Genomic DNA, 42,305 nt, shown 5'->3' on the forward strand with positions numbered 1-42,305 from the left:
CAGGATCAGGCCCCATGGACCTGCTGAACACGCTGGTGGACAAGGGGCTTCGGCGCGAGCTGCCGACCCGCGAGGAAGCGCTCGCCGTGCTGGCGCCGACCTCCCCGACCGCCACGCAGGCGACGGACGAGGGCGCGTACGTCACCCCGCTGGTGCGCAAGCTCGCCGCCGAGAACGGCGTCGACCTGGCCACCGTCAAGGGCACCGGCGTCGGCGGCCGTATCCGCAAGCAGGACGTCATCGCCGCCGCCGAGGCCGCGAAGGCCGCCGCCGCCCCGGCCCCGGCCGCTGCCGCCGCAGCCCCGGCCGCCGCCAGGAAGGCCCCGGCGCTGGAGGTCTCCCCCCTCCGTGGCCAGACCGTCAAGATGCCGCGCATCCGCAAGGTCATCGGCGACAACATGGTCAAGGCGCTGCACGAGCAGGCCCAGCTGTCGTCGGTCGTCGAGGTCGACGTCACCCGCCTGATGAGGCTGCGTGCCAAGGCGAAGGACTCCTTCGCGGCCCGCGAGGGCGTCAAGCTCTCCCCGATGCCGTTCTTCGTCAAGGCCGCCGCGCAGGCGCTGAAGGCCCACCCGGTCATCAACGCCAAGATCAACGAGGCCGAGGGGACCATCACCTACTTCGACACCGAGAACATCGGTATCGCGGTGGACTCCGAGAAGGGCCTGATGACCCCGGTCATCAAGAACGCCGGCGACCTCAACATCGCGGGCATCGCCAAGGCCACGGCCGAGCTGGCGGGCAAGGTCCGGGCCAGCAAGATCACCCCGGACGAGCTGTCCGGCGCGACCTTCACCATCTCCAACACCGGTTCGCGCGGCGCGCTGTTCGACACGATCATCGTGCCGCCGGGCCAGGTCGCGATCCTCGGCATCGGTGCCACGGTCAAGCGTCCGGCCGTCATCGAGACCGAGGAGGGCTCGGTCATCGGCGTCCGCGACATGACCTACCTGACCCTCTCCTACGACCACCGCCTGGTCGACGGCGCCGACGCGGCCCGTTACCTGACGGCGGTCAAGGCGATCCTGGAGGCCGGCGAGTTCGAGGTCGAGCTCGGCCTGTAACTCCTGTCCACCGCGAACGCCCCGTCCGGAGCCTGTCCGGGCGGGGTGTTCGTGTTTGTCGGCACACGAAGCGTGTAAGCCTCGTCTCACCTGCACCAAGGCGCCCCCGCGCGCCCTACCAGCGGAGCGATCCGGCCTTATTGTCTAAACGTCAGCCCTCCCTAAGGAGCCCTCATGACCGCGCCCGTCGTCCACTCGCTGCGCGAGCAGATCCGCGAGCACATCGTGGAGGGGATCGTCAGCGGGCGCTGGCAGCCGGGCGAGCGCATCGTGGAGCGCCGGATCGCCACCGAGCTGGAGGTCAGCCAGACCCCGGTCCGCGAGGCCCTGCGCGAGCTGGAGTCGCTGCGCCTGATCGAGTCGGCCCCCAACAAGGGCGTCCGCGTGCGGAACCTGACGGCGGCGGACCTGGAGGAGAGCTACCCGGTCCGGGCCGGTCTGGAGGCCATCGCGGCGGAGCTCGCGGCCGACCGCCTCGCGGAGGACTGCTCGGCGCTGGAGCCGCACGTCCTGGCGCTGTACGAGGCCGACCGGAAGGCGGACGGCACGGCCCAGGTGCGGCACACGGTCGGCTTCCACCGGGAGCTGGTCCGCGCGGCGCGCAACTCGGTGCTGCTGCACACCTGGGAGGGCCTCGGCATCGAGGTGTTCACGGCGCTGTCGATCCGCTGGCTGGGCACGGTCCAGCAGTCGTACGCGGAGGAGCACGAGGAGCTGGTGCAGGCGTTCAAGCGCCGGGACCCCCGGATCGCCGAGCTGGTGAAGGCCCACGTGCTGGGGTGCGCGCCGCGCGCGTGACCCAGCCGAGCATCCCCGCGCTCACCTGCGAAAACCCGGCATTTCCGCGTCACCCGGTGCCATCGCCGAAGGCACCGGGTGCCGACTTTCTCCAAATCAAGAGGTTTTGGCCCTCAACCCTTTGATCGATCATCGATCAGGGAGTTACAGTCGCCGACGGACGCGCGACGGAGTCGCACAACGACGCCGTCACCGAGGTCCGCCTGCCCTGTCCTGCCAAAGACCAAGGGCACCCCCGAACCCTTACCGATGAGGGAACCCCCTTCGACTGAGGAAGGCGGCGACATGACCGACCCCCACGCCATCCAGCCGAGCGCGCTCGACCAGCTCCCGGACCGCGACCCGGAGGAGACCGCCGAATGGCAGGCCTCCCTCGACGCCGTCGCCAGGGAGGCCGGGCCGCACCGCGCCGCGTACCTGATGCGCCGCACGCTGGAGCGCGCCGAGGCGGGCGGCATCGCGCTGCCGAAGCTCCTCGAGACCGACTACGTCAACACCATCCCGACCGCCGCCGAGCCCGACGTGCCCGGTGACCCGGAGATGGAAGCCCGGATCACCGCGTGGAACCGCTGGAACGCGGCCGCCATGGTGACCCGCGGCTCGAAGTACGGCGTCGGCGGCCACATCGCCACCTTCGCCTCCGCGGCCTGGCTGTACGAGACCGGCTTCAACCACTTCTTCAAGGGCAAGGAGTCCCAGGAAGCGGCCGGCTCCGGCGACCAGCTGTACATCCAGGGCCACGCCTCCCCCGGCATCTACGCCCGCGCCTTCCTCGACGGCCGGCTGAACGAGCACCACCTGGACAACTTCCGCCAGGAGGCCGGCGGCAACGGCCTGCCGTCGTACCCGCACCCGCGCCGCCTGCCCTGGCTGTGGGAGTTCCCGACGGTGTCGATGGGCCTCGGCCCGCTCTCCGCCATCTACCAGGCGCGCTTCAACCGCTACCTCACCAACCGCGGCATCAAGGACGTCTCCGCCTCCCACGTGTGGGCCTTCCTCGGCGACGGCGAGATGGACGAGCCGGAGTCGACGGCGGCCCTCGCGCTCGCCGCCCGTGAGGAGCTGGACAACCTCACCTTCGTCATCAACTGCAACCTGCAGCGCCTCGACGGCCCGGTCCGCGCCAACTTCAAGATCGTGCAGGAGCTGGAGGCCCAGTTCCGCGGCGCCGGCTGGAACGTGATCAAGACGCTGTGGGGCTCGGCCTGGGACGAGCTGTTCCAGCTCGACACCACCGGCGCGCTGGTACGCCGGCTGCGCGAGGTACCGGACGCGCAGATCCAGACGTACCAGACCCGCGACGCCGCCTACATCCGCCAGGACTTCTTCGGCAAGGACCCGGCGCTGGCCGAGATGGCGAAGCTGCTGAGCGACGACAAGATCCTCGACTGCTTCCACTTCTCCCGCGGTGGTCACGAGCCGCGCAAGGTCTACGCCGCGTACAAGGCCGCCGTCGAGCACAAGGGCGCGCCGACCGTGATCCTGGCCCAGACGGTCAAGGGCCACACCCTCGGTGAGGGCTTCGCCTCGAAGAACGCCAACCACCAGATGAAGAAGCTGACGGTGGACGAGTTCAAGGCGATGCGCGACCTGCTGGAGCTGCCGATCAAGGACAGCGACTTCGTCGACGGCGTGGTCCCCTACGGCCACCCGGGCGCCGACTCCCCCGAGGTCCGCTACCTCCAGGAGCGCCGTGCGGCCCTCGGCGGCCCGGCCCCGGCCCGCCGCACGCACCCGCTGCCGGCGCTGCCCGCCCCGTCCGAGAAGGCGTTCGCCGCCTTCGACAAGGGCTCCGGCTCCCAGAACGTGGCCACCACCATGGCCTTCGTCCGCCTCGTCAAGGACCTGGTCCGCGACAAGGAGACGGGCAGGCGCTGGGTGCCGATCGTCCCCGACGAGGCGCGCACCTTCGGCATGGAGAGCCTGTTCCCGTCCCTCGGCATCTACTCCCCGAAGGGCCAGACGTACGAGCCGGTCGACCGCGACCAGCTGATGTACTACAAGGAGGCCAAGAACGGCCAGATCCTCAACGAGGGGATCACCGAGGCCGGTTCGATGGCCGACTTCATCGCCGCTTCGACGTCGTACGCGACGCACGGCGAGGCGATGATCCCGTTCTACATCTTCTACTCGATGTTCGGCTGGCAGCGCACCGCCGACCAGATGTGGCAGCTCGGCGACCAGCTCGGCCGCGGCTTCCTCGTCGGCGCGACGGCCGGCCGGACGACCCTCACCGGTGAGGGCCTCCAGCACGCCGACGGCCACTCCCCGGTCATCGCCGCGACCAACCCGGCCGCGCTGACGTACGACCCCGCGTTCGCCTACGAGATCGCGGTGATCGTCCGTGAGGGCCTGCGCCGGATGTACGGCGAGGCCAAGCCGGGTGAGGACCAGAACGTCTTCTACTACCTGACGGTCTACAACGAGCCGCTGCCGCAGCCGGCCAAGCCGCAGGGCCTCGGCATCGACGAGGGCATCGTCAAGGGCCTGTACCGCTTCAACACGGCCGAGTCGGCGGGCGTGTCCGTGCCCGCCAACGCGCCGCGCATCCAGCTGCTGGGCTCGGGTACGGCGATCCACTGGGCCCTCCAGGCGCAGAAGCTGCTGGCCGAGGAGTGGGGCGTGGCCGCGGACGTGTGGTCGGCGACCTCGTGGTCGGAGCTGCGCCGGGACGCCATGGAGGCCGACGCGGCGCTGCTGCGGGGCGAGGAGCGGGTGCCCTACGTCCGCCAGGCGCTCCAGGGCGCCGAGGGCCCGGTGCTGGCGGTCTCCGACTACATGCGCCAGGTCCCGGACCAGATCGCGCAGTGGGTGGAGCAGGACTGGTCCTCGCTGGGCGCCGACGGCTTCGGTCTGTCGGACACCCGTGAGGCCGCCCGCCGCCACTTCGGCGTCGACGCCCAGTCGATCGTCGTCGCGGCCCTGGCGCAGCTCGCCCGGCGTGGCGAGGTGAAGGCCACGGCGGTCAAGGAGGCCCGGGAGAAGTACGGGCTGTAAACGACCGCGCGTCATGCGAGTGGCCCCCGCTCCGGCGGGGGCCTCTTGCATGATGAACGCATGCGTGCCGCACGTCTGATCAAGATGGTTCTCCTCCTGCAGTCCCGGCCCGCCATGACCGCCGCCGAGCTGGCGCGCGAGCTGGAGGTGTCGGAGCGGACCGTGACGCGGGACGCGCAGGCGCTGTCGGAGGCGGGGGTGCCGGTGTACGCCGACCGGGGCAGGGCCGGCGGGTACCGGCTGGTGGGCGGGTACCGGACGCGGCTGACCGGGCTGGCCCGCAGCGAGGCGGAGGCGCTGTTCCTGAGCGGGGTGCCGGGGGCGCTGCGCGAGATGGGGCTTCAGGACGCGGCCTCCGCGGCCCGGCTGAAGGTGTCGGCGGCGCTCCTGCCCTCGCTGCGGGACGCGCCGGACACCGCGGCGCAGCGGTTCCACCTGGACGCCCCGGCCTGGTTCCGGGAGCCCGGGACGCCCGCCGGGCTGCCCGTGATCGCCGAGGCGGTGTGGGACGACCGGCGGGTCGACGTCGGCTACCGGCGCGGGGACGGGACCGTCGAGCGGCGGCTGGAGCCGTACGGGCTCGTGCTGAAGGCGGGGGTCTGGTACCTGTGCGCGCGGGTGGCCGGGGCCGGCGCCTTCCGGACGTACCGGATCGACCGGTTCACCGCGGTGACCGCGCTCGACGAGCGGTTCGACCGCGATCCCGGGTTCGACCTGCCCGGGTTCTGGGCGGAGCAGGCCGAGCGGTTCGCCCGGTCGATCCTGCGCGCGGAGGTGGTCGTACGGCTGTCCCCGCAGGGCGTGCGCCGGCTGCCGCACGCCGTGGATCCGCTCGGCGCGCGGGAGGCGCTGGCGGGCGCGGGCGCCCCGGACGCCGAGGGCTGGGTGACGGTGACGCTGCCGGTGGAGTCGGAGGAGGTCGCGCACAGCCAGCTGACCGCGCTGGGGCCGGAGGCGGAGGTGCTGGCTCCGGCGAGCCTGCGGGAGCGCTGCGCGGCGGACGCGGCCCGGCTCGCCGCGCTGTACGGCCGCAGGGAGGGCTGACGGCGATCCGCCGTGCTCCGCGTGCGCCCCACCGGCCGAGGCCCGATGCTGGTGGCGTGATGGACGAGACGGAGTTCTGGGAGCTGATCGACGCCACCCGCGAGGCCGCCGGGGGCGATCCCGAGGAACAGGCGGACGCGCTCGTGGAGCGGCTGCTCCAGCTGGAGCCCGACCTCGTCCTGGACTTCGCCCGTCACTTCGAGGCCCGTTACAACCGCGCCTACCGCTGGGACCTGTGGGGTGCCGCCTGGCTGCTGCTGGACGGGTGCAGCGACGACGCGTTCGACTTCTTCCGGTGCTGGCTGATCGGCCAGGGCCGGGAGGTCTTCGAGGGTGCCGTGCACGAGCCGGACGCCCTGGCCGAGCTGCTCGACGACTTCGACGAGGAGGTCGACGGCGACGGCGAGGAGCTGGGCTACGCGGCGGACGAGGCGTACGAGCAGCTGACCGGCACCGTCGCGCCCGACCTGGGCATCGCCCCGGCGCCGGCCGAGCCGGAGGGCACGCCCCTGGACCTGGAGGACGACCGGGTGCTCGCGCAGCGCTATCCCCGCCTGTGGCAGCGGTTCCGGGGGTGAGGGCCGTGCCGGGACCCGCCGTCGCCTTCCCCTCCGCCCCCGACGCGGGCTCTGTGCGGCCGTGCGCCCGCGGGTGGTGTCCGCGAGCGGGCGGGCCCGCGGCCGCTCGGCCCTGGCCGCGCGGTGCATCGGGGCCGCGTCGGCCCGGTCGAGGGCGGACGCGGTGACGGCGGCCGGGCCGAGGAGGACGGTCGCGACCGCGCGGACCACCGCCCAGGGGCCGTGGGCGGCTCGGTGCGGGCCGCGTGTCACCTGTGGTCTTCCGGTGCCCGTGATGTGCGCTGTGCCACCCGGTGGAACCATCGTCCTGGTCCGGGACGTTTCCGGGGGTACAGACGTACGTGGCCGGTTCCGCCGCCCGGTGGGCGCCTGGTGTGCGCGTGGCTGATCGGCGGACCGGTCCCGTCCGTAGTGAGGGGTTGAGAGAAAGGCGGCTCGGTGGACCTGCTCGACCTGGTGCTCGTACTGGTGATCGTCGTCTACGCGGTGTCCGGATATCGCCGCGGGCTGGTGGCGGGATGCGTCTCGCTGGCCGGGTTCGTGGGCGGCGCGGCCGTCGGTGTCTGGGTGCTGCCGTGGGTGACGGGCCAGGTGGAGCGGGGTACGGCCACGGCGACGGTGCTCGCGGTGCTGACGGTGCTGGTGCCGGCGGTGGTGGGGCACGAGCTGGCGGGCCGGCTGGCGCTGCGGCTGCGCGGGGAGCTGGACCGGGGGCCGCTGCGGGTGGCGGACGGCGTCGGGGGCGCGGCGGCGAACTCGGTCGCGGTGCTGATCGTGGCCTGGGTGGCGGCGAGCGTGCTGAGCGCGGCCCCGTCGCAGGCCCTGGCGACGGCGATACGGAACTCCACGCTGCTGGGCGCGGTGCAGGAGGCGATGCCCCAGACCACACCCGCCTGGTTCTCGCGGGCCACGTCCGCGCTGACCGAGGCGGGCTTCCCGCAGGTGTTCAACCCGTTCGAGAACGAGTCGACGGCCCGGGTGGCCCGGCCGACCGGTGACAGCGTCACGCCCGCCGCGACGAACGCCGCCAGGCTGAGCACGGTCAAGATCGAGGGCGCCGTGGGCACCGAGGGCCGCGAGGGCAGCGGGTTCGTGTACGCGCCCCGGCGTGTGATGACCAACGCGCACGTGGTGGCCGGCATCGACCGTCCGAGTGTGCGGATCGGCGGCGTCGGGCCGTCGTACGCGGCCCGGGTGGTGCTCTTCGACCCGGACCGGGACGTGGCGGTGCTGTACGTGCCGGATCTGCGCGCCCCGGTGCTGCGGTTCGACGGGAGCGCCGTGCGCGGGGACTCGGCGGTGGTGGCGGGCTATCCGCAGGACGGGAGCCTGGACCTCCAGGCGGCGACGGTCGGGAACCTGGTGCGGGCGACCGGCCAGAACATCTACAACGACCGCACGGTCACCCGGGAGATCTACGCGATCCGCTCCACGGTCCGGCCGGGCAACTCCGGCGGCCCGCTGCTGACCACGGACGGCCGGGTGTTCGGGGTGGTCTTCGCCCGCTCCACCTCGGACGCCGAGACGGGGTACGTGCTGACGGCGGCCGAGGTGGCGGGCGACGCCCGGCGCGCGGCCACGGCGACGGCGCCGGTGGACACGGGCGAGCTGGTCAGTTCCTAGGCGCCGCGGGGCTCACAGGGCGCGGCCCATGCAGATGTCGTCGACGTACACGCCGTCGAGGAGGAACTCCCCGGGCAGCACGCCCTCGACGGCGAAGCCCTCGGACTCGTACAGCGCCCGGGCGGGGGTGTTGTGCCCGAGCACGCGCAGGGTGAGGCGCCGTGCCCCGCGCCGCCGCGCCTCCGCGACGGCGGCCCGGATCAGGGCGCGTCCGACGCCCCGCCCGCGCGCCTCCTCGGCCACGGCGAAGCCCTGGATGGCCAGGACGTGCGCGTTGGAGGCGAGCGGGGTCGGGTGGGTGAGGCGGATGTAGCCGAGGACGCGCCCGTCGGCCTCGGCGACGAGGTACTCCCGCGGCGGGTGCCGCTCGTCGAAGAAGGGCGGGTACGGCGGCTGCGGCTGGGGCATCACCGCGTGCAGGGGGGACCAGGTGGCCCGGTCGAGGACGGCCAGCGGCTCCTCGTCGGCGGCTTGGGCGATGCGTATGTGCGGCTCCGGCATGGCGATCACCCTACGGCGGGCGGTCCGGGCGGCCCCAGCGGGTTTCCGTCCGGCGGTGCGGTCATGCTGGGGTCATGGAACGTTCACGTATCGCGGTGGCCGGCGCGTCCGGTCTCATCGGCAGCGCTCTGGTGCGGTCCCTGACGGCGGACGGGCACGAGGTGGTCCGGCTGGTGCGCCGGGAGCCCCGGGGCGCGGACGAGGTGCGCTGGGACCCGGAGCGGCAGTACGTCGACGCGGCCGGGCTGACGGGGTGTGACGTGGTGGTCAACCTGGCGGGGGCCGGGGTCGGGGAGCGGCGCTGGACGCCGGAGTACAAGCGGCTGCTGCGGGACAGCAGGGTGCTGGGGACGGCCGCGCTGGCGGAGGCGGCGGCCTCGCTGCCGCGTCCTCCGCGGGTGTTCGTGAACGGCAGCGCGATCGGCTTCTACGGCGACACCGGCGACCGGGTGGTGGACGAGGACGCGCCGCCGGGTGACGGTTTCCTGTCCGCGCTGTGCGTGGAGTGGGAGGAGGCGGCGGCACCCGTGGCGGAGGCGGGGGTGCGGACGGTGTTCCTGCGCACGGGTCTGGTGGTGGCCCGGGGCGGCGGGGCCTGGGGGCGGCTGTTCCCGCTGTTCCGGGCGGGGCTCGGGGGGCGCCTCGGTGACGGGCGGCAGTACTGGTCGTACATCGCGCTGCACGACGAGGTCGCCGCGATCCGGCACCTCATCGACGGCGACGGCCTGTCCGGGCCGTTCAACCTGACGGCGCCCCAGCCGCTGACGAACGCGGAGATCACGGCGGCGATGGCGCGGGTGCTGCACCGTCCGGCGGCGTTCGCGGTGCCCGCCCCGGTGCTGCGGGCGGTGCTCGGGGAGATGGCCGCAGACGTGCTGGGCAGTCAGCGGGCGGTGCCCAGGCGGTTGCTGGAGTCGGGGTTCCGGTTCGCGTTCCCGGGCATCGAGGAGGCGATCCGCGCGGCGGTGTGAGCGGGTGGGACGAGCGCGACGGGGTGAGCCGCCCGGCAACACCGGCGAACGAAAGTGACCGCATGCGACCTCCATGCGACCGTGCCCTGTTGATGCGCGACTGCCTTTGACCGATCACGCCCCTACCCTCGACCCGAACTCGGGTATCCCTTGCGCCTGTTGGGGGCATGACGTCTCCACCGGTCGCGCAACCACAGGAGGGGCCTCGTGCTTGAGCCCGCGTACCAGGTGGACGTCGTCATCGTGGGAGCCGGAATCGCCGGTCTCTCGGCGGCTCATCGGCTGACCAGTGCAGGAATCACGACCGCGGTCCTGGAGGCCGCCCCGTACGTCGGCGGCCGCATGTCGACCGAGAAGGTCGACGGCTTCCGGCTCGACCGCATCGGACAGCTGCTGTCCACCTCCTATCCCGAACTCCGCCTGAGTCCGGGCCTGGACGCCCTCACCGTGCGCCGTTTCGCGCCGGGCGTGCTGCTGCACCGCGACGGCCGCACCCACCGTGCGGGCGCGCCGGCGGGCGGTGGGAGCGCACGGGGCGCACGGGGCGCACTCCATGTGGTGCGTGCCCTCGCCAACGCCCCCCGGGGCACGGCGGTACCGCCCGGCGCGCCGGTGGGCGGCGCGGTGGACCAGGCCCGGCTGGGCGCGGCGCTCGGCCGGATCGCCACGACCCCCGTGGAACGCGTCCTGGCCCGCCCCGAGATGCCGGCCGCCCTCGCCCTCGCCCAGCGCGGCGTCCCGGCCCGCACCATCGAGGGCTTCCTGCGCCCGCTGCTCGCCACGCTGCTGTGCGACCCGGAGCTGACCACCTCCAGCAGGTGCGCCGACCTGGCGCTGCGCGCCTTCGCGAGCGGGCGGCTGTGCGTGCCGGAGGGCGGCGCCGAGGTGCTGCCGGAGCTGCTGGCCGGGGGACTGCCGCCGGGCACCGTGCGCACCGGGGTCCGGGTCACCTCGGTGTCCACGACCTCGGTGGCGACCGCCGAGCACGGGGAGATCCGCTGCCGGGCGGTGCTGCTGGCGACGGACGCGCGCGCCGCGGCCGAACTGCTGCCGGGGCTCAGGGTGCCGGACTTCCACCCCGTGACGGTCGTGCACCACACCACGGACGAGCCGGCGGCGGCCTTCTCGACGGGCACCTCGCTGCTGCTGGACGCCGACCGGGGCGGGCCGGTGGCGCACACGGCGGTCCTCAGCAACGTGGACCCGAGCCGGGCGCCGGCCGGCCGGGTCCTGATCTCCTCGACGGTGCTGGGCACCCCTCCGGAGGGCGTCGACACCGCCGTCCGCATCCATCTCTCCCGCCTCTACGGCACCTCCACGCGCCGCTGGGAGACGCTGGCCGTGCACCACACCCCGGAGGCGGTGCCCGCCATGCGTCCGCCGCACGACCTGCGCCGCCCGGTGCGCCTCCTGGCCGGCCTGTACGTCTGCGGCGACCACCGGGACACCAGCACGGTCCAGGGCGCCCTGCACTCGGCGCACCGGGCCGCGTCGGCCATCCTGGCGGACCTGGGCGCGACGGGTTCGATGCACAGCGCGGACCCGCTTCCGACGATGCCGAGGGCGGCGTGAACGCGCCCGAAGGGACGCGGGGAACCGCGCGCTCCGCCCCATCGGCGCGGCACCCGGCGAACCACCGGAACTACCCCAGGGCCGCCACCTTCTCCCGGTACACCCGCACCGGTGCCGCGTCCCGATAGGGCTCCAGCCGCCGCTCGAACTCCTTGACGTACTCCACCGCGCGAGCGCTCCGCATCTCGGCGGCCTGCCCTGCCGCCTCCGCGGCGATCGCGCACGCCTGGTCCAGTTCGCCGAGGCCGAGGCGGGCGGTGGCGAGGACGACCCGGCAGAACAGGCGGCTGCGGGCGTAGGCCGGTGCCCGCAGCTGGAGGGACCGTTCGGCGTGCTGCGCGGCGGCCCGGAACTGCTGGAGATCCCGGTGGCAGTGCCCGAACTCGTCGGCGAGCTGCGCCTCGTCGAAGAACGCGGCCCAGTACGGCACCTCGTCCCCGGGCCGGGCCGCCTCCAGGGCGCGCTCGGCCCGCACGAGCGCGGCGGTGCACGCCCGCACCTCCCCCAGCACGCCGTGCGCCCGCGCCTCGGACGCGTGCAGCAGCGCCTGCACGACCGGCGGGGCACCCGTGCCGACCCCCTGCTGGGCGACCCGGGCCAGCTGCACGGCCTCCCTGCCGTGGCCGAGGTAGACGGCCTGGCGGCTCATGGTGACCAGCACATAGGAGCCGTAGGCCCGGTCGCCGGCCGCCTGGGCGAGCCGCAGGGCCTGCACGTAGTACCGCTGGGCGAGCCCGTGCGCGGCGATGTCGTACGAGGTCCAGCCGGCGAGCCGGGTCAGGTCGGCGGCGGCGGCGAACAGGCGGCGGCCGGTCTGCTCGTCGTAGCTGCCGCGCAGCATCGGCTCGCACTCGTGCTCCAGGTAGCGCACCAGCGCCTGCCGGGCGTGGCCGCCGCCGAACCGGTCGTCGAGGGTGCGGAACAGCTCGCCGACCGAGCGCAGCGCGGCGATGTCACCGCCGGTGACCCTGTGGCCGGGGGCGCGTTCGGCGTGCGTCCGCAGCCGCGGCGGAATCAGGGGCGCCGGCTGCGGCGGTCTGGCCGCCCCGGGCCGGCCCTGCGGCGGCACTCGGGGCACAGGCTCGCGGGCCACCCGGTCGTCGGCCTTGCCGATCAGCCAGTCCCGGCTGGGCACCACGAGCCCCGCCGGGGTGAAGGCGATCTTGCGCAGCTCGGCGTGGCTGCCGGAGTCCTTGCGCCACAGCCCGCTGACGATGTCGACGGCCTCCTCGGGGGTGGCCGCGAACTCCAGCCCGGCGTACACCGGCGCGCACGCGTCCAGGCCGAGGTCCTGGGCGGTGAGCCGGCGCCCGAGCCGGCGCGTGAAGACCTCGGCGATGAGGGCCGGGGTCGTACCGCGTGGCTGCTGGCCGCGCAGCCAGCGGGTGACCGAGGTCTTGTCGTATCTGAGGTCCAGCCCGTGCTCCAGGCCGAGCTGGTCGACGCGACGGGCCAGACCCGCGTTGGAGAACCCCGCTTCTGCGATGAGCGCGGCGAGCTGGCGGTTGGGGGTGCGCTGCGCGGGTCGGTCCGTCATCTGCGGTGCGGTCTCCTGCCTTCCGGGCCGGTCGATGTGCCCGGATTGCCTTTGAGCAGCCCTTATGGCCTCACGAACGGCGCGAATGTAGCGGAGAGTGAGCAGGCGGTCGCACACTTCGCCGTGCATTCATCCGATCGTGTGAGGAACGCCCGCAGGGCTGACGTACTCCGGTCGGACGTACAGTGGCGAGGGCGCGTCACGCGCCTGACACACCGGTCGCTGAGGGAGGCGCTTGCCGTGAGTGAGTTGCGGTTCGTCCGCATGGGGTTCGGTGCGGATGCCGTCGATTACCAGGAGGCCTGGGACGAGCAGCGCCGGGTGCACGCGGCCCGGTTCGCCGACGAGGTCCCGGACACCGTGATCCTCCTGGAGCACCCCCCGGTGTACACGGCCGGCCGGCGCACGGAGGACAGCGAGCGCCCGCTGGACGGCACCCCGGTCATCGACGTGGACCGCGGCGGCAAGATCACCTGGCACGGACCGGGCCAGCTGGTGGGCTACCCGATCCAGAAGCTGCCCCGCCCGGTGGACGTCGTCGCGCACGTGCGGCGGCTGGAGGAGGCGATCATCCGCGCCTGCGCCGAGTTCGGCCTGAAGACCACCCGCGTGGAGGGCCGCAGCGGCGTGTGGGTGCTCGGCGACCCGGTCGAGCAGCGGCCGGCGCTCGGAGGACTGTCCCTGGACTTCGACCCGCGGCTGACCGACGAGGAGTTCGACCCCCGGCTGAACGGCCCGGAGTACGCCCCCTCCAACGCGGGCCAGCGCCGTGAGGACCGGAAGATCGCCGCGATCGGCATCCGGGTCGCCAAGGGCGTCACGATGCACGGCTTCTCCTTCAACGTGAACCCGGACAACGCCTGGTTCGACCGGATCATCCCGTGCGGCATCCGGGACGCCGGCGTCACCTCCCTCGCCAACGAGCTGGGCCGGGACATCACGGTCGAGGAGGTCCTGCCGGTGGTCGAGAAGCACCTGCGGGACGTCCTGGAGAACGCCGACCTGAAGCCGCGGGTGATCGAGAAGGCGTCCGCCTGATCGTCCGCCGGGGGAATGCGCCCTGCGACAGCGGGGTTGGCCTCAGCGGCAGAGCGCACACAGTACGGGCGTACCCTGGGGTACGCCGAAGAATCGAAGTCACAGGGAGCCGGTCGTGTCCGCAGTCGCACCCGACGGGAAGCAAATGCCAAGCCCTGACGGGCGGCGATTGCTGCGCCTTGAGGTCCGCAACAGCCAGACCCCCATCGAGCGCAAGCCCGAGTGGATCAAGACCCGGGCGAAAATGGGCCCCGAATACACGAAGATGCAGAACCTCGTGAAGAGCGAGGGGCTGCACACGGTGTGCCAGGAAGCCGGCTGCCCGAACATCTACGAGTGCTGGGAGGACCGCGAGGCGACCTTCCTCATCGGCGGCGACCAGTGCACCCGGCGCTGTGACTTCTGCCAGATCGACACCGGCAAGCCCGAGGCGCTGGACCGTGACGAGCCGCGCCGCGTGGGCGAGTCCGTGGTCACCATGGACCTGAACTACGCCACCATCACCGGCGTCGCCCGCGACGACCTGGAGGACGGCGGCGCCTGGCTGTACGCCGAGACCGTGCGCCAGATCCACGAGCAGACGGCCGGCCGTGAGGGCGGCCGGACGAAGGTCGAGCTGCTGGCCCCCGACTTCAACGCGGTCCCGGAGCAGCTGGCGGAGGTCTTCGCCTCCCGCCCCGAGGTCTTCGCGCACAACGTCGAGACGGTCCCCCGGATCTTCAAGCGGATCCGCCCCGGCTTCCGCTACGAGCGCTCCCTGAAGGTCATCACCGAGGCCCGCGACTACGGCCTGGTGACCAAGTCGAACCTGATCCTCGGCATGGGCGAGACCCGCGAGGAGGTCAGCGAGGCGCTGAAGCAGCTGCACGACGCGGGCTGCGAGCTGGTCACCATCACCCAGTACCTGCGGCCGTCGGTGCGCCACCACCCGGTGGAGCGCTGGGTGAAGCCGCACGAGTTCGTGGAGCTGAAGGAGGAGGCCGAGCAGATCGGCTTCTCCGGTGTGATGTCGGGCCCGCTGGTCCGCTCCTCCTACCGCGCCGGGCGGCTGTACCAGATGGCCGTGGAGAAGCGGGGGGCGTACGTCGCCGCCCAGGCGGTGTGAGCCGCGCGTGTGAATTCGCGCACAAGTTCTTACTGACCAGTAATGGCCGAGACGACGCGGTCCCGACCGTCCTCGCTGATGAGGGCGCCGGCGGGGCCGCGTCGGCGTTTCAGCCCGTCACATCCAGGCTTCATGTGTGTTTGACCGGTCGGTCACGCCCTGGTAACACCAATCAGTGACTCTGTTATCACGCCCCGTATCTCCATCGCTCAGAGGGGGGACCTCGATCATGCAGGCCGCACCCGTACGCGCCACCGCCATCCCGTCCTTCACCGACGCCCTCCGCGCCGTGGAGTCCCTGCTCATGAGCGGCGGCCAGCGCACCGCCCGCCGCAACGCCTGGACCTCCGTCCTGGAGGACCGCCGCCGCGCCAAGGACCGGGTCGAGGCCCAGCGGTTCCTGGACCAGGCCGCCGGCCAGTCCTGACGCCGCCCCCGGCGGGCCCGTCCCGCCCGCCGGGCACTGCCGTCGTCCGCGCTCCCGGGGGCACGTAGACTTCGTGGCATGGCGAGGAAGGAAACCGCGGCGGACGCCGCGAACGCAGGGCGGCTGAAGCAGATCGCCCTCACGTACAAGATGACCCGCAAGGCCGACAAGAAGATCGGTCTTGTACTCGCGGCCGTCGGCATCGGCACCCTCGGTGTCTTCCTCGCGATCGGCTTCCTGATCGGGCACCCGGTCTACCTGGGCATCTTCGGCCTGCTGATCGCCCTGCTGGCGACCGCGATCGTGTTCGGCCGCCGAGCCGAGCGGGCCGCGTTCGGCCAGATGGAGGGCCAGCCGGGCGCCGCCGCGGCCGTGCTGGACAACATCGGCCGGGGCTGGACGACGACCCCGGCGGTGGCGATGAACCGCAGCCAGGACGTGGTGCACCGGGCCGTCGGCAAGGCCGGCATCGTGCTGGTGGCCGAGGGCAACCCGAACCGGGTGAAGAGCCTGCTGGCCGCCGAGAAGAAGAAGATGAACCGCATCGTCGCCGACGTACCGGTGCACGACCTGATCGTCGGCAACGGCGAGGGCCAGATCGAGCTGAAGAAGCTCCGCACGACGATGCTGAAGCTGCCGCGCGTTCTGACCGGCCCCCAGGTGACGGCCACCAACGACCGGCTGCGGGCGCTGGGCGACCTGATGAGCAACATGCCGCTGCCGAAGGGCCCCATGCCGAAGGGCATGAAGCTCCCCAAGGGTGGGCCGCGAGGCCGCTGACCGCCTCCTCGGGCCGCACCGCCGCGACCGATCACACAGGGCCCCGCGTTCCTCCGGGACGCGGGGCCCTGACACGCCGCCGAACGGAGTATCCGGCCGGTAATCGGCTCATGCGCTCCTAGCCTTCGGAATGTGACAAAACGACACATTGCGTACCTGGCATGCGCCACGACCCTGGTCGGCACGTTCATCGGCGCCACTCCGGCGTCGGCCGCCCACAGGACTTTCGTGGTGTATCCGGGTCAGTCGATCCAGAAGGCGGTCAACGCCGCCAAGGCCGGCGACACCGTGTTCGTGTCCGCCGGCACCTACCGTGAGAGCGTCACGGTGAAGACCGCGAACCTCACCCTGCGGGGCGCGGGCCCCGGCACCGTGATCCAGCCCCCCAAGAAGAAGACCAAGCCCGCGCCGCACGGCACGAAGGCCACCGTCACCTGTCTCTCCGACGGCAACGGCATCTGCGTGATCGGGGGCAAGAACAAACCCCTCCGGGGCGTCACCGTCTCCGACCTCAAGGTGACCGGCTTCGCCAAGTCCGGCCTGTTCTCCATGGGCACCGACCGGCTGACCGTCAAGCGCGTCATCGCCGAGCGCAACGGCCAGTGGGGCATCGCCCAGGAGCACTCCACCCGCGGGCTGTTCCGGTTCAACACCGCCCGGAGCAACGGGGACGCCGGGCTGTTCCTCGCCAACAACGTCAAGGCCGAGCAGGGGGCCACGGACAGCAAGGGCGCGGTGGTCGACCACAACCGGCTGGAGGACAACCGGATCGGCATCACCGTCCGCCGCCTGCGCAACCTCGCCGTCACGCGCAACTACGTCCTCTCCAACTGCGCGGGCGTGTTCGTCGTCGGCGACGAGAACAAGCCGCGGGCCGGTGCCCTCACCGTCAGCGACAACCTGGTCGACCGGAACAACAAGTACTGCCCGAAGACCGCCCGGCTGCCCTACCTCAAGGGCTCCGGCATCGTGCTGACCGGCACCGAGAAGGCCCTCGTCACCCGGAACCGGGTCACGGGCCACACGGGCAAGTCCCCGCTGTCGGGCGGCATCGTCCTGTTCAGGAGCTTCGTGGGCGCCACGAGCGAGAAGAACCGGATCGTCGACAACCGGCTGGCGAACAACTCCCCGGCCGACCTGGTCAGCCAGGAAGCCACCAAGACGGGCAACTCCTTCACCGGCAACTCCTGCCGGGTCTCCAAGCCCGCGGGCCTGTGCTGACCGGACGGCCGTACCCGATCCACGCTAGGAAGGAAGGCGGCACATGACCGCACCATCCCGCGCGCCCTCGGCTCCCCCGGAGCCGGGGGCACCCCCCTCCCCTCCCCCGCCGATGCGGCTGCGCGAGCTCGTGTTCGGGGCGGCCTGCGCCGCCGCGGTCCGCGCCGCCGCCCGGCTGGGCGTCGCCGACGCGCTCGGGGACGCCCCCATGACCGTGGAGACCCTGGCCACCGCGGTGCGCGCCGAGCCCAAGCCGCTGCGCCGGCTGCTGCGCGCCCTGTCCTGCTACGGCGTCTTCGCCGAGCGGCCGGACGGGACGTTCGCCCACACCGAGATGTCCCGGCTGCTGCGCGAGGACGACCCGAACAGTCTGCGGGCCATCGCCCTGTGGTGCACGGAGCCGTGGACCTGGGACGCCTGGCCGCTGCTGGACCAGGCCGTGCGCACCGGCCGGAACGTCGTGGAGGACCTCTACGGCAAGGAGTTCTTCAGCTACCTCAACGAGGACGCCCCCGAGTCCGCGGACGTCTTCAACCGCGCGATGACCCGCTCCAGCGAGCAGTCGGCGCGGGAGGTGGCGGCCCTGCTGGACCTGTCCGGCAGCAGCTCGGTCGCGGACGTCGGCGGCGGCCAGGGGCATGTGGTGGCCTGCCTGCTGGACAAGTACCCGGCGATGCGCGGCAGCCTGCTCGACCTGCCCCGGGTGGTGGAGAACGCCCTGCCCCGGCTGCGCGAGGGCGGCGACCTCGCCGACCGCGCGCGGATCGTGCCCGGCGACGTCCGGGAGGCGGTGCCGGTCGAGGCCGACGTCTACATCATCAAGAACATCCTGGAGTGGGACGACGAGTCCACGGCCCGGCTGCTGGGCAACGTGGTCGAGGCGGGCGGCCCCGGCACCCGGGTGGTGGTGATCGAGAACCTCGTCGACGACACCCCGTCGATGCGGTTCAGCACGGCCATGGACCTGCTGCTGCTCCTGAACGTCGGCGGGGCCAAGCACACCACCGACAGCATGGTCAGCCGACTGGAGGCGGCGGGCCTGGCGGTCCGCGACATCCGGCCGGTCAACCCCTATCTGCACGCGTTCGACTGCGTCGTCCCCGCGTGAGCGACTCCCCCGCGAGCACACCGGTGCCGGGTCCGCGTCGGACGCGGGCCCGGCACCGGTGGTCCGGCCTCGGGGCTCAGGCGCCGGGCTCGCGCTCCCAGAGGTAGAAGCGCTCCGCCATGGCGTCCTTCGGGGACCGCCAGGTCTGAGGGTCGTACGCGCTGACGTACGCCGACAGTCGCTCGCTGACCTCCTTGAACTCGGGGTGCGAGGTGACCTTGGCGATGGCCGGACCCGGCTCCCGCTCGGACTCGATGAGGTGCATGTACACGTCGCCGAACTGGAAGAGGCTGCGCCGGACGACTCCGACGAGGTGCGGCAGCTCTCCGCGGTCGGACTCCGCGAACACCTTGGCGATGTCGGGAGCGGAGCCCGGGGCCATGCGGGCGACGATCAGGGCCTGGTGCACGGTCGTCTCCTGTCGTCCGGCTCAGTCGGCCAGGGCCGGGGCGGGCCGCTCGCCGGCCGCCGCCTTCTCGATCTTCTGCCGGATGAGGTCCAGCTGGATCTTCGAGTTCTTGTTGATGTTGTCGGTCATCCAGTCGTCGTCAACCGGCGCGTCCGGCTTCATCTCGAAGTCCTGGGTCCAGACCATCCGGGTGCCGGCGGGGACCTCCTCGTACCGCCAGTGGATGTTCATGTAGGCGAAGGGCCCGGTCTCCACCCGGCGGGCCTTGACGGTGCGGGTGGCGCGGTCCGGCTCGCGCTCGGAGACCCAGCTCCAGACGGTGCCGTTCTCGTCCGGGTGCATGGTGAGCCGGAACGTCGTCTTGTCGCCCTCCTTCTTCAGGAGCTCCACCGACGCGTACTCGCTGAACAGCTGGGGCCAGCGCTCCAGGTCGTTGGTCATGTCCCAGACCAGGTCCAGCGGGGCGGCGATGGTGATCTCGTTCTGGGTGTGTCCTGCCATGTCAGGCTCCTGCCATCAGGGTGCTGTTGACGAGGTTGAGGAACTGCTGGGGTGTCTTGCAGCGCTCGGCGTCGACCGGCATCGGGGTGCCGTGCGTGTTCTCCAGCTCGCCGACGATGCCGAGCAGGCCGAGCGAGTCGACGCCGAGGACGTCGAAGCCGGTGTCCGGCTTCTCCTTGAGCTGCTGCGGGCTGACGGTCACGCCGGCGGCCTTCTTCATCAGCGCGGCGAGTTCTTCCACGGTGATCTGGGGCATGTGCTCTCCTCCTTCTCTGTGCTCACTGCGCGGTGCCGCGTCGCAGCACCAGCGCCGAGTTCGACCCCATGAGTCCGCGGCTGAGGATCAGCGCCGTCCGCAGTTCGGCGGCGCGGGCGCTGCCGGTCACGAGGTCGAGTTCGTGGCAGACGTCGAAGACGTTCGGCGTCGGCGGGATCAGGCCGTGCTCCATCGCGAGCACGGCCGCCGCGGTGTCCAGCACGGGGGCCGCGCAGTACCCCCGGCCGATCCCGGTCTTGGGGGCGGTGACCGGCACCCGGGTGCCGTGCGCGCCGAGGGCGTCGGCGATCGCCAGGGCCTCCGCCCGGTCGGCCTCCGGTACCCCGAGGGCGTCGGCGAAGACGACGTCGACCTCCTCGGGGGCGCAGCCGGCCTCCTCCAGGGCCTGGCGGACGGCCTGGGCGAGCCCGTCCCGGGACCGGTCCCAGCGGGAGGCGCCGGTGAAGGTGGCCCCGTGGCCGGCGACGACGGCCTTGATGCCGGCGCCGCGGGCCCGGGCGGCGCCGGCCGCCTCGACCACGAGCATCCCGCCGCCCTCGGCGGGCACGAACCCGCAGGCCCCGTCCGTGAACGGGCGGTAGGCCCGGGACGGGTCCGTCTCCCGGCTCAGTTCCTCGTAGCCGAGCTGGCAGACCATCGAGTACGGCGCGAGGGGCGCCTCGGTGGAGCCTGCCACGATCACGTCGGTGCCGCGCCGCACGGCCCGTGCCGCGTGGGCGAGGGCGTCCAGGCCGCCGGCCTCGTCGGAGGCGACGACCGAGCAGGGTCCCTTGAAGCCGCGGCGGATGGACACCTGGCCGGTGCTCGCCGCGTAGAACCAGGCGATGGACTGGTACGGCCCGACGAACCGGCTTCCCTTGCCCCACAGTTGCTGGAGTTCGCGCTGGCCGAACTCGCCGCCGCCGGACCCGGCCGCGGTGACGACGCCGATGGAGTACGGCGCGTCGGGGGTGTCGGCCAGCGCGAGCCGGGCGTCGTCCAGTGCGAAGTCGGCCGCGGCCATGGCGTAGTGCGTGAACCGGTCGGTCTGGACGAGGAAGCGCTCCTCGATCGTGGCGGCCGGTTCGAAGGCGCGGACCTCACCGGCCACCTTGAGGGGAAGGTGCTCGCAGCCCTCGCGGGTGACCCGGTCGAGGACGCTGAGGCCCTCCTGGGTGGCCTTCCAGAAGGTGCCGGTGGTGGTCCCGTTGGGCGCGACCACCCCGATGCCGGTGATGGCCGCGTGCCGGTCCTGCGGTTCGCTCATCGTGTCCTCACTCCCTCGGCCGGGTCAGGATCACCGCGGACTGGAAGCCGCCGAACCCGCTGCCCACGGACAGCACGCTGGTCAGCTTCCGTTCGCGGGCGACGCGCGGGACGTAGTCCAGGTCGCACTCGGGGTCGGGGATCTCGTAGTTCGCGGTCGGCGGGACGACCTGTTTGGCGAGGGCCAGGACGCAGGCGACGAGTTCGATGGCGCCGATCGCCCCGAGGGAGTGCCCCACCATGGATTTGATGGAGCTCATCGGGGTGTCGTAGGCGTGGTGGCCGAGCGCCCGCTTCACGGCCGCCGTCTCGTGGCGGTCGTTCTGCCGGGTGCCGGAGCCGTGCGCGTTGACGTAGTCGATCGCCGTGGGGTCGAGACGCGCCTGGTCGAGGGCGGTGTCGATGGCCCGCGCCATCTCCAGGCCCTCCTTGGTCAGGCCGGTCATGTGGTAGGCGTTGCCGAAGGTGGCGTAGCCGCCGAACTCGCAGTACACGTGGGCACCGCGGGCCCGGGCGTGCTCCAGTTCCTCCAGGACGAGCACCGCGCCGCCCTCGCCCATGACGAAGCCGTCACGGTTGTTGTCGAAGGGGCGGGAGGCGTGCGCGGGGTCGTCGTTGTTCGGTGAGGTGGCCTTGATCGCGTCGAAGCAGGCCATGGTGATCGGGGAGATCGGAGAGTCCGAGGCTCCCGCGATGCATATGTCGGCGCGGCCCTCCTGGACGGTGTGGAAGGCGTACCCGACCGCGTCGAGTCCCGAGGTGCAGCCGGTGGACACGGTCTGCACGGGACCCTGGGCGCCGAAACGTTCCGCCACCGCGGAGGCCACGGTGCTCGGCGAGAACGCCCGGTGCAGCTGCGGCTCCGCCTCGGTGTGGTCGACGTCCCAGCGCTGCCCGCGATGGCTGACCAGGACGTAGTCGTGCTCCAGCCGGGTGGTGCCCCCGACGGCGGTGCCCACGGAGACACCGACCCGCCAGGGGTCCTCCCGCTCCAGGTCGAGCCCGGAGTCCCGGACCGCCTCCTCGCCGGCGACCAGGGCGAACTGTATGTACCGGTCCGCCCGTTCGACCTGTTCGGCGTCCAGGCCGTACGCGGCGGGGTCGAAGTCGCACTCGGCGGCGATCCGGGACCTGAGCCCGGTCGGGTCGAAGAACGTGATGCCCCGCGTCGCGGTACGGCCCTCGGCGAGCAGGTCCCAGAACGCCGGTACGCCGATCCCTCCCGGGGCGACGACGCCTATGCCGGTGACCGCCACGCGCCGGTTCATGAGCCGACCCGTGCCCGGTCGGCCGGATCGGCGGCGACGGCGACGGCCTCCGTCTCCTCGGTGTCGACGTGGCCGAGGGCCGGCCGGGGGGCCAGCGGGCCCAGGTGGAAGACGATCCGCGCCTCCACGTTGCCGACGTTGCGGAAGCGGTGCCGCATGTTGATGGGGATCATCAGCCCCTGCTCGGGGCGCAGCGGGTGCGGCTCGCCGTCCAGGTCCACCTCCAGCTGCCCGCACAGGACGTACACGAACTCCTCGGAGTAGGGGTGGTAGTGCTCGCCGATGCGGTCGCCGGGCTGCACGATGGCCACGCCCATGAAGCCGCTGGTGGAGCCCACCGTGGCCGGGGTGAGCATGGCGCGCAGATCACCCCCGCGCCGGGTGTTGGGCTCGATCTCGCTCAGGTCCACGATCTTCGGAAGGGGTTTGATCACGACGTTCCTCCGTTGGTGTGCTGGCCTGCCGGGCTCAGGCGTCCGGCGAGCGGCGGTCGGTGACGAGGTCCATGCCGACGGGCTCGCCGTCCAGCAGGGTGCTCAGGGCGGCCTGGCGACCGGGCTCCGGCAGCAGGGCGCGGGCGTCCGCCCCGGGACGTACGTCGATCAGCCGGACGACGACGTCGTCGCGCTGGAAGATCGTGCTGCGCAGCACCGGGCTGTCCGGGTCCGCCGCCTCCGCCTCGTCCTGCTGGGCGAGCAGCTCCGCCAGCCGCATCCCGCAGTCCGGCCGGGCCGGGTAGTACAGCGCCTGCCGCTCGCCCTCGGTCAGCTCGTCCGCGGTGACGTGGTGCACGGCCGGCAACGCCGCCCGGGTGAAGAACACCCGCGCGGACTCCTGGTCGTTCAGGTCCCGCTCCTGCTCCAGATAGGGGTTGATGGCCTCCTCGACGGCCCGCACCTCGGGCTGCCGGGCGACGTGCCGCAGCGCCGCGAGCAGGTCGCCGCGCACCTCGATGGCCCGCACGACCCGGTTGCCGTGCATGAACAGGGAGGTGCGGCACAGCCGGGTGTTCTCGTCGACCCGCGCCTGGGGCGAGGCGTAGTCCGCGAGGATCTTCGCGACCTTCTCCTCGCTGCCCGGCTTGACCGTGAAGGTCAGCGCGTGCCGGATCACGCCGTCCCCGATCCGCGGGGACGCCTGGAGACGGCGCCGCGACGCGGCCCCGGCCGGCTCGCCGCCGGTCTCGCGGACGATGTGGAACCGCAGCGACCGGGTGTCCCGGACGCAGCTGTGCAGCGGTTCCACCATCCGCACGTGCTCCTCGCTGTTCACCCAGGTGAGGAACGGCGGGGCGCTCTCCCACTCACTGGTGATGAGCCATTGGGAGGGGTTCTCGATCGACTGGCACAGCTGGTCGCTGACGTGGCCGGGCACCTGCGCCACCTGGTTGCACAGCTGCTCGTAGGCCTCCAGGAACTGCTGCTGGGCGCCGTCGTGGACGTCCACGAGCAGGACGACCCGGAGACGGGAGCCGTCGAACACGGACTGGGAGACCCTCTTCGACACCTCACGCGTCGACTGGTCCGACATCTTTTCCGACAAGGTGGTCATGCTGCGCATCTCCTTCACGGGGGCAGAGGCGAACGCCGGCCGCCGATGACGCGACGTCAGCGCTTCTTGATCCTGTGCCGCTTCCCGCACAACGCGCGACTCGCGTGAACCACGTGGGTGATTGAGCACGCGAAAGCCGTCCCAGAGGGCACAGAAACAGCAACGCGCCTCACATCCCCACCCCTGCCTCTGGAGCCTTGATGCAGCAGAAAGCCGATCACCAGGTGCCCGTCCTCGTCGTGGGCGGTTCGCTGGTGGGCCTGTCCCTCTCCCTGTTCCTGGGCCGTCTCGGCGTACCCCACATGCTCGTCGAGCGGCACTCCGGGACCTCGATCCACCCGCGTGGCCGCGGCAACAACCTGCGCACGATGGAGCTGTACCGGGTGGCCGGCATCGAGCCGGACATCAAGGCGGCGGCCTCGCTCCTCGCGGCCAACCACGGCATCCTCCAGACGCCGACGCTGGTCGGCGACGCCGGCGAATGGCTGTTCAAGCACATCGACCCGGGCGGCGGGCTGGCGAAGTTCAGTCCGACGACCTGGTGCCTGTGCAGCCAGAACGACCTGGAGCCGGTACTGCTGAAGAGCGCCCGCGCGCTCGGCGGGGACCTGCGGTACTTCCACGAGATGGAGGGCTTCGAGCAGGACCCCGAAGGAGTGACGGCGCTGGTCCGGGACCGGGACAGCGACGAGCTGTACAAGGTCCGGGCGGACTACCTGGTGGCGTGCGACGGGCCGCGCAGCCCGGTCCGGCGGCGGCTCGGCATCGGGCAGAGCGGACCCGGCGACCTCTTCGCGAACGTGAGCGTCACCTTCCGGTCCAAGCTGCTCGCCGAGACGGTCGGCGACCGGCACTTCATCTGCTGCTACCTGACCAACCCGGAGGCCGACGGCGCCCTGCTGCCGGTCGACAACAAGGAGCACTGGGTCTTCCACGCACCCTGGCACCCGGAGCAGGGCGAGACGCTGGAGGAGTTCACGGAGGAGCGGCTCCAGCGGCACATCCGGCTGGCCGTCGGCGTCCCCGACCTGGACGTCGAGATCACCGGAAAGGCGTCCTGGCGGGCCGCCGAACGCGTCGCCGAGCGGTACACGGCGGGCCGGGTGCTGCTGGCCGGCGACTCCGCCCACGAGATGTCCCCGACCGGCGCCTTCGGCTCCAACACGGGCATCCAGGACGCCCACAACCTGGCCTGGAAGCTGTCCGCCGTCCTCGACGGCTGGGCCGGCCCCGGCCTGCTGGAGACGTACGACTCCGAGCGCCGGCCCGTCGCCCTCGCGACCAGCGCCCGCGCCTCGGCCCGCTCGGTGGAGCACAGCCACCCCGGCTTCGCGCCCACGCCCGGCGTCGGCGGCGGCCCGCGCAGCGGCATCCTCCCCGTCGTCCTCGCCTACCGCTACCTGGAGGGCGCCGTCATCGGCGCGGACCCCGCCCAGCCGGTCGTGCCCGACGGGGTACGGCTGACCGCGGACCCGGGCAGCCGGGCCCCGCACCTGTGGCTGCGCCGCGCGGGCGAACGGATCTCCACGATCGACCTCTACGAGCGGTCGCTGGTGCTGCTCTGCGACGCCGGGTCGGCCGCGGGCGGGGCCTGGCACGCCGCCGCCCGGCGGATCGCCCGCACGGACGGCGTACGCCTGGAGGCGTACCGCATCGGTACGGGCGCGGACGCCGACCTCACCTACGACGGGGACGGTCCCGCAGCCGGCTCCGACTGGGCGGCCCTGCACGGCACGACGGCCGACGGCGCGGTGCTGGTACGGCCGGACGGGTTCGTGGCCTGGCGCGCGCCGGGCGCCGCGCCCGATGCGGAGGCGGAGCTGCGGGACGTACTGGCGACGGTGCTGCGGAAGGGGTGACCGCTGGGCACGGCGTCCGCAGGGCTGCGGCAGTGCCCGGCGCCGAGGTGCCGCCGCCGGGTGCCGCATCCCCGTGCGGCTCCACGGCGGGGCCGTACCGTCCGCTGCGGAGGGCGGTCGTCGGTCGCGGTGTCGCGGAGGGTGAACGCTGGGTCCGGCGCAACGGATGTGCCGGCGGGAGCCCGACGCTGTGACGCCCGGAGAGGGGCGCGGAGCCGCGCGCCGTGGTGCGGCGGGCGCTGGGCCACGGACGAAGTGAACGGCGTGAGCGGCGGCAGGGCACGTACTGCACGAGCGCGGGTCGCAGGGCCCCGTACCGCCTGACCGGCAGGCGCGGGGTCATGCGCCGCGTGCGCGCGATCCACCGCGGCGCAGTCGTACTCCGCGGGGGCCCGGGGTCACCCGGGCGCGTGCCGGGCCCCCGGGACCACACGGTCAGATCCGTACCTCGACCGTCCCCGCGAGCCGGTCGTGCAGGCCGCGGCCGTCGCGGTCCCAGATGAGGGCGGGGACCGCGAGGCACAGCAGGACGGTGCGCAGCAGGGCGCGCCCCGGGCTGACCGTGCCCGTCCGGAGGGCGACGACGCGGATGCCGAAGAGGCGCTTGCCGGGGGTGAAGCCGACGGTGCCGACGGTCAGGACGCTCAGGACGAAGAAGACGCCGAGCGCCCAGTTGCTCGTCGCAGGGGCGCGATAGCCGTCGGTGATCAGGCCGTATGCGATCAGGACGCACAGCGCCCAGTCCACGGCGAGTGCGCCGAGGCGCCGTCCCGGCCGTGCGATCGAGTTCGGGCCGTGCTCCGGGAGACCGAGCTGTTCGCCCCGGTATCCGAAGTCGGCGCCCGCCTCTTCCATGGCCGCGCGCGGCCCGGAGAGCCACGATCCGATTGCCTGCCTGTTGTCCACGCCCCCACGGTACTGTGCCCGGTTTCGGGCACTACGCACAGGGGTGTGTCGGGGCTACGGTGGACACGTGGCCGGTTAACTTCTGCGAAACAAATGGGTCACGCCCGAGAAATCACCCGTCCCTAGGGTCGAGACCAGCGTGTGCCACCGCACTGGCCGCACGAACGATCTACCACCCCGGCGAGGACGGTCGGGAGTAGGAGGAGCTGGATGTTCCAGAACGCCGACGAGGCCAAGAAGTTCATCGCGGACGAGGACGTCAAGTTCGTCGACGTCCGCTTCTGCGACCTGCCGGGCGTCATGCAGCACTTCACGGTGCCCGTTGAGGCGTTCGACCCGGACGAGGAGCTTGCCTTCGACGGATCGTCGATCCGTGGTTTCCAGGCCATCCACGAGTCCGACATGGCTCTGCGTGCCGACCTGTCCACCGCCCGTGTGGACCCGTTCCGCCGTGACAAGACCCTCAACATCAACTTCTTCATCCACGACCCGATCACGGGCGAGCAGTACTCCCGTGACCCGCGCAACGTGGCGAAGAAGGCGGAGGCGTACCTGGCGTCGACCGGGATCGCGGACACCGCGTACTTCGGTCCCGAGGCCGAGTTCTACGTCTTCGACAGCGTCCGTTTCGCCACCTCCGCGAACGAGTCCTTCTACCACATCGACTCCGAGGCCGGCGCCTGGAACACCGGCGCCCTGGAGAACAACCGCGGGTACAAGGTCCGCTACAAGGGCGGCTACTTCCCGGTCGCCCCGGTCGACCACTTCGCCGACCTGCGCGCCGAGATCTCCCTGGAGCTGGAGCGGTCCGGCCTGAAGGTCGAGCGCCAGCACCACGAGGTCGGCACGGCCGGCCAGGCGGAGATCAACTACAAGTTCAACACCCTGCTCGCCGCCGCCGACGACCTGCAGCTCTTCAAGTACATCGTGAAGAACGTCGCCTGGCGCAACGGCAAGACCGCGACCTTCATGCCGAAGCCGATCTTCGGTGACAACGGCTCGGGCATGCACGTGCACCAGTCGCTGTGGAGCAACGGCGACCCGCTGTTCTACGACGAGGCCGGCTACGCGGGCCTGTCGGACACCGCCCGCTACTACATCGGCGGCATCCTCAAGCACGCCCCGTCGCTGCTGGCCTTCACCAACCCGACGGTGAACTCCTACCACCGTCTGGTGCCGGGCTTCGAGGCGCCGATCAACCTGGTGTACTCGCAGCGCAACCGCTCCGCCGCGATGCGCATCCCGATCACGGGCTCCAACCCGAAGGCCAAGCGCGTCGAGTTCCGCGCGCCCGACTCCTCCGGCAACCCGTACCTGGCCTTCTCGGCCCTGCTCCTCGCGGGCCTGGACGGCATCAAGAACAAGATCGAGCCGGCCGAGCCGATCGACAAGGACCTGTACGAGCTGGCTCCCGAGGAGCACGCGAACGTCGCCCAGGTCCCGACCTCCCTCGGCGCCGTCCTCGACGCGCTGGAGGCCGATCACGAGTTCCTCCTCCAGGGCGACGTGTTCACGTCCGACCTGATCGAGACGTGGATCGACTTCAAGCGCACCAACGAGATCGCCCCGCTCCAGCTGCGTCCGCACCCGCACGAGTTCGAGCTGTACTTCGACGTGTGACAGACGCGCCGAGGCGCCGGACCGAGGCCCCGCCGCTCCCCCGGGAGCGGCGGGGCCTCGGCGTGCGCGGGCGCACCACGGAGTACCGGAGCCGTGTGCGCCGCCGCGGCCGACCGGCTCGTGAGCCCGTGCAACCTTTCCCGCTTCCCATGCTTCCTATTGTCGGGAGATCATCCTTCCCGACCGTGCCGGACGAGAGAGGTTGAACGGGGATGGCGGAACAGGACGACTGGGAACGCGAGTTCGATCACACCTGGGCGAACTCCGCCGAGCACAAGGAGCCCTCCGCCCGGGCCCGGATGCTCGCCGCCCGCTGGAAGGAGAACCCGCCGGCGCCGGCGCCCTTCCGTGCCGACCCGGACCCGGTGCCGCGCCGGTCCTCCTGGGTCTCGACGGCCGTGGTGCTCGGCTGCGTGGCCGCGGTCATCGTGCTGCTGGGGTACGCGCAGATGCGCTCTCCGTACTGACCCTTTGCCCCGCCTAGAGCGGTTCCGGACCACTTCATGGGAGTCGGCAGGTGCACACTGGACAGCGGGACGAGTGCCTGACTGCGGGGTGATGCAAGATGCAGAGCCGGTTCCGGAGCGATCGGCGGCTGACCGTGCGCATGGGTCTCACGCTGTTCCTGCTCGGGCTGCTGTACGTGGGTTTCGTCGCCGCGCTGATCGTGCTGCTGAAGTCCTGGGTGCTGGTCGCCGTTCTGATCGGGGCGCTGTTCGTGGCGCAGTTCTGGTTCTCCGACCGGATCGCGATGTTCGCCATGCGCGGGCGGGTCGTGGAGCGGGAGGAGTATCCCGGGCTGCACGCCGTGGTCGACCGGCTGTGCGCGATCGCGGACCTGCCCAAGCCGGTGGTCGCCGTGTCCGAGATGGACATGCCGAACGCGTTCGCGACCGGGCGCAGCGCCGAGCACGCGGTGGTCTGCGTGACCACCGGGCTGCTGCGCCGGCTGGACCCGGCGGAGCTGGAGGGCGTGATCGCGCACGAGCTGTCGCACGTGCGGCACAAGGACGTCGCCGTGATCACCGTCGCGTCGTTCCTCGGGGTGCTCGCGGGCCTGATCGTGCGGTTCGCCTTCTACTCCCAGGTCTTCGGCTCGGGCCGCCGGGACCAGAACACCGCCGCCGTCTTCGCCGCGGTCCTGGGCGTCTCGGCGGCCGTGTACGCGATCAGCTTCCTGCTGATCCGGTCGCTGTCCCGGTACCGGGAGCTGGCGGCCGACCGGGCCGCGGCGCATCTGACCGGCCGGCCCTCGGCGCTGGCGGCGGCGCTCACCAAGGTGTCCGGGGAGATCGCGCGCATCCCCACCAAGGACCTGCGCACGGCCCAGGCGTTCAACGCGTTCTACTTCACCCCGGCGACCGGCCGGGAGCCCGGCATCGAGCGGTTCTTCTCCACGCACCCGACCCTGGAGCAGCGGCTGGAGCAGCTGGGCCGGATCTCGGCGGAGCTGGGTGAGGCCGCCACCCCGGGGAAGGCGGGCTGACCGGTGGGGCTGCTGGACATCCTGCTGGGCCGTACGAAGCCGGTCGCGCCCGATCTCGACCAGCTGTTCGCGCTGCCGTCGGCGGCCGTGACGCTGGAGGCGGCGGCGGGTTTCACGCCGACCGGGGGCGGGGCGGTGTGCTTCGCCACGGTGGAGGGCGCGGCCTTCGAGCAGATGCACCGTGAGGTGCAGGCGCTGCTGGACGCGGACACCGACCGGACCGGCCCGCCGGTGGAGCTGCGCCGGGACGCCTACGGCTACTCCTGGCTGGTGTCCCAGCGCTCCCCCGACCAGCTGCCCGAGCTGGTCAACGACCTGCACGCGGTGAACAGTTCGCTGGAGGTCAACGGCTTCGGCCCGCAGCTGCTGTGCTCGCTCGCCGGGTTCACGGACGGCACCGGCCGGAAGCTGGCGCTCGTCTACCTCTACAAGCGCGGCACGTTCTACCCGTTCGCCCCGCTGCCCGGTGCCGCCGAGCGGCGGGACACCGCGCTGGAGCTCCAGCTGAAGGCCACGCTCGACAACGACCTGCGGATCGAGCAGGACCTGGGCCGCTGGTTCCCGGTGTGGGGCGCCCCCGGCCTGTGACGGCCGGCGACGCCCCCGCGCCCGCTCACTTCCGGCTCTTCTCCCGCTCCTGCCGCCGGGCCTCGAAGGGCCGCTCGCGGCGGTAGCGGCGCTCCCACCTGGCCTGCCGGTCCCGGCGGTCCCGGTACGCCCGGTAGCTGTCGGGCACCGCGCCGGTGCCGGTTCCGGTGGGCGGGGTGGTGCCGGGCGAGCCACGGCCGTGCGTCGCGTACAGATACAGCAGGGCCACGGCCGCGAGCCACCAGAGGTGGTGTCCGATTCCGAGGATCACCAGGACGACGGTCCCGGTCGCGAGAATGCCACGCATGACGGACCTCCGCGGGTGAGTCGAGGGGATTTGCTTCCGTTTGCCCAGCGTAGGGAGGCCGTCACGAGGGGTGCACCCGGTTTTTCGGGGCGCCGGTGCCGGCCGGCGCCGGCCCTGCCCGGTCCCGCGCGCGTTGTCAGTGGCACCGGCGACCATGGCGAGGACGCATCGTGAGCCGGAGGGGAGAGCGGTATGGCGGAGGAACGGCGGTACATCGGCGTGGCGGAGCGGCAGGCGCGGCTGGCGGTGCGGCACCGGCTGGCCGGGGCGGCACGGGCGGCGGCACCCGAGGACGTCGCGGCCTCCCTGGTCGCCCTGCACGGCTCGGACCCGGCGACCGTGCACCTGGCGGTGGCCGCCCGGCTGACCGACCCGGCGAAGGCGGTACGGGAGACGGAGCGGGCGCTGTACGAGGACCGCACGCTGGTGCGGATGCACGGCATGCGCCACACGGTCTTCGTGTTCCCGGCGGACCTGACGGCCGTCGTCCACGCCTCGACGGGCCTCGTGGTGGCCGCCCGGGAGCGCGCGGCCCTGCTGCGGGACATGGCGAGCGCGGGTGCCCCGGACGCGGCCTGGCTGGCGGAGGTCGAGGAGGCCGCGCTCGCCGCGCTGGCCCGGCGCGGCCAGGCGACGGCGGCGGAGCTGGCGGCTGACGAGCCCCGCCTGCGCGAGCGGTTCGTCCACGCGGCCGGGAAGAGCTACGAGGGCGTCCACACGGTCTCGACCCGCCTGCTGCGCGTGCTGGGCCTGGAGGGCAAGGTGGTCCGGGGCCGCCCGCTCGGCTCCTGGACGTCGAGCCAGTTCCGCTGGGCGCCGGCGCCGCCCCACCCCGAACTGGACGCGGCCGAGGCCCAGGCGGCCCTGCTGCGCCACTGGCTGCGGGCGTGCGGCCCGGCGACCGAGGCGGACCTGAAGTGGTGGACGGGCTGGCCGGTCAGGGAGGTCCGCCGCGCGCTGGCGGCGATCGGCGCCGAGGAGGTCCGCCTGGACGAGGGCACCGGATACGTCGGTGCCGGGGACGCGGAGCCGGTGGCGGCTCCCGGCGCGCCCTGGGCGGCACTGCTGCCCGCCCTGGATCCCACGGCCATGGCGTGGCAGCAGCGGGACTGGTATCTGGACCCGGCGCTGCGTCCCCTGCTCTTCGACCGCAGCGGCAACGTCGGTCCGACGGTGTGGTGGAACGGCCGCGTGGTGGGGGGCTGGGCCCAGCGCGCGGACGGCGAGATCGTCTGGCGGATCCCCGAGGAGGGCGTCCGCCGGGAGGCCGCGGCGGAGGTCGCCGTGGAGGCGGAACGCCTGCGCGCCTGGCTGGGCGCCGCCCGGATCACCCCGCGCTTCCGGACGCCGCTGGAGCGGGAGCTGACGGCGTGACGGTGCCGGGTGCCCCGCGCCGGTGACGCGGGGCACCCGGCGTCAGGGCCGGCTCAGCGCGCGTACCGCATCAGTGCCCGCACCATGTGGCAGGTGGTGTCGGACGGCGGGCGCATCCCGATCCGCTCCGCCGTGCTGCGGATCGTCTCGTTCCGGGCCTGGCCCGGGAGATACACCCCGGAGTCGAGCAGGGCTATGGCCAGGCGCATGGCCTTCAGACGCCGGTTGTGGGCGACGTACCACTCGCGCGGCCGTCCGGCCGGCAGCGGTCGCTTCGCCACGGGCTCGTAGGGCGAGTCGAACAGCACGGGACGGGTGGCGGTGGACTGGGTCGGCAACGGCTTCGGCTTCAGGGCGGCAGCGGGCACAGGCATCCTCCTGTCGCGGTCAGGGCACGCACCGGGGTCCGGCGCGCACCCTCGAACACTGCTTCTATTCTACGGGCCACCACTGACAAAAGCCCCTGGCCACAAGGGCTTTCGGGGCTCCAGTGACGGGGGTGCCGAACGGTTTTCGCGTACCGTGTGCGGCATGGAGATCTGGATCAACCCCGCGTGTTCCAAGTGCCGCAGCGCGATCAGCCTGCTCGACGCAGAGGGGGCGGAGTACACCGTCCGGCGTTACCTGGAGGACGTGCCGAGCGCCGACGAGATCAGGGCCGTGCTCGACCGGCTGCGGCTCGAACCGTGGGACATCACCCGCACCCAGGAGCCGGTCGCCAAGGAGCTGGGGCTCAAGGAGTGGCCGCGGGACGACAGCGCGCGGGACCGCTGGATCGCGGCGCTCGCCGAGCACCCCAAGCTGATCCAGCGCCCGATCATCACGGCGGACGACGGCACGACGCTGGTGGCCCGCAGTGAGGAGGCCGTACGCGAGGCCCTCTCCCACAGCGGCAAGGGCTGAGGGCAGGTCAACTGCGGCGTGACGCAGGTCACTTCACTGACTCCTGTAACCGCTGAGTAACCTCGTTCGGTATCTCGTACATAGCGGCGTACGCTCCCCTACCTCTTCAGGAGGCGCGCATGTCGCGCAGGAGAACTCTCGGTACGAAGAAGAAGCTCGCGCTGCTCGTCAGCGCCGCGGCGGTGGCGGGCGGTGGGGCGTTCGCCCTGGCGTCCACCTCGAACGCCGCGCAGAGCCCGCAGAACGCCAAGACGCTGTCCGCCGGGGACTCGACCGTCTGCCAGGGGCTGGCCACGGCCCTCGGCAACAACGAGAGGTTCATCGCGGACCAGAAGGCGAAACCGGACGCGCAGTCGGCGGCCCGGATCGCCAACCGGCAGGCGGTCATCGAGCAGATCAAGGTCCAGCAGAAGGCGTCCGGTTGCACCGTTGGGGAGTCGGCTCAGGGCTCCCAGGCGGCGCAGGGCGGCGACGCCGGGCAGGCCGCGGGCCAGCAGGGTGCCGGTCAGCAGGCCGGTGACGCCCAGCAGGGTGCCGGTGCCGGTCAGCAGGCGGCCGGTGAGCAGGTCTGCAAGGGCTCCACCGTGACGCTCTCCGGCGAGGGCGGCGCCCCGGCCGCGTCCAGCAACCAGTTCCCGGCGGGGACGACCCTGAAGGTCACCAACCTGGACAACAACAAGTCCACCACGGTGAAGGTGACGTCCGTCTCCGGCAGTTGCGTCCTGCTGAACAACGCCGCCTTCGAACAGGTCCGGGAACCGGGCAAGTTCCTCATCCGGCGCGCGGTGATCGAGAAGGTGGGGTGAGGTTCAGGGAGCCGACAAAAAGCCGGTGAGGTGGCGGATCAGGGCCGGCGGTGCCGTCTGCGGCAGCGCGTGGTGGGAGACGTCCGGCAGGACGGCCGTCTCCACGTGCGGCAGCAGCGCACCGGCCCGCGCCACCACCTCATGAGGGTCGTGGGTCCTGCTGTTCGCGGCCACGAGCAGCAGGACCGGCACCCCGAGGGCGCGCAGCGCGTCGGGCTCGGGCCGGGGTTCGGTCACCGGTTTCGCGGCCGGGAAGCCGGCGGCGGCCTCCTGGAGGGCCAGCCAGTCGGGGTCGAGCGCCGCTCCCCCGGTCTCCCACTCCAGGAAGGCGCGGATCCGCCGGGGCGCGGGCCGCAGCAGCATCGGCAGCGCGTGCAGCAGGTACGCCGTCTTGAACCCGGCGAAGCACTGGGTCGGGTCCAGGAGGAACAGACGGCGCACCCGCGCGGGCGCGCGCAGCGCGTGGTGCAGGGCGATCCAGCCGCCGTAGGAGTGGCCGCCGAGGTCGGTGACGGCCACGCCGAGGCCGTCCAGGACGGCGTCCAGCCAGTCGGCCAGGTCGGCGACCGTACGGGGGTGGCGGTCGCCGGCCCGGCTCAGCCCGGGGGCGCCGGGCAGGTCCACGGCGTGCACCCGGCGGATCCGGGAGAGGTCGGCGGCCTGTGCGTACCAGGAGGCGGAGGTCGCCCCTCCGCCGCCCGGGAGCAGGACCAGCGGCGGCGCGTCGCGCGGGCCGCAGACGGTGACGTGGGCCTCGCCGAAGGGCGTGGCGACGGTCAGCGCCTCGCGGTCGGCGGGCCACTTCGCCATCACCTTGTCGTACGCAACCCGGTATGCCGCACGGTCGTGTCCGGCCATGGCGCCGCCCCCTATCATCTCGCTCAGCAAGATATTCGCCGAGCGAGATGATAGCCGGGAGGCTCCGCGTGTCCACCCCGCCCGCCCCGTCCGGCCCCGCCCCGGGGCCGGAGCTGGAGATCGTCCACCTGCTGCGCGCCGTCACCGTCGAACTCGGCCTGCACAGCGCCCGGTTCGCGCACCGCAACGGCATGCACCCCACGGACGTGCGCGCCCTGATCGCGCTCATGGACGCGCGGCGCGCCGGCGAGGAGATGAGCGCCGGGCGGCTCGGCGGCGTGCTCGGGCTCAATTCGGCGGGTACGACCGCTCTGGTCGACCGGCTGGAGGGGGCCGGGCTGGTGCGCCGGGTGCGCGGCGCGCGCGACCGGCGCAGGGTCGTGATCGAGGTGGAGGACCGCGCGATGGAGCTGGGCTGGGCGTTCTTCGGGCCGCTGATCGAGCGGTCGGTGGAGCTGCTGCGCGGCTGCGACGACCATCAGCTGGCGGCGATCCGGGGCTTCCTCACCGGCGTACGGGAGGCCGCCGCCGGAGCGCAGTGAGCGGCCTCTCCGTCCCCCCGCGCGGCCTCACCGGGTGAACCGGGACACAGAACCACCGGGTAACACGGGGTTCACAGTGGAGCAATGGCCGGGAAACGGCCTGTTGACAGGCTGCCGGGCAGATCGAGCGGCGTACCGGTGCCGCAGCGCCGCAGCACCCGCCCGTGCACCCGACCCACCCCCGAAGGATGTGGCCCCGTGACCTTCAAGGCTGAGTACATCTGGATCGACGGCACCGCGCCGACGGCCAAGCTGCGTTCCAAGACGAAGATCATCACGGGTGCCCCGGCCGGTCTCGACGCGCTGCCGGTCTGGGGCTTCGACGGCTCGTCCACCAACCAGGCCGAGGGCCACTCCTCGGACTGCGTGCTCAAGCCGGTCTTCACCTGCCCCGACCCGATCCGCGGCGGCGACGACGTGCTGGTGCTGTGCGAGGTGCTGGACACCGACATGCGGCCGCACCCGTCCAACACGCGGGCCGCGCTGGTCGAGGTCGCCGAGCGGTTCGCCGCGCAGGAGCCGGTCTTCGGCATCGAGCAGGAGTACACCTTCTTCGACGGCTCCCGCCCGCTGGGCTTCCCGGAGGGCGGCTTCCCGGCCCCGCAGGGCGGCTACTACTGCGGTGTCGGCGCCGACGAGATCTTCGGCCGGGAGATCGTCGAGGCGCACCTGGAGAACTGCCTGAAGGCCGGTCTCGGCATCTCCGGCATCAACGCCGAGGTCATGCCGGGCCAGTGGGAGTTCCAGGTCGGCCCGCTCGCCCCGCTGGAGGTCTCCGACCAGCTGTGGGTGGCCCGCTGGCTGCTGTACCGCACCGCCGAGGACTTCGGCGTCTCCGCGACCCTGGACCCCAAGCCGGTCAAGGGCGACTGGAACGGCGCGGGCGCGCACACCAACTTCTCCACCAAGGCCATGCGCGAGGGGTACGACGCGATCATCACCGCGTGCGAGTCGCTCGGCGAGGGCTCCAAGCCGCTGGACCACGTGAAGAACTACGGCGCCGGCATCGACGAGCGCCTGACCGGCCTGCACGAGACCGCCCCCTGGGACAAGTACTCCTACGGCGTCTCCGACCGCGGCGCCTCGGTGCGCATCCCGTGGCAGGTCCAGAAGGACGGCAAGGGCTACATCGAGGACCGCCGTCCGAACGCCAACGTCGACCCGTACGTGGTGACCCGCCTGCTGGTGGACACCTGCTGCACCGCGCTGGAGAAGGCCGGCCAGGTCTGATCCCTTCCACCGCCTCCGAGGGGCGCCCGCCGTCACGGTGGGCGCCCCTCGCGCGCGTCGGGTGCCGTCCGCCCCGCGCCGTTGTCCGGCCAGTGAGACGGCGATCCGGCCACCGCCGGGCCGAGACAAGCCGCTGACCAGCGCGTGAAGTCGGGGTTCGGGGCGGACGCAACGTCAATTTCACGCCAAGGAAGCGTCCAAGCAGTGAGAGAAGGGTCCTGCCCGGCGCACCCCTCTGCTTCAATGGACGCATGGCCAGCTTCCAGCAGATCACCGCGACGGGTCGCCACGACCTCGAGCCGTTCTGGCCTTCCCGTCAGCACCACGACTTCGACCGTGTGTGTTGCCCCGCGAGGAACGCGCGGGCCCTCTAAAGCCGTACACCCCGGCCTTCGGCCAGCGCGGAACGACGTACGTCCTCCGGCGCGCCCGACCACGAATCGCGGCCGCCGCACCTTCCGACGAACTCCTCGCGCGAAAGAGCTGACCTCTCATGGCGACCTCCCGTTCCCTGTCCACCGCCACCCTGACCTCCCCCGCCGCGAACGGCAGCCGGCACCGGCTGCGCGCCGTCGACCGGGACGAGGTGGTGGACGTCGCGGACTTCCTGCCGCCCGGCGCCACCTGGCTGCCCGCGCCGCAGCACACCCTGCCCACCCTGCCGGGGCAGCCGCCGATGGTCGGCTACCTGGTGCTCGTGCCGGCCGACCAGCGGCCCCCGTTCCTGCCGGTGGCGGTCCAGGACCAGCCGGAGGACGAGGCGGCCCCCGGCACCGAACCGCTGGTGCGGATCGACTCCGTGCGGCGCACCGCCAGCGTCGACGGCCGTGAACTCGACCTGACCTACCTGGAGTTCGAGCTGCTGGCCCACCTGGTGGCGCACCCGCACCGGGTGCACACCCGCGACCAGCTGGTCACCACGGTGTGGGGTTACGGCCATGTCGGCGACGGCCGCACCGTCGACGTCCACATCGCCCGGCTGCGCCGCAAGCTGGGCGCCGAGCACCGCCAGGCCATCCAGACGGTGCGCCGGGTCGGCTACAAGTACACGCCGCCCACCACCCGCTGACCGCTCCCCTCCTCCGGCGAGGCCGCGGGCACCGGTGACCCCGCGCCCGGCTGCCGCCGGTCGTTCTGCCCTCGGCAGAGCCCCGCGCCGCCACGGCCCCGGACCGTGCACGATGCCGGCATGAGACTTCTCGTGCTGGGCGGAACGGAGTTCGTGGGGCGGGCCGTCGTGGAGGCCGCGCTCGGACGCGGCTGGGAGGTGACCGTCTTCCACCGGGGACGGCACCGCCCCCCGGCCGGGGTGCGGTCGTTGCACGGCGACCGCACGGCGCCCGACGGCCTCGCCGCCCTCGCCGCGGCCGGCGGCGGAAGCGGCGAGGAGTGGGACGCCGTGGTGGACACCTGGTCGGCCGCCCCGCGCGCCGTGCACGAGGCGGCCCGGCTGCTGCGCGGCCGGGCCGGGCGGTACGCGTACGTCTCCAGCCGGTCGGTGTACGCCTGGCCCTGGCCGCGCGGCGGCACGGAGGACGCCCCGCTGGTCGAGGGAGCCGCCGCGGACGCCGGGGCGACGGACTACGCGCGGGACAAGCGGGGCGGCGAACTGGCCGCCGTCGGGGCCTTCGGCGCGGCGGACTCGCTGCTGGTCCGGGCCGGACTGATCCTCGGCCCGTACGAGAACGTCGGCCGGCTGCCCTGGTGGCTGACCCGGATCGCCCGGGGCGGCCCGGTCCTGGCCCCCGGCCCGCGCGGACTGCCGGTGCAGTACGTCGACGTGCGCGACCTCGCCGCGTGGCTGCTCGGCGCGCTGGAGCGCGGGCTGTCCGGCCCGTACAACCTGGTGAGCCCGCCCGGCCACACCACCATGGGCGAGCTGCTCCAGGCCTGCCTGCGGGTCACCGGCGCGGACGCGGAGCTGCGCTGGACCGACCCGGAGGTGATCCTCCAGGCCGGGATCGAGCCCTGGACCGAGCTGCCGGTGTGGGTGCCGCCGGGCGGCGAGATGTACGACGCCGTGCACGGCGCGGACGTGTCGCGTGCGGTGGCCACGGGGCTGGTGTGCCGGCCGGTGGGCGAGACGGTCACGGACACCTGGCGGTGGCTGACGCGGATCGGCGGCAGCGCGCCCCAGCGCCCGGACCGGCCCCGCACGTACCTGGACCCGGAGACGGAGGCGAAGCTGCTGGCGCGGGCCGGCGGTGCACCCGGCACCACCCTCCCGGAGGGGTCCTCGGACGCCTGAACCTCACCGAGAACGGCAGGGAGCCGGGCGGGAGGTGTGCTTCACCGTGTCGAGGGCCAGCGCGGTGAGCCCGGCCGCGAGCGAGACCAGCGCGCCGAGCAGGAGGGCCGTGCGGGTGCCGTGGTGGGCCGCGATCCAGCCGGTCAGTGTGGCGCCCAGCGGGGTGGAGCCCTGGAGGAGCAGGGTGTACAGGGCCAGCACGCGGCCCCGGTGGCTCGGTGCCGAGCCCAGCTGGAGACGGTGGTTGACGGCCTGGGTGAAGTACAGCGTGGTGTACCCCGTGACGACCAGCAGGGCCAGGGCGGCCGTCCGGCCGGGGGCGAGCGCCGTCAGGGACTCCGCGGTGCCGAAGGCGACGGCCGCGCCGGCCACCAGCCGGGCCGAGGGGCGGGTACGGCGGCCCGTACCGGCCAGCGCGCACAGCAGCGACCCGACGGCGACGGCCGAGGTGAACAGGCCGAAGGAGCCGGCGCCCGCGTGGAAGACGGTCTTGGCTAGCAGGGGCAGGGTCAGCTGGAAGTTCATGCCGGCCACGGAGACGAGGGCCAGCAGCCCGAGGGTGAGCATCAGGTCGGGGCGGGCGGCGGCATAGCGCAGGGCGCCGACGGTCCGGTCCTGCTGCGGGCCGCTGCCGCTCCGGCGCAGCTCCGCCGGGCGCATCAGGGCGAGTGCGGCCACGGTGGCCAGGTAGCTGACCGCGTTGACCAGCAGCACCGGACCGGCCCCGAGCCAGGTGAGCGCCACACCGCCCAGGGCGGGGCCGCAGATCCGGGCGATGTTGAAGTAGGCGGCGCTCAGCGCCGAGGCGTTCGGCAGCAGCTCCGGGCCCACCATCTCCTGTACGAACGACATCCGGGCCGGCGTCTCGACGGCGTTGACGACGCCGAGGCAGCAGGCGGCGGCGCACACGTGCCACACCCGCACGGCGCCCGCCAGGACCAGCGGGGCCAGGGCCAGGGACAGCGCGCCCGCGGTGAGGTTCGCCGTGATGAGGATCCTGCGCTTGTCGTGGCGGTCGGCGAGCCGGCCGCCGTACAGGGTGAGCAGCAGCATGGGCAGGAACTGCAGAGCGGTGACCAGCCCCAGCACGGTGGGCGAGTCGTCGCTGAGGGAGAGCACCAGCCAGTCCTGGGTGACGACCATCATCCAGGTGCCCATGACGGAGACGAGCTGGCCGGTGAAGAACAGCCGGAAGGTGCGGACCCGCAGGGACCGGGCGACCGCGCCGCGGCGGGACGCCGGCCGGGTCTCCGTGGCCTGCCGTGTCACGCCGTGGCCAGTTCACGCCGGGCGAGCAGTTCCTCCGCGAAGGCGAGGGCGCGCAGATGATAGGACCGGGCGGCCCAGCCGAGGCTGATGTTGTGCCCGGCGTCCGGCTGGTGGTGCACGCTCACCGTGGTCGACCGCAGATGCGCGGCCATCTCCGCCAGCGTGTCGGGATCGCAGCGCCACCAGCCCTCGTACTCGGCGAAGGTCAGCCGTACGGGCACCCGCACCCGGGCGGCGATGCCGGGGAAGAACTCCGCCCACTGCCGCAGCTCGCGCTCCTCCGCCGCGGGCATGGGCGCCACCAGGGGCCGGCTGAAGCGGAAGCTGTTCGGGGGGTAGAGCCGGAGCGGACCCCAGTGCCGTTTCCACGCGGTCCGGCCGTGCGGGGAGGGGGCGTCCGGCAGGTCGGCGGCGTAGCGGTGGCCGCAGCCCGAGACGTCCAGCCCGATGAGCCGCCCGCGCACGTCGTCGGCCGCCGCGGTGAGCGCCACCTTGCCGCCGAAGGAGTGCGCCACCAGCAGGAAGCCCGCGCCGGTCGGAAACCGCCGGGAGTAGTCGTCCAGGGCCGCGTGCAGCGTGGCCGACTGCTCGGTGAGGCACTGGCCGTGCGGCACCTGCAGGACGGAGCTGCCGTATCCGGGGCGGTCCAGGCTGAGCACCGCGAAGCCGAGGCTCGCGCCCAGCCGCAGCAGGGACAGGCTCGGGTGGGCCTGCCCGTCGAAGTACCCGGCGGTCATGCCCCCGCCGTGCACGGCGACCACCACCGCCCGGGGCGGCTGCTCGGCCGGCTCGATGTGCAGCCCGGACAGGGGGATGCCCTCCCCGTCGAGGAGGATCTCCGCGACGCCCGACGTCCTGGATCTGGGGCTACGTTCCATGCCTTCACCCTCACCTCTGCCTTGGGTCCCTGCCTGCCTTTCCCGCTCAGACCGTGTACGGGCGCCGGTCGCGGGCCTGGCGGAGCGCGACCGCCCACCACACCAGCCGGCCGAACATGGTCTTCGCCGCCGCCTCGGCACCGGGTACGTCCCGCGGGTTGCCGTCCGCGTCGAAGTGGGCGCGGACGTCCGCGAAGCTGACACCGTCCCGCAGGGTGGCCACATGCAGCTCGGCGAAGGTCTGGCGCAGCTGCTCCACGGCGCGCAGGCCCCGGGACCGGCCGCCGTAGGAGACGAACGAGACCGGTTTGCCGCGCCACTGCGTCGGATGCCAGTCGATGACGCTCTTCAGGCTGGCGGGGCAGCCGTGGTTGTACTCGGCGGTGACGACGACGTACGCGTCCGCCGCCTCGATCCGTGCCGCGACCTCGTCGAGCCGCCGCCGCGCCCCGGCCGCCCGCGCCGGGGAGACGACAGCCGGCAGGTCCGCCTCCACCGCGTCGATGACGTCCACCCGGAACGCGCCGTACTGCCGGGCCTGCCGGGCCAGCCAGTGGGTGACGAGCGGGCCGGACGCGCTCTCCGGCGGACTGCTGGTGATCACTGCGAGACGCAGGGGGTCTTCGGACACGGCCGGCCTCTTTCGACATCGACTACGGGGAACTCGCCTGCTCGGACGGGTGGGTGGGACACGGCGGCGACCGCGACGGGGGCGGCCGAACGGCGGCCGGCGGTGCCGGGCGCGGCACGTTCGCCGGCCAGCATCAGCAGGCCCGTGGTCGCCGCGCCGGCCGCCGAGGCCACGCAGAACAGTCCGGCCGTGCCGTAGCGGAAGCCGTCGTCCAGCGCGGTGACACCGATCAGGGCGGCGACGGCCGGGTTGACCAGGGTCGCCGTGACCAGCGGGACGACGAGTCCGCCGCCGCGGTACGAGGCCTGCGAGGCGACCAGACCCGCCACGGCCATGAGGGCCGTCAGCGCCACGTTGACCGCCTCGGCTCGCGGGGCCAGCACGCCCCAGCCGTCGACGACCGCCTTGGTGTGCACCGAGGCGATGCCGAAGGCGACACCGGCCGCCGTGGCGAGCACCGCGCTGCGCCCGGCCGCCCAGCGCACCCGGGCGGTGAGACCGGCCAGCGCCGCCAGCCCCGCGCAGCCCAGCGCGGCGATCAGGACCTGGTCCCGGCCGGACGGTACGACGCCCGGTCCGGCCTCGACCAGCGAGCCGAGCCCGGCCAGTCCGGCGGAGACCAGTCCCGCACCGGCCCACACGGTCCGCCCGGCCGCCCGGCGTTCCCGGCCGAACGCGGCGACGGCCAGGGCGAAGACGACGGTCAGCACGCCGAGTGGCTGCACCAGCGTCAACGGGCCCCACCGCAGGGCGAGCACGTGCAGCAGCGCGCCACCGCCGTTCAGCGTCAGCGACGCCCACCACGGCCCGGAGCGCAGGGCCCCGGCCGGCCGCCGTGGGGCGGCGGCGGCGCGCTCCTGGAGGAGCGCCGCCAGCGCGTAGGACAGCGCCGAGACCAGGCACAGCAGCACGGACAGCGCCATCGGTTCAGTCCCTGATCTCGCAGATGGCGGCGCCCGAGGTGACGGAGGCACCGACCGTGGCGCCGAGATCCTTGACGGTGCCGGCTTTGTGGGCGTTGAGGGGCTGTTCCATCTTCATGGCTTCCAGGACGACGACCAGGTCGCCTTCCTTGACCTCCTGGCCCTCCTCGACGGCGATCTTCACGATCGTGCCCTGCATGGGCGAGGCGAGGGTGTCGCCCGAGGCGACGGGGCCGGACTTCTTCGCCGCGCGGCGCTTGGG

Annotated in this window: 44 protein-coding genes; 26 read left to right on the forward strand and 18 right to left on the reverse strand. The window is 72.8% G+C overall.

Annotated features, from left to right (window positions below):
• The 6 genes from sucB to ABZV94_RS21365 form a co-directional block, all read left to right on the forward strand.
• The coding region (gene sucB, locus ABZV94_RS21340) for a 2-oxoglutarate dehydrogenase, E2 component, dihydrolipoamide succinyltransferase (RefSeq protein ID WP_356342381.1) at positions 1–1,064 on the forward strand (1,064 nt) is incomplete at its 5' end.
• 174 nt (positions 1,065–1,238) lie between these two features.
• Positions 1,239–1,862 carry a GntR family transcriptional regulator gene (locus ABZV94_RS21345; RefSeq protein WP_030656699.1) on the forward strand — a complete coding sequence of 208 codons (624 nt, stop codon included), beginning with the start codon at positions 1,239–1,241 and terminating at the stop codon, positions 1,860–1,862.
• A 285-nt stretch (positions 1,863–2,147) separates the two neighbouring features.
• Positions 2,148–4,859 (forward strand): pyruvate dehydrogenase (acetyl-transferring), homodimeric type, encoded by a 2,712-nt coding sequence (aceE, locus tag ABZV94_RS21350; protein ID WP_356342383.1) that lies wholly within the window; start codon positions 2,148–2,150, stop codon positions 4,857–4,859.
• Between the two features lie 60 nt (positions 4,860–4,919).
• Positions 4,920–5,903 carry a YafY family protein gene (locus ABZV94_RS21355; RefSeq protein ID WP_356342385.1) on the forward strand — a complete coding sequence of 328 codons (984 nt, stop codon included), beginning with the start codon at positions 4,920–4,922 and terminating at the stop codon, positions 5,901–5,903.
• 59 nt (positions 5,904–5,962) lie between these two features.
• A complete protein-coding gene (locus ABZV94_RS21360) occupies positions 5,963–6,481 on the forward strand; it encodes a DUF4240 domain-containing protein (RefSeq protein WP_356342473.1) in 519 nt (172 codons plus the stop codon).
• A gap of 438 nt (positions 6,482–6,919) precedes the next feature.
• On the forward strand, positions 6,920–8,104 hold the full coding sequence (locus tag ABZV94_RS21365) for a MarP family serine protease (RefSeq protein ID WP_356342387.1): 1,185 nt from the start codon (positions 6,920–6,922) through the stop codon (positions 8,102–8,104).
• A gap of 12 nt (positions 8,105–8,116) precedes the next feature.
• On the opposite strand, the gene ABZV94_RS21370 is transcribed toward ABZV94_RS21365, so the two are convergent.
• Positions 8,117–8,605 (reverse strand): GNAT family N-acetyltransferase, encoded by a 489-nt coding sequence (locus tag ABZV94_RS21370; protein WP_356342389.1) that lies wholly within the window; start codon positions 8,603–8,605, stop codon positions 8,117–8,119.
• Between the two features lie 74 nt (positions 8,606–8,679).
• Between ABZV94_RS21370 and ABZV94_RS21375 the strand changes: the two genes are divergently transcribed.
• Positions 8,680–9,576, forward strand: a complete 897-nt coding sequence (locus ABZV94_RS21375; protein ID WP_356342391.1) for a TIGR01777 family oxidoreductase — start codon at positions 8,680–8,682, stop codon at positions 9,574–9,576.
• 207 nt (positions 9,577–9,783) lie between these two features.
• A complete protein-coding gene (locus tag ABZV94_RS21380; protein WP_356342394.1) occupies positions 9,784–11,148 on the forward strand; it encodes an NAD(P)/FAD-dependent oxidoreductase in 1,365 nt (454 codons plus the stop codon).
• A gap of 70 nt (positions 11,149–11,218) precedes the next feature.
• On the opposite strand, the gene ABZV94_RS21385 is transcribed toward ABZV94_RS21380, so the two are convergent.
• A complete protein-coding gene (locus tag ABZV94_RS21385; RefSeq protein WP_356342396.1) occupies positions 11,219–12,685 on the reverse strand; it encodes a regulator in 1,467 nt (488 codons plus the stop codon).
• A gap of 240 nt (positions 12,686–12,925) precedes the next feature.
• Here ABZV94_RS21385 and lipB point away from each other — a divergent pair, with 240 nt between their 5' ends.
• From lipB to ABZV94_RS21415, 6 genes are all read left to right on the forward strand, one after another.
• Complete coding sequence (gene lipB / locus ABZV94_RS21390; RefSeq protein WP_356342398.1) at positions 12,926–13,723, forward strand: lipoyl(octanoyl) transferase LipB; 798 nt, start codon at positions 12,926–12,928, stop codon at positions 13,721–13,723.
• A gap of 145 nt (positions 13,724–13,868) precedes the next feature.
• Positions 13,869–14,828 (forward strand): lipoyl synthase, encoded by a 960-nt coding sequence (gene lipA, locus ABZV94_RS21395; protein ID WP_356342400.1) that lies wholly within the window; start codon positions 13,869–13,871, stop codon positions 14,826–14,828.
• A 229-nt stretch (positions 14,829–15,057) separates the two neighbouring features.
• Positions 15,058–15,255: a hypothetical protein gene (locus tag ABZV94_RS21400; RefSeq protein ID WP_356342402.1), complete on the forward strand. Its 198-nt coding sequence runs from the start codon at positions 15,058–15,060 to the stop codon at positions 15,253–15,255.
• Between the two features lie 78 nt (positions 15,256–15,333).
• The gene (locus ABZV94_RS21405) at positions 15,334–16,035 is read left to right on the forward strand and encodes a DUF4191 domain-containing protein (RefSeq protein WP_356342403.1); all 702 of its coding nucleotides are present in this window, start codon (positions 15,334–15,336) and stop codon (positions 16,033–16,035) included.
• Between the two features lie 132 nt (positions 16,036–16,167).
• A complete protein-coding gene (locus ABZV94_RS21410) occupies positions 16,168–17,256 on the forward strand; it encodes a right-handed parallel beta-helix repeat-containing protein (RefSeq protein WP_356342405.1) in 1,089 nt (362 codons plus the stop codon).
• A 43-nt stretch (positions 17,257–17,299) separates the two neighbouring features.
• Positions 17,300–18,364: a methyltransferase gene (locus ABZV94_RS21415; protein ID WP_356342408.1), complete on the forward strand. Its 1,065-nt coding sequence runs from the start codon at positions 17,300–17,302 to the stop codon at positions 18,362–18,364.
• A 76-nt stretch (positions 18,365–18,440) separates the two neighbouring features.
• On the opposite strand, the gene ABZV94_RS21420 is transcribed toward ABZV94_RS21415, so the two are convergent.
• From ABZV94_RS21420 to ABZV94_RS21450, 7 genes are read right to left on the reverse strand one after another with little or no spacing between them, the layout of a single operon-like run.
• Positions 18,441–18,773, reverse strand: a complete 333-nt coding sequence (locus ABZV94_RS21420; protein WP_356342410.1) for a TcmI family type II polyketide cyclase — start codon at positions 18,771–18,773, stop codon at positions 18,441–18,443.
• A 21-nt stretch (positions 18,774–18,794) separates the two neighbouring features.
• A complete protein-coding gene (locus ABZV94_RS21425; protein WP_356342412.1) occupies positions 18,795–19,274 on the reverse strand; it encodes an SRPBCC family protein in 480 nt (159 codons plus the stop codon).
• 1 nt (position 19,275) lies between these two features.
• Entirely contained in the window at positions 19,276–19,530 is a 255-nt protein-coding gene (locus ABZV94_RS21430; protein WP_014672284.1) for an acyl carrier protein, read from the reverse strand.
• A 22-nt stretch (positions 19,531–19,552) separates the two neighbouring features.
• Complete coding sequence (locus ABZV94_RS21435) at positions 19,553–20,797, reverse strand: beta-ketoacyl synthase N-terminal-like domain-containing protein (protein ID WP_356342414.1); 1,245 nt, start codon at positions 20,795–20,797, stop codon at positions 19,553–19,555.
• Positions 20,798–20,804: 7 nt separating this feature from the next.
• On the reverse strand, positions 20,805–22,064 hold the full coding sequence (locus ABZV94_RS21440) for a beta-ketoacyl-[acyl-carrier-protein] synthase family protein (RefSeq protein ID WP_356342417.1): 1,260 nt from the start codon (positions 22,062–22,064) through the stop codon (positions 20,805–20,807).
• Positions 22,061–22,498, reverse strand: a complete 438-nt coding sequence (locus ABZV94_RS21445; protein ID WP_356342419.1) for a cupin domain-containing protein — start codon at positions 22,496–22,498, stop codon at positions 22,061–22,063. Before ABZV94_RS21445 ends, ABZV94_RS21440 begins: the two co-directional genes overlap by 4 nt.
• A 34-nt stretch (positions 22,499–22,532) precedes the next feature.
• Positions 22,533–23,615 carry a SchA/CurD-like domain-containing protein gene (locus ABZV94_RS21450; RefSeq protein ID WP_356342422.1) on the reverse strand — a complete coding sequence of 361 codons (1,083 nt, stop codon included), beginning with the start codon at positions 23,613–23,615 and terminating at the stop codon, positions 22,533–22,535.
• Positions 23,616–23,815: 200 nt separating this feature from the next.
• On the opposite strand from ABZV94_RS21450, the gene ABZV94_RS21455 reads away from it, so the two are divergent.
• Positions 23,816–25,474, forward strand: coding sequence for an FAD-dependent monooxygenase (locus tag ABZV94_RS21455; protein WP_356342425.1), 1,659 nt, complete (start codon positions 23,816–23,818; stop codon positions 25,472–25,474).
• A 435-nt stretch (positions 25,475–25,909) separates the two neighbouring features.
• On the opposite strand, the gene ABZV94_RS21460 is transcribed toward ABZV94_RS21455, so the two are convergent.
• On the reverse strand, positions 25,910–26,380 hold the full coding sequence (locus ABZV94_RS21460) for an RDD family protein (protein WP_356342427.1): 471 nt from the start codon (positions 26,378–26,380) through the stop codon (positions 25,910–25,912).
• 210 nt (positions 26,381–26,590) lie between these two features.
• Here ABZV94_RS21460 and glnA point away from each other — a divergent pair, with 210 nt between their 5' ends.
• The 4 genes from glnA to ABZV94_RS21480 all read left to right on the forward strand — a co-directional run bounded on the left by glnA (position 26,591) and on the right by ABZV94_RS21480 (position 30,074).
• On the forward strand, positions 26,591–28,000 hold the full coding sequence (gene glnA / locus ABZV94_RS21465) for a type I glutamate--ammonia ligase (RefSeq protein WP_356342429.1): 1,410 nt from the start codon (positions 26,591–26,593) through the stop codon (positions 27,998–28,000).
• Between the two features lie 212 nt (positions 28,001–28,212).
• A complete protein-coding gene (locus ABZV94_RS21470) occupies positions 28,213–28,467 on the forward strand; it encodes a hypothetical protein (protein WP_356342432.1) in 255 nt (84 codons plus the stop codon).
• Positions 28,468–28,565: 98 nt separating this feature from the next.
• Entirely contained in the window at positions 28,566–29,486 is a 921-nt protein-coding gene (gene htpX, locus ABZV94_RS21475; protein ID WP_356342434.1) for a zinc metalloprotease HtpX, read from the forward strand.
• Positions 29,487–29,489: 3 nt separating this feature from the next.
• Positions 29,490–30,074, forward strand: coding sequence for a hypothetical protein (locus tag ABZV94_RS21480; RefSeq protein WP_356342436.1), 585 nt, complete (start codon positions 29,490–29,492; stop codon positions 30,072–30,074).
• A 25-nt stretch (positions 30,075–30,099) separates the two neighbouring features.
• On the opposite strand, the gene ABZV94_RS21485 is transcribed toward ABZV94_RS21480, so the two are convergent.
• Entirely contained in the window at positions 30,100–30,381 is a 282-nt protein-coding gene (locus ABZV94_RS21485; protein ID WP_356342438.1) for a hypothetical protein, read from the reverse strand.
• A 192-nt stretch (positions 30,382–30,573) separates the two neighbouring features.
• Between ABZV94_RS21485 and ABZV94_RS21490 the strand changes: the two genes are divergently transcribed.
• Positions 30,574–31,755 carry a winged helix DNA-binding domain-containing protein gene (locus ABZV94_RS21490; protein ID WP_356342441.1) on the forward strand — a complete coding sequence of 394 codons (1,182 nt, stop codon included), beginning with the start codon at positions 30,574–30,576 and terminating at the stop codon, positions 31,753–31,755.
• Between the two features lie 53 nt (positions 31,756–31,808).
• Here the strand turns inward: ABZV94_RS21490 and ABZV94_RS21495 are convergent, their stop codons facing one another.
• Positions 31,809–32,123: a hypothetical protein gene (locus ABZV94_RS21495; protein ID WP_356342443.1), complete on the reverse strand. Its 315-nt coding sequence runs from the start codon at positions 32,121–32,123 to the stop codon at positions 31,809–31,811.
• Between the two features lie 163 nt (positions 32,124–32,286).
• On the opposite strand from ABZV94_RS21495, the gene ABZV94_RS21500 reads away from it, so the two are divergent.
• Together ABZV94_RS21500 and ABZV94_RS21505 are read left to right on the forward strand one after the other, a co-directional pair.
• Positions 32,287–32,658, forward strand: a complete 372-nt coding sequence (locus ABZV94_RS21500; RefSeq protein WP_356342445.1) for an arsenate reductase family protein — start codon at positions 32,287–32,289, stop codon at positions 32,656–32,658.
• A 119-nt stretch (positions 32,659–32,777) separates the two neighbouring features.
• Positions 32,778–33,464 carry a hypothetical protein gene (locus ABZV94_RS21505; protein ID WP_356342447.1) on the forward strand — a complete coding sequence of 229 codons (687 nt, stop codon included), beginning with the start codon at positions 32,778–32,780 and terminating at the stop codon, positions 33,462–33,464.
• Between the two features lie 3 nt (positions 33,465–33,467).
• Here the strand turns inward: ABZV94_RS21505 and ABZV94_RS21510 are convergent, their stop codons facing one another.
• A complete protein-coding gene (locus ABZV94_RS21510) occupies positions 33,468–34,322 on the reverse strand; it encodes an alpha/beta fold hydrolase (RefSeq protein ID WP_356342449.1) in 855 nt (284 codons plus the stop codon).
• Positions 34,323–34,390: 68 nt separating this feature from the next.
• Between ABZV94_RS21510 and ABZV94_RS21515 the strand changes: the two genes are divergently transcribed.
• The 4 genes from ABZV94_RS21515 (at position 34,391) to ABZV94_RS21530 (ending at position 38,342) form a co-directional block, all read left to right on the forward strand.
• On the forward strand, positions 34,391–34,864 hold the full coding sequence (locus tag ABZV94_RS21515) for a MarR family transcriptional regulator (RefSeq protein ID WP_356342451.1): 474 nt from the start codon (positions 34,391–34,393) through the stop codon (positions 34,862–34,864).
• A 198-nt stretch (positions 34,865–35,062) separates the two neighbouring features.
• Complete coding sequence (glnII, locus tag ABZV94_RS21520) at positions 35,063–36,094, forward strand: glutamine synthetase (protein WP_356342453.1); 1,032 nt, start codon at positions 35,063–35,065, stop codon at positions 36,092–36,094.
• 493 nt (positions 36,095–36,587) lie between these two features.
• On the forward strand, positions 36,588–37,163 hold the full coding sequence (locus ABZV94_RS21525) for a winged helix-turn-helix domain-containing protein (protein ID WP_356342455.1): 576 nt from the start codon (positions 36,588–36,590) through the stop codon (positions 37,161–37,163).
• Between the two features lie 120 nt (positions 37,164–37,283).
• Positions 37,284–38,342, forward strand: a complete 1,059-nt coding sequence (locus tag ABZV94_RS21530) for an NAD-dependent epimerase/dehydratase family protein (RefSeq protein ID WP_356342458.1) — start codon at positions 37,284–37,286, stop codon at positions 38,340–38,342.
• Between the two features lie 3 nt (positions 38,343–38,345).
• On the opposite strand, the gene ABZV94_RS21535 is transcribed toward ABZV94_RS21530, so the two are convergent.
• The 5 genes from ABZV94_RS21535 to ABZV94_RS21555 all read right to left on the reverse strand — a co-directional run.
• Positions 38,346–39,611, reverse strand: coding sequence for an MFS transporter (locus ABZV94_RS21535; RefSeq protein WP_356342461.1), 1,266 nt, complete (start codon positions 39,609–39,611; stop codon positions 38,346–38,348).
• On the reverse strand, positions 39,608–40,489 hold the full coding sequence (locus ABZV94_RS21540) for an alpha/beta fold hydrolase (protein WP_356342463.1): 882 nt from the start codon (positions 40,487–40,489) through the stop codon (positions 39,608–39,610). The genes ABZV94_RS21535 and ABZV94_RS21540 overlap by 4 nt, the downstream gene beginning before the upstream one ends.
• A gap of 46 nt (positions 40,490–40,535) precedes the next feature.
• Complete coding sequence (locus ABZV94_RS21545; RefSeq protein ID WP_356342466.1) at positions 40,536–41,120, reverse strand: NAD(P)H-dependent oxidoreductase; 585 nt, start codon at positions 41,118–41,120, stop codon at positions 40,536–40,538.
• Complete coding sequence (locus ABZV94_RS21550; RefSeq protein WP_356342468.1) at positions 41,090–42,043, reverse strand: DMT family transporter; 954 nt, start codon at positions 42,041–42,043, stop codon at positions 41,090–41,092. Before ABZV94_RS21550 ends, ABZV94_RS21545 begins: the two co-directional genes overlap by 31 nt.
• 4 nt (positions 42,044–42,047) lie before the next feature.
• A partial coding sequence (locus ABZV94_RS21555) for a biotin/lipoyl-containing protein (protein ID WP_356342471.1) occupies positions 42,048–42,305 on the reverse strand: 258 nt, incomplete at its 5' end.

The sequence above is a fragment of the Streptomyces sp. NPDC004658 genome, assembly GCF_040609555.1.
Classification (GTDB): domain Bacteria; phylum Actinomycetota; class Actinomycetes; order Streptomycetales; family Streptomycetaceae; genus Streptomyces.

What these genes read in the sequence shown, in the direction of transcription:
- ABZV94_RS21345 (WP_030656699.1), top strand. Translation starts at nt 1,239, where the DNA reads ATGACCGCGCCCGTCGTCCACTCGCTGCGCGAGCAGATCCGCGAGCAC.
- aceE (WP_356342383.1), top strand. Translation starts at nt 2,148, where the DNA reads ATGACCGACCCCCACGCCATCCAGCCGAGCGCGCTCGACCAGCTCCCG.
- ABZV94_RS21355 (WP_356342385.1), top strand. Translation starts at nt 4,920, where the DNA reads ATGCGTGCCGCACGTCTGATCAAGATGGTTCTCCTCCTGCAGTCCCGG.
- ABZV94_RS21360 (WP_356342473.1), top strand. Translation starts at nt 5,963, where the DNA reads ATGGACGAGACGGAGTTCTGGGAGCTGATCGACGCCACCCGCGAGGCC.
- ABZV94_RS21370 (WP_356342389.1), bottom strand. Translation starts at nt 8,605, where the DNA reads ATGCCGGAGCCGCACATACGCATCGCCCAAGCCGCCGACGAGGAGCCG.
- ABZV94_RS21375 (WP_356342391.1), top strand. Translation starts at nt 8,680, where the DNA reads ATGGAACGTTCACGTATCGCGGTGGCCGGCGCGTCCGGTCTCATCGGC.
- ABZV94_RS21385 (WP_356342396.1), bottom strand. Translation starts at nt 12,685, where the DNA reads ATGACGGACCGACCCGCGCAGCGCACCCCCAACCGCCAGCTCGCCGCG.
- lipA (WP_356342400.1), top strand. Translation starts at nt 13,869, where the DNA reads ATGCCAAGCCCTGACGGGCGGCGATTGCTGCGCCTTGAGGTCCGCAAC.
- ABZV94_RS21400 (WP_356342402.1), top strand. Translation starts at nt 15,058, where the DNA reads ATGCAGGCCGCACCCGTACGCGCCACCGCCATCCCGTCCTTCACCGAC.
- ABZV94_RS21405 (WP_356342403.1), top strand. Translation starts at nt 15,334, where the DNA reads ATGGCGAGGAAGGAAACCGCGGCGGACGCCGCGAACGCAGGGCGGCTG.
- ABZV94_RS21415 (WP_356342408.1), top strand. Translation starts at nt 17,300, where the DNA reads ATGACCGCACCATCCCGCGCGCCCTCGGCTCCCCCGGAGCCGGGGGCA.
- ABZV94_RS21425 (WP_356342412.1), bottom strand. Translation starts at nt 19,274, where the DNA reads ATGGCAGGACACACCCAGAACGAGATCACCATCGCCGCCCCGCTGGAC.
- ABZV94_RS21430 (WP_014672284.1), bottom strand. Translation starts at nt 19,530, where the DNA reads ATGCCCCAGATCACCGTGGAAGAACTCGCCGCGCTGATGAAGAAGGCC.
- ABZV94_RS21435 (WP_356342414.1), bottom strand. Translation starts at nt 20,797, where the DNA reads ATGAGCGAACCGCAGGACCGGCACGCGGCCATCACCGGCATCGGGGTG.
- ABZV94_RS21440 (WP_356342417.1), bottom strand. Translation starts at nt 22,064, where the DNA reads ATGAACCGGCGCGTGGCGGTCACCGGCATAGGCGTCGTCGCCCCGGGA.
- ABZV94_RS21450 (WP_356342422.1), bottom strand. Translation starts at nt 23,615, where the DNA reads ATGACCACCTTGTCGGAAAAGATGTCGGACCAGTCGACGCGTGAGGTG.
- ABZV94_RS21455 (WP_356342425.1), top strand. Translation starts at nt 23,816, where the DNA reads ATGCAGCAGAAAGCCGATCACCAGGTGCCCGTCCTCGTCGTGGGCGGT.
- glnA (WP_356342429.1), top strand. Translation starts at nt 26,591, where the DNA reads ATGTTCCAGAACGCCGACGAGGCCAAGAAGTTCATCGCGGACGAGGAC.
- ABZV94_RS21470 (WP_356342432.1), top strand. Translation starts at nt 28,213, where the DNA reads ATGGCGGAACAGGACGACTGGGAACGCGAGTTCGATCACACCTGGGCG.
- htpX (WP_356342434.1), top strand. Translation starts at nt 28,566, where the DNA reads ATGCAGAGCCGGTTCCGGAGCGATCGGCGGCTGACCGTGCGCATGGGT.
- ABZV94_RS21485 (WP_356342438.1), bottom strand. Translation starts at nt 30,381, where the DNA reads ATGCGTGGCATTCTCGCGACCGGGACCGTCGTCCTGGTGATCCTCGGA.
- ABZV94_RS21490 (WP_356342441.1), top strand. Translation starts at nt 30,574, where the DNA reads ATGGCGGAGGAACGGCGGTACATCGGCGTGGCGGAGCGGCAGGCGCGG.
- ABZV94_RS21500 (WP_356342445.1), top strand. Translation starts at nt 32,287, where the DNA reads ATGGAGATCTGGATCAACCCCGCGTGTTCCAAGTGCCGCAGCGCGATC.
- ABZV94_RS21505 (WP_356342447.1), top strand. Translation starts at nt 32,778, where the DNA reads ATGTCGCGCAGGAGAACTCTCGGTACGAAGAAGAAGCTCGCGCTGCTC.
- ABZV94_RS21510 (WP_356342449.1), bottom strand. Translation starts at nt 34,322, where the DNA reads ATGGCCGGACACGACCGTGCGGCATACCGGGTTGCGTACGACAAGGTG.
- ABZV94_RS21525 (WP_356342455.1), top strand. Translation starts at nt 36,588, where the DNA reads ATGGCGACCTCCCGTTCCCTGTCCACCGCCACCCTGACCTCCCCCGCC.
- ABZV94_RS21530 (WP_356342458.1), top strand. Translation starts at nt 37,284, where the DNA reads ATGAGACTTCTCGTGCTGGGCGGAACGGAGTTCGTGGGGCGGGCCGTC.
- ABZV94_RS21540 (WP_356342463.1), bottom strand. Translation starts at nt 40,489, where the DNA reads ATGGAACGTAGCCCCAGATCCAGGACGTCGGGCGTCGCGGAGATCCTC.
- ABZV94_RS21550 (WP_356342468.1), bottom strand. Translation starts at nt 42,043, where the DNA reads ATGGCGCTGTCCGTGCTGCTGTGCCTGGTCTCGGCGCTGTCCTACGCG.